This is a genomic window from Pseudoflavonifractor gallinarum (genome assembly GCF_014982855.1).
Classification (GTDB): Bacteria; Bacillota; Clostridia; order Oscillospirales; family Oscillospiraceae; genus Pseudoflavonifractor_A; species Pseudoflavonifractor_A gallinarum.
This window is the reverse complement of sequence record NZ_JADCKF010000010.1, coordinates 1-52309: the sequence shown is the minus strand read 5'-3', so window position 1 is coordinate 52309 and position 52309 is coordinate 1. Positions and strand designations below refer to the sequence as shown.

The 52309-nt window shown below is 55.6% G+C and carries 70 protein-coding genes and 1 riboswitch (1 of these 71 cut by a window edge); of the genes, 19 read left to right on the top strand and 51 right to left on the bottom strand.

What is annotated here, in order from left to right:
- From rsmA to INF37_RS11360, 19 genes are all read right to left on the bottom strand, one after another.
- A protein-coding gene (gene rsmA / locus INF37_RS11450; RefSeq protein ID WP_193538409.1) for a 16S rRNA (adenine(1518)-N(6)/adenine(1519)-N(6))-dimethyltransferase RsmA crosses the window boundary here: on the bottom strand, window positions 1-655 show its 5' portion. Its footprint begins 209 nt before the window's first position; only the first 655 of its 864 coding nucleotides appear in the window; its start codon is at window positions 653-655; the stop codon falls past the left edge of the window.
- A gap of 158 nt (window positions 656-813) precedes the next feature.
- Complete coding sequence (locus tag INF37_RS11445) at window positions 814-1347, bottom strand: nitroreductase family protein (RefSeq protein WP_186963618.1); 534 nt, start codon at window positions 1345-1347, stop codon at window positions 814-816.
- Window positions 1348-1482: 135 nt separating this feature from the next.
- The gene (locus tag INF37_RS11440) at window positions 1483-2319 is read right to left on the bottom strand and encodes a DegV family protein (protein WP_193538407.1); all 837 of its coding nucleotides are present in this window, start codon (window positions 2317-2319) and stop codon (window positions 1483-1485) included.
- Between the two features lie 106 nt (window positions 2320-2425).
- Entirely contained in the window at window positions 2426-3220 is a 795-nt protein-coding gene (gene trmD, locus INF37_RS11435) for a tRNA (guanosine(37)-N1)-methyltransferase TrmD (RefSeq protein ID WP_101692961.1), read from the bottom strand.
- Window positions 3221-3718, bottom strand: coding sequence for a ribosome maturation factor RimM (gene rimM, locus INF37_RS11430; RefSeq protein WP_186963616.1), 498 nt, complete (start codon window positions 3716-3718; stop codon window positions 3221-3223).
- Window positions 3719-3779: 61 nt separating this feature from the next.
- Complete coding sequence (locus INF37_RS11425; protein WP_101692963.1) at window positions 3780-4010, bottom strand: KH domain-containing protein; 231 nt, start codon at window positions 4008-4010, stop codon at window positions 3780-3782.
- Window positions 4011-4027: 17 nt separating this feature from the next.
- Window positions 4028-4267, bottom strand: a complete 240-nt coding sequence (gene rpsP, locus INF37_RS11420) for a 30S ribosomal protein S16 (RefSeq protein ID WP_101692964.1) — start codon at window positions 4265-4267, stop codon at window positions 4028-4030.
- A gap of 68 nt (window positions 4268-4335) precedes the next feature.
- Complete coding sequence (gene ffh / locus INF37_RS11415; protein ID WP_193538405.1) at window positions 4336-5688, bottom strand: signal recognition particle protein; 1353 nt, start codon at window positions 5686-5688, stop codon at window positions 4336-4338.
- Between the two features lie 3 nt (window positions 5689-5691).
- The gene (gene ylxM / locus INF37_RS11410; RefSeq protein ID WP_101692966.1) at window positions 5692-6063 is read right to left on the bottom strand and encodes a YlxM family DNA-binding protein; all 372 of its coding nucleotides are present in this window, start codon (window positions 6061-6063) and stop codon (window positions 5692-5694) included.
- Window positions 6064-6251: 188 nt separating this feature from the next.
- Window positions 6252-6662 carry a cytidine deaminase family protein gene (locus INF37_RS11405; protein ID WP_193538403.1) on the bottom strand — a complete coding sequence of 137 codons (411 nt, stop codon included), beginning with the start codon at window positions 6660-6662 and terminating at the stop codon, window positions 6252-6254.
- A 192-nt stretch (window positions 6663-6854) separates the two neighbouring features.
- Window positions 6855-7406, bottom strand: coding sequence for a hypothetical protein (locus tag INF37_RS11400; RefSeq protein WP_193538401.1), 552 nt, complete (start codon window positions 7404-7406; stop codon window positions 6855-6857).
- Window positions 7399-7842, bottom strand: coding sequence for a bilirubin utilization transcriptional regulator BilQ (gene bilQ / locus INF37_RS11395; RefSeq protein ID WP_235964315.1), 444 nt, complete (start codon window positions 7840-7842; stop codon window positions 7399-7401). The genes INF37_RS11400 and bilQ overlap by 8 nt, the downstream gene beginning before the upstream one ends.
- Before the next feature lie 165 nt (window positions 7843-8007).
- Complete coding sequence (locus tag INF37_RS11390) at window positions 8008-8517, bottom strand: P-loop NTPase family protein (RefSeq protein WP_193538511.1); 510 nt, start codon at window positions 8515-8517, stop codon at window positions 8008-8010.
- The gene (locus INF37_RS11385; protein WP_101692970.1) at window positions 8517-9734 is read right to left on the bottom strand and encodes an RtcB family protein; all 1218 of its coding nucleotides are present in this window, start codon (window positions 9732-9734) and stop codon (window positions 8517-8519) included. The genes INF37_RS11390 and INF37_RS11385 overlap by 1 nt, the downstream gene beginning before the upstream one ends.
- A gap of 87 nt (window positions 9735-9821) precedes the next feature.
- Entirely contained in the window at window positions 9822-10052 is a 231-nt protein-coding gene (locus INF37_RS11380) for an Imm17 family immunity protein (RefSeq protein ID WP_101692971.1), read from the bottom strand.
- Between the two features lie 282 nt (window positions 10053-10334).
- Window positions 10335-10754, bottom strand: a complete 420-nt coding sequence (locus INF37_RS11375) for a DUF2871 domain-containing protein (protein ID WP_193538399.1) — start codon at window positions 10752-10754, stop codon at window positions 10335-10337.
- A 13-nt stretch (window positions 10755-10767) separates the two neighbouring features.
- Window positions 10768-11433, bottom strand: coding sequence for a hypothetical protein (locus INF37_RS11370; RefSeq protein WP_186963610.1), 666 nt, complete (start codon window positions 11431-11433; stop codon window positions 10768-10770).
- A 3-nt stretch (window positions 11434-11436) separates the two neighbouring features.
- Window positions 11437-11889 carry a hypothetical protein gene (locus INF37_RS11365; protein WP_193538397.1) on the bottom strand — a complete coding sequence of 151 codons (453 nt, stop codon included), beginning with the start codon at window positions 11887-11889 and terminating at the stop codon, window positions 11437-11439.
- Window positions 11890-11958: 69 nt separating this feature from the next.
- Window positions 11959-12516, bottom strand: coding sequence for a TetR/AcrR family transcriptional regulator (locus INF37_RS11360; RefSeq protein ID WP_193538395.1), 558 nt, complete (start codon window positions 12514-12516; stop codon window positions 11959-11961).
- Between the two features lie 140 nt (window positions 12517-12656).
- On the opposite strand from INF37_RS11360, the gene INF37_RS11355 reads away from it, so the two are divergent.
- The 3 genes from INF37_RS11355 to INF37_RS11345 all read left to right on the top strand — a co-directional run bounded on the left by INF37_RS11355 (window position 12657) and on the right by INF37_RS11345 (window position 14328).
- Complete coding sequence (locus tag INF37_RS11355) at window positions 12657-13049, top strand: pyridoxamine 5'-phosphate oxidase family protein (protein ID WP_101693970.1); 393 nt, start codon at window positions 12657-12659, stop codon at window positions 13047-13049.
- A gap of 135 nt (window positions 13050-13184) precedes the next feature.
- Window positions 13185-13535, top strand: coding sequence for a DUF2200 domain-containing protein (locus INF37_RS11350; RefSeq protein ID WP_101692976.1), 351 nt, complete (start codon window positions 13185-13187; stop codon window positions 13533-13535).
- A 133-nt stretch (window positions 13536-13668) separates the two neighbouring features.
- Window positions 13669-14328: a CatB-related O-acetyltransferase gene (locus INF37_RS11345; protein WP_101692977.1), complete on the top strand. Its 660-nt coding sequence runs from the start codon at window positions 13669-13671 to the stop codon at window positions 14326-14328.
- A 93-nt stretch (window positions 14329-14421) separates the two neighbouring features.
- Here the strand turns inward: INF37_RS11345 and INF37_RS11340 are convergent, their stop codons facing one another.
- Window positions 14422-14871 (bottom strand): helix-turn-helix transcriptional regulator, encoded by a 450-nt coding sequence (locus tag INF37_RS11340; RefSeq protein WP_193538393.1) that lies wholly within the window; start codon window positions 14869-14871, stop codon window positions 14422-14424.
- A gap of 153 nt (window positions 14872-15024) precedes the next feature.
- Here INF37_RS11340 and INF37_RS11335 point away from each other — a divergent pair, with 153 nt between their 5' ends.
- On the top strand, window positions 15025-15552 hold the full coding sequence (locus tag INF37_RS11335; protein WP_193538391.1) for a pyridoxamine 5'-phosphate oxidase family protein: 528 nt from the start codon (window positions 15025-15027) through the stop codon (window positions 15550-15552).
- A 60-nt stretch (window positions 15553-15612) separates the two neighbouring features.
- Here INF37_RS11335 and INF37_RS11330 read toward each other — a convergent pair whose 3' ends face one another.
- The 14 genes from INF37_RS11330 to INF37_RS11260 form a co-directional block, all read right to left on the bottom strand.
- On the bottom strand, window positions 15613-16071 hold the full coding sequence (locus tag INF37_RS11330) for a metallophosphoesterase family protein (RefSeq protein ID WP_193538389.1): 459 nt from the start codon (window positions 16069-16071) through the stop codon (window positions 15613-15615).
- Window positions 16072-16085: 14 nt separating this feature from the next.
- The gene (locus tag INF37_RS11325) at window positions 16086-16724 is read right to left on the bottom strand and encodes a Vat family streptogramin A O-acetyltransferase (protein ID WP_193538387.1); all 639 of its coding nucleotides are present in this window, start codon (window positions 16722-16724) and stop codon (window positions 16086-16088) included.
- A 12-nt stretch (window positions 16725-16736) separates the two neighbouring features.
- Window positions 16737-17051 carry a TIGR04076 family protein gene (locus INF37_RS11320; protein ID WP_193538385.1) on the bottom strand — a complete coding sequence of 105 codons (315 nt, stop codon included), beginning with the start codon at window positions 17049-17051 and terminating at the stop codon, window positions 16737-16739.
- Window positions 17048-17458 carry a peptide deformylase gene (locus INF37_RS11315; RefSeq protein WP_101692983.1) on the bottom strand — a complete coding sequence of 137 codons (411 nt, stop codon included), beginning with the start codon at window positions 17456-17458 and terminating at the stop codon, window positions 17048-17050. The genes INF37_RS11320 and INF37_RS11315 overlap by 4 nt, the downstream gene beginning before the upstream one ends.
- A gap of 105 nt (window positions 17459-17563) precedes the next feature.
- Window positions 17564-19135, bottom strand: a complete 1572-nt coding sequence (locus tag INF37_RS11310; RefSeq protein WP_193538383.1) for a hypothetical protein — start codon at window positions 19133-19135, stop codon at window positions 17564-17566.
- Complete coding sequence (locus INF37_RS11305; RefSeq protein WP_101692985.1) at window positions 19128-19835, bottom strand: ABC transporter ATP-binding protein; 708 nt, start codon at window positions 19833-19835, stop codon at window positions 19128-19130. The genes INF37_RS11310 and INF37_RS11305 overlap by 8 nt, the downstream gene beginning before the upstream one ends.
- 42 nt (window positions 19836-19877) lie before the next feature.
- Window positions 19878-20081 carry a hypothetical protein gene (locus tag INF37_RS11300; RefSeq protein WP_193538381.1) on the bottom strand — a complete coding sequence of 68 codons (204 nt, stop codon included), beginning with the start codon at window positions 20079-20081 and terminating at the stop codon, window positions 19878-19880.
- 11 nt (window positions 20082-20092) lie between these two features.
- Window positions 20093-21034 carry a hypothetical protein gene (locus INF37_RS11295; protein ID WP_193538379.1) on the bottom strand — a complete coding sequence of 314 codons (942 nt, stop codon included), beginning with the start codon at window positions 21032-21034 and terminating at the stop codon, window positions 20093-20095.
- Between the two features lie 77 nt (window positions 21035-21111).
- Window positions 21112-21270 carry a hypothetical protein gene (locus INF37_RS11290; RefSeq protein ID WP_193538377.1) on the bottom strand — a complete coding sequence of 53 codons (159 nt, stop codon included), beginning with the start codon at window positions 21268-21270 and terminating at the stop codon, window positions 21112-21114.
- A gap of 141 nt (window positions 21271-21411) precedes the next feature.
- Window positions 21412-21939 (bottom strand): XRE family transcriptional regulator, encoded by a 528-nt coding sequence (locus INF37_RS11285; protein ID WP_193538509.1) that lies wholly within the window; start codon window positions 21937-21939, stop codon window positions 21412-21414.
- A gap of 399 nt (window positions 21940-22338) precedes the next feature.
- Entirely contained in the window at window positions 22339-23874 is a 1536-nt protein-coding gene (locus INF37_RS11275) for a glycosyl hydrolase family 79 N-terminal domain-containing protein (RefSeq protein ID WP_207730488.1), read from the bottom strand.
- A complete protein-coding gene (locus INF37_RS11270; protein ID WP_193538375.1) occupies window positions 23871-24995 on the bottom strand; it encodes an AI-2E family transporter in 1125 nt (374 codons plus the stop codon). Before INF37_RS11270 ends, INF37_RS11275 begins: the two co-directional genes overlap by 4 nt.
- A 304-nt stretch (window positions 24996-25299) precedes the next feature.
- A complete protein-coding gene (cls, locus tag INF37_RS11265; RefSeq protein ID WP_193538374.1) occupies window positions 25300-26835 on the bottom strand; it encodes a cardiolipin synthase in 1536 nt (511 codons plus the stop codon).
- Window positions 26832-27512, bottom strand: a complete 681-nt coding sequence (locus INF37_RS11260) for a TVP38/TMEM64 family protein (protein WP_193538373.1) — start codon at window positions 27510-27512, stop codon at window positions 26832-26834. The genes cls and INF37_RS11260 overlap by 4 nt, the downstream gene beginning before the upstream one ends.
- Before the next feature lie 330 nt (window positions 27513-27842).
- Window positions 27843-27926, top strand: a riboswitch (NiCo riboswitch).
- 106 nt (window positions 27927-28032) lie between these two features.
- Between INF37_RS11260 and INF37_RS11255 the strand changes: the two genes are divergently transcribed.
- From INF37_RS11255 to INF37_RS11245, 3 genes are all read left to right on the top strand, one after another.
- On the top strand, window positions 28033-28962 hold the full coding sequence (locus INF37_RS11255; protein ID WP_193538372.1) for a cation diffusion facilitator family transporter: 930 nt from the start codon (window positions 28033-28035) through the stop codon (window positions 28960-28962).
- Window positions 28963-29372: 410 nt separating this feature from the next.
- The gene (locus INF37_RS11250; protein ID WP_193538371.1) at window positions 29373-29948 is read left to right on the top strand and encodes a TetR/AcrR family transcriptional regulator C-terminal domain-containing protein; all 576 of its coding nucleotides are present in this window, start codon (window positions 29373-29375) and stop codon (window positions 29946-29948) included.
- 136 nt (window positions 29949-30084) lie between these two features.
- Complete coding sequence (locus tag INF37_RS11245; RefSeq protein ID WP_193538370.1) at window positions 30085-30951, top strand: EamA family transporter; 867 nt, start codon at window positions 30085-30087, stop codon at window positions 30949-30951.
- A gap of 93 nt (window positions 30952-31044) precedes the next feature.
- Here INF37_RS11245 and INF37_RS11240 read toward each other — a convergent pair whose 3' ends face one another.
- Window positions 31045-32073 carry a hypothetical protein gene (locus INF37_RS11240; RefSeq protein WP_193538369.1) on the bottom strand — a complete coding sequence of 343 codons (1029 nt, stop codon included), beginning with the start codon at window positions 32071-32073 and terminating at the stop codon, window positions 31045-31047.
- Window positions 32074-32303: 230 nt separating this feature from the next.
- On the opposite strand from INF37_RS11240, the gene INF37_RS11235 reads away from it, so the two are divergent.
- The 4 genes from INF37_RS11235 (at window position 32304) to INF37_RS11220 (ending at window position 36265) form a co-directional block, all read left to right on the top strand.
- Entirely contained in the window at window positions 32304-33662 is a 1359-nt protein-coding gene (locus INF37_RS11235; RefSeq protein WP_193538368.1) for a radical SAM protein, read from the top strand.
- 6 nt (window positions 33663-33668) lie between these two features.
- Entirely contained in the window at window positions 33669-34541 is an 873-nt protein-coding gene (locus tag INF37_RS11230) for a DegV family protein (protein ID WP_193538367.1), read from the top strand.
- Window positions 34542-34828: 287 nt separating this feature from the next.
- Window positions 34829-35446, top strand: coding sequence for a CatA-like O-acetyltransferase, family 2 (locus INF37_RS11225; RefSeq protein ID WP_193538366.1), 618 nt, complete (start codon window positions 34829-34831; stop codon window positions 35444-35446).
- A 60-nt stretch (window positions 35447-35506) separates the two neighbouring features.
- The gene (locus tag INF37_RS11220; protein WP_193538365.1) at window positions 35507-36265 is read left to right on the top strand and encodes a MerR family transcriptional regulator; all 759 of its coding nucleotides are present in this window, start codon (window positions 35507-35509) and stop codon (window positions 36263-36265) included.
- A gap of 122 nt (window positions 36266-36387) precedes the next feature.
- On the opposite strand, the gene INF37_RS11215 is transcribed toward INF37_RS11220, so the two are convergent.
- From INF37_RS11215 to INF37_RS11170, 10 genes are all read right to left on the bottom strand, one after another.
- Window positions 36388-36987: a TetR/AcrR family transcriptional regulator gene (locus tag INF37_RS11215; RefSeq protein WP_193538363.1), complete on the bottom strand. Its 600-nt coding sequence runs from the start codon at window positions 36985-36987 to the stop codon at window positions 36388-36390.
- Window positions 36988-37006: 19 nt separating this feature from the next.
- The gene (locus tag INF37_RS11210; protein ID WP_193538361.1) at window positions 37007-37366 is read right to left on the bottom strand and encodes a dihydropteridine reductase; all 360 of its coding nucleotides are present in this window, start codon (window positions 37364-37366) and stop codon (window positions 37007-37009) included.
- A gap of 4 nt (window positions 37367-37370) precedes the next feature.
- On the bottom strand, window positions 37371-37706 hold the full coding sequence (locus INF37_RS11205; protein WP_186964352.1) for a hypothetical protein: 336 nt from the start codon (window positions 37704-37706) through the stop codon (window positions 37371-37373).
- Window positions 37707-37709: 3 nt separating this feature from the next.
- Window positions 37710-38567, bottom strand: coding sequence for an AraC family transcriptional regulator (locus tag INF37_RS11200; protein ID WP_193538360.1), 858 nt, complete (start codon window positions 38565-38567; stop codon window positions 37710-37712).
- 130 nt (window positions 38568-38697) lie between these two features.
- Complete coding sequence (locus INF37_RS11195; RefSeq protein WP_193538358.1) at window positions 38698-39093, bottom strand: SRPBCC family protein; 396 nt, start codon at window positions 39091-39093, stop codon at window positions 38698-38700.
- A gap of 4 nt (window positions 39094-39097) precedes the next feature.
- Complete coding sequence (locus INF37_RS11190; RefSeq protein WP_193538357.1) at window positions 39098-39655, bottom strand: DUF3795 domain-containing protein; 558 nt, start codon at window positions 39653-39655, stop codon at window positions 39098-39100.
- 13 nt (window positions 39656-39668) lie between these two features.
- The gene (locus INF37_RS16040; protein WP_186964348.1) at window positions 39669-40598 is read right to left on the bottom strand and encodes a GNAT family N-acetyltransferase; all 930 of its coding nucleotides are present in this window, start codon (window positions 40596-40598) and stop codon (window positions 39669-39671) included.
- 8 nt (window positions 40599-40606) lie between these two features.
- Window positions 40607-41242, bottom strand: coding sequence for a GyrI-like domain-containing protein (locus INF37_RS11180; protein WP_193538356.1), 636 nt, complete (start codon window positions 41240-41242; stop codon window positions 40607-40609).
- A 2-nt stretch (window positions 41243-41244) separates the two neighbouring features.
- Window positions 41245-41565, bottom strand: coding sequence for a TfoX/Sxy family protein (locus tag INF37_RS11175; protein WP_193538354.1), 321 nt, complete (start codon window positions 41563-41565; stop codon window positions 41245-41247).
- A gap of 1 nt (window position 41566) precedes the next feature.
- Window positions 41567-42475 carry a helix-turn-helix transcriptional regulator gene (locus INF37_RS11170; protein ID WP_193538353.1) on the bottom strand — a complete coding sequence of 303 codons (909 nt, stop codon included), beginning with the start codon at window positions 42473-42475 and terminating at the stop codon, window positions 41567-41569.
- Window positions 42476-42603: 128 nt separating this feature from the next.
- Here INF37_RS11170 and INF37_RS11165 point away from each other — a divergent pair, with 128 nt between their 5' ends.
- The 3 genes from INF37_RS11165 to INF37_RS11155 are packed head-to-tail and all read left to right on the top strand — an operon-like array spanning window position 42604 to window position 44343.
- Entirely contained in the window at window positions 42604-43134 is a 531-nt protein-coding gene (locus INF37_RS11165) for a dihydrofolate reductase family protein (RefSeq protein WP_193538352.1), read from the top strand.
- A 6-nt stretch (window positions 43135-43140) separates the two neighbouring features.
- Complete coding sequence (locus INF37_RS11160; RefSeq protein WP_193538351.1) at window positions 43141-43890, top strand: GNAT family N-acetyltransferase; 750 nt, start codon at window positions 43141-43143, stop codon at window positions 43888-43890.
- 9 nt (window positions 43891-43899) lie between these two features.
- Complete coding sequence (locus INF37_RS11155; RefSeq protein ID WP_193538350.1) at window positions 43900-44343, top strand: GNAT family N-acetyltransferase; 444 nt, start codon at window positions 43900-43902, stop codon at window positions 44341-44343.
- 53 nt (window positions 44344-44396) lie between these two features.
- On the opposite strand, the gene INF37_RS11150 is transcribed toward INF37_RS11155, so the two are convergent.
- Window positions 44397-44873, bottom strand: a complete 477-nt coding sequence (locus INF37_RS11150; RefSeq protein ID WP_193538349.1) for a flavodoxin — start codon at window positions 44871-44873, stop codon at window positions 44397-44399.
- A 149-nt stretch (window positions 44874-45022) separates the two neighbouring features.
- Here INF37_RS11150 and INF37_RS11145 point away from each other — a divergent pair, with 149 nt between their 5' ends.
- Entirely contained in the window at window positions 45023-45943 is a 921-nt protein-coding gene (locus INF37_RS11145) for a LysR family transcriptional regulator (RefSeq protein WP_207730487.1), read from the top strand.
- Window positions 45944-46129: 186 nt separating this feature from the next.
- Here the strand turns inward: INF37_RS11145 and INF37_RS11140 are convergent, their stop codons facing one another.
- From INF37_RS11140 to INF37_RS11130, 3 genes are read right to left on the bottom strand one after another with little or no spacing between them, the layout of a single operon-like run.
- Entirely contained in the window at window positions 46130-46348 is a 219-nt protein-coding gene (locus INF37_RS11140) for an aspartate dehydrogenase (RefSeq protein WP_193538347.1), read from the bottom strand.
- Entirely contained in the window at window positions 46311-47090 is a 780-nt protein-coding gene (locus tag INF37_RS11135; RefSeq protein ID WP_193538346.1) for an alpha/beta fold hydrolase, read from the bottom strand. Before INF37_RS11135 ends, INF37_RS11140 begins: the two co-directional genes overlap by 38 nt.
- The gene (locus INF37_RS11130) at window positions 47087-47533 is read right to left on the bottom strand and encodes a hypothetical protein (RefSeq protein ID WP_193538345.1); all 447 of its coding nucleotides are present in this window, start codon (window positions 47531-47533) and stop codon (window positions 47087-47089) included. Before INF37_RS11130 ends, INF37_RS11135 begins: the two co-directional genes overlap by 4 nt.
- A gap of 206 nt (window positions 47534-47739) precedes the next feature.
- Between INF37_RS11130 and INF37_RS11125 the strand changes: the two genes are divergently transcribed.
- Window positions 47740-48144 carry a hypothetical protein gene (locus INF37_RS11125; RefSeq protein WP_193538343.1) on the top strand — a complete coding sequence of 135 codons (405 nt, stop codon included), beginning with the start codon at window positions 47740-47742 and terminating at the stop codon, window positions 48142-48144.
- Window positions 48145-48152: 8 nt separating this feature from the next.
- Here the strand turns inward: INF37_RS11125 and INF37_RS11120 are convergent, their stop codons facing one another.
- Both INF37_RS11120 and INF37_RS11115 read right to left on the bottom strand, forming a co-directional pair.
- Window positions 48153-49292, bottom strand: coding sequence for a transglutaminase domain-containing protein (locus tag INF37_RS11120; RefSeq protein WP_193538342.1), 1140 nt, complete (start codon window positions 49290-49292; stop codon window positions 48153-48155).
- Window positions 49293-49595: 303 nt separating this feature from the next.
- Window positions 49596-50147: a flavodoxin family protein gene (locus INF37_RS11115; RefSeq protein WP_193538341.1), complete on the bottom strand. Its 552-nt coding sequence runs from the start codon at window positions 50145-50147 to the stop codon at window positions 49596-49598.
- A 126-nt stretch (window positions 50148-50273) separates the two neighbouring features.
- Between INF37_RS11115 and INF37_RS11110 the strand changes: the two genes are divergently transcribed.
- From INF37_RS11110 to INF37_RS11100, 3 genes are all read left to right on the top strand, one after another.
- Window positions 50274-50606 carry a winged helix-turn-helix transcriptional regulator gene (locus INF37_RS11110; RefSeq protein WP_186964333.1) on the top strand — a complete coding sequence of 111 codons (333 nt, stop codon included), beginning with the start codon at window positions 50274-50276 and terminating at the stop codon, window positions 50604-50606.
- 170 nt (window positions 50607-50776) lie between these two features.
- On the top strand, window positions 50777-51142 hold the full coding sequence (locus INF37_RS11105) for an ArsR/SmtB family transcription factor (protein ID WP_193538339.1): 366 nt from the start codon (window positions 50777-50779) through the stop codon (window positions 51140-51142).
- Complete coding sequence (locus tag INF37_RS11100) at window positions 51139-51984, top strand: 4Fe-4S binding protein (RefSeq protein ID WP_193538338.1); 846 nt, start codon at window positions 51139-51141, stop codon at window positions 51982-51984. Before INF37_RS11105 ends, INF37_RS11100 begins: the two co-directional genes overlap by 4 nt.
- The last annotated feature ends 325 nt before the right edge of the window (window positions 51985-52309 follow it).

The following is a 52309-nucleotide window of genomic DNA, read 5'->3' as shown; positions in this document are numbered from 1 at the left end:
TCTTATCGTCCACCAGCGTCTGGGGAGGGGCCTTCCGGGGTACCAGACGCACCACGGCGGAGGTCACCTTGGGCGCGGGGAGGAAGCACTCCGGGGGCACGTCAAAGAGGAGCTCGGTCTCAGCGTAGTACTGACAGAACACGGAGAACGCGCCGTAGTCGGAGGAGCCGGGGGCGGCGCAGATCCGCCGGGCCACCTCCCGCTGGATCATGACGGTGATGGCGGAGAAGCACCCTGCCTCCAGGAAGGAGGTGATCACCGGTGTGGTGATGTTGTAGGGGAGGTTGGCGCACACCATGGGGGTGAGTCCCGCCAGATGGGATTCCGCCAGGGCGCGCAGGTCCAGCTTCATCACATCCCCGGGGATGACCTCCGCATTTGGGAAGTCGGCCAGAGTCTCCGACAGGATGGGGAGGAGGCTCTTGTCCAGCTCAACGGCGGCCACCTTGTCGGCGCGCTGGGCCAGCTGGACGGTGAGGGGGCCGATGCCGGGGCCCACCTCGATCACGCCCACCCCCGGGCCCGCACCGGAGGCCTCGGCGATCTGCTGGGGCACCCAGCTCTCGATGAGGAAGTTCTGTCCCATGGATTTGGAGAAGTGAAAGCCGTGCCGTGCCAGCAGGGCCTTGATGTCTTTCAGATTACAGAGATCCATTTGCTACCACCTTAAATTTCATTACAAACTTGCGAAAATGAGTAAGAACAGTATACCTGAGGGGAAAAGCGCCGTCAAGGCGGGGGGAAGACAGAACAGGGCCCGCCGCCTGCTCCAGCGAGCAGACAGCGGGCCCTTCGGGCATGTTTTTGTTTCGATCAGCGGTAGGAGAGGAGGGTCTCCACATCCTTGCGCTTGGGGGCGACGGCCTCGCCGTCGGGATGACCGATGGCGATCAGGGCCATCAGCTCCTGATCCTCCGGGATCTGGAGGAATTCCTCCAGCCCCTTGCGGTCAAAGATACCCATGATCACGGTGCCGAGGCCCAGGTCATGGGCGGCCAGACACAGGGTCTGGGCGGCGATGCCGCAGTCATAGTACTGCCAGCCCCCCTCCCGGTCGGTGGAGAAGGAGCCGTCCCGCTCAAAGCCGGAGCGGTTTTTCACAAAGGTCTGGGCGATCAGGGTCTTGCATCCGCCGATGATGCGGCCGTTGAAAGCGGCATATTTCTCACAGATCGTCTGGAGGGCCGCCGGGTCCTCAATGGCGATGTAGCGGCTGATCTGCGTGTTTTTCCAAGACGGCGCCCAGGCAGCCAGAGAAATGACCTGCTCCAACAGGGCATGGCTGACCGGCTCATCGGTAAATTTCCGCACGCTGCGGCGGGTTCGGATACAGTCCTGAAGTTCCATCTGTAAAAACCTCCCGGAAAAAGTTGGTGATACTATCGTACCGTCTGCGTTTGGAAAAGTCAAGTCCCCGCCCGGGAGAAAAAGAGAGCGGGCCGCTCTGTCCCGTTCCGACAGAGCAGCCCGCTGACCGGCCGATCAATAGGCGGCCACAATGCCGCCGTCATTGGCGTAGACCGTGGAGATTCCACCGGTCTCGCAGATGAGGATTTCACCGAATTTGCAGCTCTTCAGCGCCATCTCCTTGAGTTGGAAGGCACGCTCCAGACAGTTGCAGTGGGTGATGCAGAGGGTCCGCCCGCTGTGGGCCGGGTCCTTGGCCATGAGTTCCACCATCTTGGAGAGGGCCTGCTTCATGGACAGGGCCTGCCCGCGCTTGCAGATCTCGCCCTCCGGCGTGGCGCCCATGAGCAGCTTGATCTTCAGGGTCCCGGTGACCAGGCTCTGAAGACGGGTCAGGCGCCCGTTTTTCCGCAAGTTATCCAGGGTCTCCAGCACGAACAGAGTCCCCATCTCGTTGATGAAGCGGGAGGTCTGCTGGACCACGGCGTTGAAGTCCAGACCGGACTGGGCCAGCTCCAGCACCTTGAGGGCCACCAGCACCTCGCCGGAAGAAGCGGAGCAGGAGTTGAAGATGTGGATGCGCACCCCGGGATGATCCTCCAGGAACATGAGCCGGGCCTGCGCCGCGCTGTTGTGAGAGCCGGAGAGAAGGGCGGAGAGGGTGACCACATAGATGTCGTCCGCCCCGCAGTCAAAGGCCTCCAGATAGGCAGCGGGGGAGGGGCAGGAGGTCTTGGGGGCCTCCTCGCTCTCCTTCATCCGCCAGAGCAGGTTGGCCTGATCGAAGGTGTCGTCATCCACAAAGGTATGGGGCCCGACCTGAATCGTAAGGGGAACCTTACAGAAGGCGGAATTGTGCAGCAGCGCGGGAGTGAGGTCGCAGCAGCTGTCAACAATAATTTTAAAACTCATGTGAACCATTCCTTGATATCATTTTGAAAATTATATTTCGGAGTATGGAGCCATTGTATCACGCCGGGCGGAAAAAGTAAAGGGAAAGGAGCTGAGACTTGGCGCGCTACGCCTGGGAATCGGGCTCCGCCGGGTCTGAAGCGGTCTCCAGACGCTGGCGCTCCTCCTCGGCGATCTCCCGGAGCAGCTTCTGGTCGGCCTTGGAGCTCAGATCCAGCTTGGCGTAGAGATCAGGGCGCCGGTCTCGGGTGCGGAGGATGGACTGCTTGCGCCGCCACTTTGCGATGTTGGCATGGTGCCCGGAGAGGAGGATGGACGGAACCTTGCGGCCGTGCCACTCCTCGGGACGGGAGTACTGGGGGTACTCCAGCATGCCGTTCCAGTGGCTCTCATCCTCAAAGCACTCGGGGTCGGCCAGCACGCCGGGGACCAAGCGGGCCACCGCGTCGGCCACGCACATGGCGGGCAGCTCGCCGCCGGTGAGAACGAAATCGCCCAGGCTGATCTCCTCGTCCACGCACTCCTCGATGAAGCGCTCGTCGATGCCCTCGTAGTGGCCGCAGACCAGGATCAGGTGGTTGTACTCCTCCTTGAGCCGGCGGGCGTCAGCCTCGGTAAAGGTCTTGCCGCAGGGGGAGAGGTAGATGGTACGCACCGGCCCCTCACCCAGGGCCTTGGCGTGCTCCCAGCAGCGGAAGAGAGGATCGGCCTGCATGACCGCTCCCCGGCCGCCCCCGTAGGGGTAGTTGTCCACTTGCTTTTGCTTGTTGAGGGTGTAGTCCCGGATCTGGTGGGCCTCGATGCGGATGAGGTCCCGCTCCTGGGCCCGGCCCAGGATGGACTCGTTCATCATGTCGCCCACGGTCTGATCAAACAGGGTCAGGATATCGATGCGGTACATTTAGCCCTCCATCCCTTCGATCAGGTGGACCCGGACCCAGCCCTCGTCCACGTTGGTGCCCCGGAGGAAGGCGTCCACCGCCGGGATCATATAGGTCTTGCCTTCGCCCTTGACCACATAGACCTCGTGGGCGGGCGGGGTGAGGACCTCGTCAATGACGCCGATGGAGGCCCCGGTGTCGTCGTCGATCACGGTGAGTCCGATGAGGTCGGCGATGAAGTGGCGGCCCTCGGGCAGCACGATCCCGGAGCGGTCGATCTCCACGATCTTACTTTTCAGGCGCATGGCGGCGTTCACATCCTCCACGCCCTCCAGCCGGGCCAGGACATTGCCCTTGTGGGCCCGGGCGGCGCGGACCTTCACCGGCGCGCCGTCAATATAAAAGGTATCAAAGCCGCAGAGAAACTCGGGGGAGTCGCACCAGGGGACGATCTTCACCTCGCCCTGGATGCCGTGGGTGTTCACGATCTGTCCGGCTTCGAGAAACTGGCTTTTCATGGTGGTTTTCCTCCTTGCGTTTGGATACAAAAAAACAGCGGGGGAGTCCCCGCCGTTTTTGTTAGTCGACGATCTCAACCGAGACCTTGCCGCCCTGACGCTGGGCCACCGAACGCATCAGCGTGCGGATTTCTTTGGCGATGCGGCCCTGACGGCCGATTACCTTACCCATGTCTTCCGGAGCGACCCGGAGTTCCAGGATGGTCTCGCCATCGCCCTCGTGCTCGGAGACCGCCACCGCGTCGGGGTGATCCACCAGATTACGGGCGATATAAGTGAGCAGTTCCTTCATGCGGCCAAGGACCTCCATTAAAGGGCGCCGGCTTTTTTCAGCAGGGCCTTAACGGTCTCAGTGGGCTGAGCGCCGGTCTTGATCCAAGCCTGAGCGCGCTCGGCGTCCACCTTCAGCTCGGCGGGAGCGGTCAGGGGGTTGTAGGTACCGATCTCCTCGATGAAACGGCCATCACGGGGATAGCGGGAGTCGGCGACCACGATGCGGTAGAAGGGAGCCTTCTTGGCGCCCATACGACGCAGACGGATTTTAACCATGGTAGATTCACCTCCAACATATTCTACATCTCTATATGGTCAGCGCATGTGCGCGTACCAAACGGGGATCAGAAGGGGAATTTCATCCCTTTCATCTTGCCGAACAGTCCGGCCTTGCGCTTCATGCGTCCGCCGGAGAACTGCTTGGTCACCTGCTGCATCATCTCAAACTGCTTGAGCAGACGGTTGATGTCCACCACCTGGGTACCGGAGCCGGCGGCGATGCGCTTTTTCCGGCTGTTGTTCAGCAGGGAGGGGTTTTCCCGCTCGGCGGGGGTCATGGAGAGGATGATGGCCTCGGTCCGGGCCAGGGCACGCTCGTCCACATTGGCGCCCTCCAGCGCCTTGGCGTTGACGCCGGGCAGCATGCCGGCAATGTCGGCCAGAGAGCCCATATTTTTGATCTGAGCCAATTGCTCATAGAAATCAGCAAGGGTAAATTTGTTCTTGCGCAGCTTCTGCTCCAGCTCGGCGGCCTTCTGCATGTCGAAATTCTGCTGCGCCTTCTCGATCAGGGAGAGGACATCGCCCATACCCAGGATGCGGGAGGCCATACGGTCGGGGTGGAAGACCTCGATCTGGTCCAGCTTCTCGCCCACGCCCACAAACTTGATGGGCTTTCCGGTGACCGCCTTGATGGAGAGGGCTGCACCGCCCCGGGCGTCGCCGTCCAGCTTGGTGAGCATGACGCCGGTGATGTCCAGCGCCTCGTCAAAGGTCTTGGCGGCGTTGACGGCGTCCTGACCGATCATGGCGTCCACGATGAGCAGGATCTCGTCGGGGGAGATGGCGGCCTTCATGTCCTTGAGCTGCTCCATGAGCTCTTCGTCCACGTGGAGCCGGCCGGCGGTATCGATGAATACGATGTCGTTACCGTGCTTGCGGGCGTGTTCGATGCCCGCCTTGGCGATGTCGATGGGATCGATCTGCCCCATCTGGAAGACGGGGATGTCCAGCTGACCGCCCACCACTTCCAACTGGGTGATGGCCGCCGGGCGGAAGGTGTCGCAGGCCACCAGAAGGGGACGCTTGCCGTGCTGCTTTTTCATGTAGCCGGCCAGCTTGGCGCCGTTGGTGGTCTTACCCGCGCCGTTGAGACCCACCAGCATGACCACGGTGGGGGGCTTGGGGGAGATATTGAGCTTGGCAGCCTCGCTGCCCATCAGGTTGGTGAGTTCCTCGTTGACGATCTTGACGATCATCTGGGCGGGGGTGAGGCTCTCCAGTACGTCGGAGCCCACCGCGCGCTCGGTGACCGTGGCGACGAACTGCTTGACGATCTTGAAGTTGACGTCGGCCTCCAGCAGGGCAACCCGGATCTCGCGCATGGCCTCCTTGACGTCGGCCTCGGTGAGGCGGCCCTTGCCGCGCAGCTTCTTGAACGCCGCGGATAGTTTTTCGGTGAGTCCTTCAAAAGCCATAGATTACTCCTGCCTGAGCTGGTCCAGGATGGACTGGATGTCGTTGCAGCTGCCCTCAATCCCGTTATCGTAATAGCGGCGCTCCTCGTTGATCTGCCGGATGCGGTCCACGGCGGTCTGAATGTCGGTGAACTGCTCCTGCATCTTGTGGAAGCGCCGGATGATCCCGGTCTTGTCCTCCAGTTCGGTCAGAATGGCCTCGGCCCGGACGATCACGTCCCGGACGCCCTGGCGGGTGATGCCGTAGTTCTCGGCGATCTCGGCCAAGGAGAGGTCTTCATTGTAATAGAGGTCATAGAATTCCTTCTGGCGGTCCGTGAGCATGTCGCCGTAAAAATCGAACAGCATCGCCATGCGGTACGCCTGGTTTTTCATTCCGTGACCTCCTTCTGAGAACCGGTTTGTAAAGGTTGGGCACTTTGTAAAGTTCGTGAGCTTTACAACACAAAAGATGATACCTGATTTTGCCCCTCTTGTCAAGGGAAATTCCAACATCCGCAATATAATTTCCGGGTGCTCCGGGATGGGTTTTCGTGCGGAATGCCGAAAGGGGGGAGGGAAGGTCAGCGCTTCCAGCCCCACCAGTCGGGGATCAGCTCTTCCAGACGCACGGTGCGGCGGCTGGCATAGTCCACGAGGATCTCGGTGTCTCGATTTTGCGGATTGAGCTGCATCAGAAATTCCCGGCAGGCCCCGCAGGGCATCCCACTGCCCTCTGTGGGGGGTGCCTCCCGGAAGGCGAGGACCCGCCGGATCCGCGTCTGCCCGCTGCTCAGGTACATGTGGAGTGCGGCGGTCCGTTCCGCGCACAGGTCCATGACGCCGCAGGCGCTCTCGATGCAGAAACCGGTATAGATGCGTCCGTCTCCGCTCTCCACGGCGGCGGCCACATGGTGGGCGTAGAGGAAGGGGGAGAGCTGGGTGGGGTGATACTGCTCCCGTGCGGCCAGGTACATGCGTTCCCAGATATCCATAGGGAATGGCTCCTTTCCAAGTGGTATGGACTTCTATTTTAGGATATATGGGCGGACCTGTAAACAGGGGCGTAAATTTATTCTATCCGCCGGCGGGACGAGAAAAAGGCCTGCCAGAGCGCCCGGGTTCTGTCGGGCCCTCTGGCAGGCTTGCAAAAAAGAGAGGGGAAGACATCAAAGAGGGGGAGGGGATCAGTCGGCGCGCTTGTAGAGAATGGGTTCATCATACCCGAAGGTCTTTTTGCCGTTGACCTCCATGCTCTCGCTGACCTCCAGGCACTGAGACGAGAAGCGCTCGAACAGGGTGAATTTCAGCACGGGGGAGAACATGCTGACGCTGCCGCCCTCCCACACGCCGTCCTTCTCCACATACAGGGCGGGGGTGAATTTCTCCGACAGCTTCAGATCCCGGAAGTCGATCTCCTGGAGATTCTGATAGGTAAAGGTATTTTTGTCATAGCCGGCGGGAATCTCGTAAGAGGTCAGCCGGATGCCGCCCTCTTCCTCGGTGAAGAGGAACAGGTGCGGGGTGGCGTGGGTGTTCCCCTTGGCGGTGTAGTAGCTCTCCTCCAGCAGGAAGGCCCCCTGGAAATCCGCAGGCAGGTGGGAGATCTTGTCGTTGCAGACGGTGTTCACATGCCGGGCGTAGGGAAAGTCGGGCTGGTCCGCTTTTTTGGCTTCAAACTGCTCCGCATTGTCAAAGTTTCCGGACAGGAGCGCGAGAAAGGCATTGAGTTTATTCATGATTTGATTCCTCCATGTGGTGATTCATAGAAAATGTGATCTGCTTCAAAAGGTCGATCAGCAGGTGTCGGCTGTTTTCGTCCAGGGGAGAGAGGACCTGTTCATCCCACTCGGCAAAGAGGGAGCGGCTGGCCGTAAAGACCGTGCTGCCGCGCTCGGTCAGGCATACGATATTGGCTCTCCGGTCCATGGGGTTCTTGCGCTGGTCCACAAAGCCGTGCTCGATCAGCTTGGAGAGGGTCCGGTTCAGTTGCCCGGCGTCCAGCTTGAGGGATTCGGAGATCTCTTTTGGCGAGCACTGCCGCCGCTTGCCGATATAGATGAGGATGAAGAGCTGACTGTAGGTGACGCCCAGCTCCGCCATTCTCTCGGAGCAGTAGGCGACAAAGTGCTTTCGTAGTACGGATATAGAAAAGGCAAAGGAGTCGCTGTACAAGGGATCACCTCCATTTATTTGACAAGATCAAATATAGACCATATACTTGATAAAGTCAAGTATAAAATTTGCACAAGAAAGGGGATTCTTCGCCCCTCCGGTCAAACGACAAAGCCCCCCAACCTGTGTCACCGGCTGACCGGCACAGGATGGGGGGCTTCTCTTTTACTTGGGGTAGTGGGGCCCAGTTTGCCGGCGAAGCCATTGGCTGGCCTCCGCTCGGCGGCGGAACACAAAGACCGTCTTTCCCGCCTGGTACCGTTCCAGAAGGGCGTAGATCTGCGGCAGCTGCGTCTGTGGGAAGTCCTCGATGCACTGCCGGAACTCCGGGTCAAAGGCCTCCTCCACCCAGGGGAGATCTTCACGGGGCATGCCGATGCGGGATGCGGCTCCCCTCAGGCAGACCGAAGGGGGATAATCCAGCAGGAATACCGTGTCGCAGTGCCGCAGCCGGAGCTCCAGCGTGCGCAGATAGTTGCCGTCCACGATCCAGCGTTTCTGGCGGAGGATCTCGGACAGACGCGCGTCAAATGCGGAAGGGGAGATCTGCGTCCCATCCGGCCGGTGCCAGATCTGGTCCAGGTAGTAGAGAGGCAGGCCGGTCAGATCCCGCAGGGCCCGGGCAAAAGTGCTCTTTCCCGCACCGGGGCAGCCAATCACCAGAATCCGCTCCATCACCTCACCGCTTCCTCGTCCCCGGCCTTGAAGTTGTAGATGGGGCGGATGATTTTTACCACATCCGCGGTGGGGCCGATGTTGTCCAGAATATCCTGCATCCCCTTGTAGGCCATGGGGCACTCGTCCAGGGTGGCCTTGCTCACCGAGGTGGTGTAGACCTCTGCCATCTGCTTTTTGAACTCGGACACGGTAAAGGACTGTTTGGCGTCCGCCCGGCTCATCAGGCGGCCTGCCCCGTGGGGGGCGGAGCAGTTCCAGTCCTCGTTGCCCTTGCCGACACAGAGGAGGCTCCCGTCCCGCATGTTGATGGGGATGAGCAGCGGTTCCCCTGCCTTGGCGGACACGGCCCCCTTCCGCAGGATCATGGCGTCGGTGTCGATATAGTTGTGGATGGTGGTGAACTGCTCCTCCACATGGAGCTTCATGCCCTTGATGATCTCATCCATGATGGCCTGCCGGTTGAGCATGGCAAAGTGCTGGACGAGCTTCATATCGTGGATGTACTGCTCAAACAGCGCCCCGGACACATAGGCCAGGGCCTTGGGAATACTGGTCTGCTTGAGATTCTTACGCTTTTTCAGCTCTTTCTGAATCTCCTTCTCCCGGCCCTCCGCCTTCATCTGGGCGACCAGGGCCTGGAGAGAGGCGTCGTCCGTGTGGTTGAGGACCTTGTAGCCCTCTTCCTGGTAGTAGCTGGCCACCTCCACGCCCAGATGACGGCTGCCCGAATGGACCACGAGATAGAGGTTTCCCTCGTCATCCCGGTCCACCTCGATAAAGTGGTTCCCGCCGCCCAAGGTGCCGATGCTCTTTTCCGCCCGCAGAAGGTCCACGTGGCGGGCACAGCACAGCTCACCCAGGTCGATCTCACTGCAATAGCGGTGGGCCTTGTCCCGGATGGAGAAGCCGGAGGGGATCTTCTCATAGATCAGCTTGTCCAGCTTTTGGAGCTCCAGCCGGCGTTCCCGGATGCGCACGGTCTCCATGCCGCAGCCGATGTCCACCCCCACCAGATTGGGCACCACCTTGTCGGTGATGGTCATGGTGGTGCCGATGGTGCACCCCGCGCCGGCGTGGATGTCGGGCATGAGCCGGATGCGGCTGCCCGCCGCAAATTCCTGATTGCACAGCTCCTGGACCTGTGCGATGGAGGCGCTGTCCACCACGTCGGTGAAGATCTTGGCCTCGTTGTATTTTCCTTTGATTTCGATCATGATAACCTCGCTGAATGGTGTTCGTTGTGATTCGATCGGTACCGCAGAGCTTGTCTGCGGCATGCGTCAACCCCGGCGGATCTGCCCTCACAGCGTCAGCAGACAGCGCCAGAGGCTGGACACGATCAGCACGATCCCCAACAGGAAAAAGATCGCCCGCCGGGAGCCGCGGCTATAGCGATGGGATTCGGGCTTGCCGGTGGGATCGCAGAGCCAATTCCAATTCAGAATGGCGCCGAGCAGCAGCAGTATGCCAATCGCCAGGGAAATCAAGTACCAATGCTCCCGCAGTATGGCTGGAAACTTCGCTCCTTCCATTTGGCGTTCCTCCTTACGCAAACAACACTCCAGGTGCAGCAGCCAGGGCAAAGGGCATTTCTCTTGGCGAGTGGAGAAAGCCCCCCTGCCACACGGCCGGGCAGATTTCGTTTTTTCATGACATGGGGAGGGGAATCGGAGATCCTGCTTCAAATCCATCATACATAATTTTATGGAAACCATCAACTGAAAGTTTTGTTCCTGCACCCCTGTGCTGGCAGAAAAGAGAACAGAGAGGGGGCTGATGCACCGCACCAGCCCCCATTCCAATCTTTTATGTTCTTATCCCTGCGCCGCCGGTACGCTGCGTTTGACTTGCAGAAGCAGCAGCACCAGACTGACGCCCAGCAGGATATGGCCGATCCCGGCCATGCCGGAGATGGCCGCGTTCACGCCGGAGGAAAGGGTGTTTCCCAGCACCTGGATCACACCCCGGACGGCCAGCATCACAGCGGTCAGATTCAGACCCACGTGATAGACGGCCAGTACCTGCCCGGTGGCGGCTCCCGTGAAGGAAAAGTTTTTCTCCAGCACAAGCAGCAGCAGGAAAAACACCATACCCAGAAGGAAGTAGTGGGTATGTACCATGGAGAGGGTCGTTCTGGCGGTAAAGCCGTTGAACTTGGTAAACTCCCGATAAAATACGCCGCCCACCATGGCGAGGATGGCGTACACCAAAGCCGTGTTGCTATATCGTTTCATACCGGATTCTCCTTTATTTGCACTCCTGCTTCATGGCAAAGTACCCGATGAGCACCGTCCAGACATAGGCGCAGGTCTTGGGGATCATCAGCATCCCGATCATGGGGATGGCGTCCGCCCACAGCACCACCGGGATGTAAAAGCCGAAGCTCAGCACGATGGTCAGCCACATCCAGCGGAAGGCCCGGTCCCCCTGAGCCTTGGCGCTGCGGTAGAAGAGCACGATCACCAGAAGGCCCAGCAGGGCAAAGGGAATGTTGCGGTAGATGCCCCAGGAGAGGGGCGCGTCGGCGCTGAGCCACTGGTTCTGGGGCATCATGCACAGGAAAATTCTAAGCCCCGCCAGGACGTACACCGCGGCGGTGAGGCCACTCTGTCCCTGTACGCGGTACCGCTGCCGCCACACATAGTAGAGCAGGACATAGAAGATGGTCATGGTGACCGAGGTGATCCATTTGCCCAGCCCCAGCGGAACGGTATAGTGCTCCAGGCCCGTGGTGCACAGAGCCACCGCACGGGGGATCAGATGAAAGGCGTCGCCCGCGCCCAGCACCACCGCCATGAGACCGAACAGCCGGAATTGACGATTTCCCTTGCTGCCCTGGATCATCCGGACCCCGATGGTAATGACGGAGATCAGATAGACGGCATCAAACAGTGTTTCCATAATTGCCTGCATGGTTTATTCTCCTTTTTGCTCCATATTGTTTTTTGCAGGGGATGCGGCAAAGACCGCCTTGCCGAAGTTTCGGCCGAACAGCAGCCCGGCCAGCAGAAGGGCCGCGCCCAGTCCGGTATAGAAGACGGCGATAAACCGCTCCGGGGCCAATCCGCTCACGCGCAGGCCGATGCCGCCGGTCATCATCACCGCCATGATGGCGAAGGCCTTTCCGTCAAAGAATTTCAGGAAGAAGTGCCGCTCCTCCAGGTAGGAAATGATCCTGGCCGTGTGCTTTTTCACCAGCTTTCCGAAGATAAACCGCTGGAACACGACAAAAACCAGCACAGACAGCAGATAATTCACCACCGTAAGATAGGGCGGATAGGCCATCAGACCGATGCGGAGAATATTGAAGCCCGCCGCGCTCCACACCAGACAGGCGAGCAGCAGCAGCGTATTCCGTTTTACTTTCATTTGGGTCCTCCTTTTGGTGAACGATGTTCAATTTCGTGGATATAAAATTCCCACGGCAGAGTGGGAATTTTAATAGAGGGTCCTGCGGACGATCTCCAGTACCGGCGCAGGGTCGTAATCCTGCCGCAGCAGGGCGGACAGCATCAGAGAGAACAGGAGGTCCGCAAATTTCTCCGCGGTAAAGGCCTCGGTAAAGGCGTCAGGACGGACTCTGCGGTCCCGCCGCAGGACGGAACACAGCCCCGCTAAAATATGCTGCCAGGTCTGCTGCATCCGTCGTTTTCCATCCGATTTGTCCTCGCCCAGGAAGCCCAGGGAGTGGAGGGTGAAAAAACCAGGATACTCGTTGCAGCCGTACTCCATCCGCCCGTACAGCCAGGTAATGCAGGCCTGGGTGTCCTGAAACACGGCCCCGTCCTCCGGACGGTGGAAGATCTCACACCAGACGCTCTCCACCGTGGCGCCCATCAGGGCGGCCTTGGAATCGAAATAGTTGTAAATGGATCCAACCGATACTCCGCAGGCCGCCGCCACCGAGCGGATGCTGATCGCCGACCAGCCCTCCCGGCGGATCAGCTCCCGGCTGGTCTTCAGGATCTCCTCTTTGGATGTGACAATGGTATTCATCCGATCACCTCAATATGAACACTGTTCATTATAGCGGTTTGGGCGCTCTTGTCAAGGATTTTCCGTTCCGGCGCTGTCTGGGGATGTTGACGGTGGAGAAGCAGGGGTATACAATGGAGAAAAACAAGGAGGGATATTCCATGGAAGAAGTCTACAAATTCCTGAAAACCTGCGGCACTTATTATCTGGCTACCATGGACGGAGATCAGCCTCGGGTACGCCCCTTCGGCACCGTGGATCTGTACCAGGGCCAGCTCACCATCCAGACTGGACGGAAAAAGGATATTGCGCGGCAGATGCTGGAAAATCCGAAGGTGGAGATCTGCGCCTTTGATGGACAGCGTTGGTTGCGTTTGGCGGCTAAGGCTGTGGAAGTGCCCGAAGTGGCGGCTCAGGAACATATGCTGGATGCCTATCCCGATCTCCGCGCCATGTATGCCCCGGGTGACGGGAACACCATGATTTTTGCCCTGACGGAAGCCACTGCGACCTTCTCTTCCTTTACCGAGCCCAGCCGCACGGTTACCTTCTGATCATTCTCACCATCCAGCCGGCACTGCGAGTTGCAGTGCCGGTTTTTTATACTGTCCGAGGGCCAGAACCAATCTGGTTGTCAGGGGTAAGTGCGTATGGTATGATGAAAGCACAAAATGGAGGGAGGTATTTTTATGCCCCGCACCGATGTAACACAGATGCCCTTTTCCAAGCTCTATCCGCTCCTGGTCAATAAGGCCGGGAAGAAGGGCCGCAGCAGGGAAGAGGTAGACCAGGTGACCGCTTGGCTCACCGGATACACGGCCGAGGAGATTGCCCGGCTGGAGGAGTCCGACACCAGCTATGGGGACTTTTTCCGCAACGCCCCCGCTCTGAACCCCAACCGTACCCTCATCACCGGTAAGGTGTGCGGCGTCCGGGTGGAGGAGATCGAGGACCCCCTGATGCGGGAGATCCGGTACCTGGACAAGCTGGTGGACGAGCTGGCCAAGGGAAAATCCATGGAGCAGATTTTGAGAGCATGATGGTTTGACGGGCGATGCCGAACCATCCGCACAGGAGTGTACAAGAATGAAAGAAATCAGAAAAAAACGGGCGGTTGCCACCCCAGGATGCCGGAGGAAGGATGTGATCGAAACATAAGAAAGGATGACAGGCATGCATCAGATACCAGACCCCAATCAGGTCTTTCCAAATGAATATAAGACCTCCTGCTTTATCAAAAATGTGGTCAAGGCCCCCAATATCTCCATCGGGGACTATACCTATTACGACGATTCGGAAGACCCAACCGGATTCGAACGGAACAATGTGCTCTTTAACTACCCGGAGTTTGGGGACCATCTCATCATCGGGAAGTTCTGCGCCATCGCCTCGGGCACAAAGTTCATCATGGGGCCGGCCAACCACCGCATCAGCAGCGTTACGACCTATCCATTCCATGTGTTCGGCGGAGCTTGGCAGGAGAACACCCCGCCCCACCTGGACCAGCTCCCCCGAAAAGGGGATACCGTGCTCGGAAATGACGTCTGGATCGGGCGGGAGTGCGTCATCATGCCGGGTGTCCGGATCGGCGACGGCGCGATCGTGGCCGCCTGTTCCGTGGTGGTCCGGGACATCCCGCCCTACACGGTGTTTGGAGGAAATCCGGCGAAGTTCATCAAGAACCGGTTTGACGAGGAGTTGACCGGCCTGCTGCTGCAATTCCGGTGGTGGGATCTGGAGCCGGAGGAGCTGGTGGAGGTCCTGCCCCTGCTGTGCGATCCGGACCTGGAGAAGGTCAAGCGAGAGATCCGCGCAAGAGTTCGCACGAAGTAACATGAAATAAGCCTGCGGGCGAGCCATCAAACAAGAGACTCCCTCCATCCTGTGACAGCCTATGGGCCGCACAGAATGGGGGAAGTGTATTTTTCACATCTGGCCCTTCCACACCCGGGCGAGAATGTCCTTGAGCACCAGTAAGGCGTCGGTGTGATTGTAGCCGTAGTCTACCCGCAGCTGGGTGAGCATCTCCTGCAGGGCGGGGGCATAGTCGTTGATGCGCACCCTCTGATGGTAGGTGGAGAGCACCGGGTACTTCTTGCTCCACACCTTGTTCCAGTCGATCCGGGCCTGGGCCTCGTCGCTGACGCTGTCGATCATCTGCTGGGCCTGCTGCTCGTCAAAGTCGTACTCGATCAGCTCGTCCAGGGTCATGTGGTAGAGCATGGCCAGCCCCTTGGACTGGCGGATGTCGGGCAGGGTCTCATTGGTCTCCCACTTGGAGATGGTCTGGCGGCTCACCCCCAGTTTTTCGGCCACATTTTCCTGCGACAGCCCGCTCTTTTTCCGGGCGTGGTATAAGCTGCTTCCCAAACTCATGGCATGTTCCTCCTGCGTTCCGGTTTCTGCATTTCAGTATACCGTCCGGGCGGCCAAAAATCTACCAGGGAAAGCGGTCACTTTCGCCCGGATTCCTGACATTTTCTCCAGCTGTGTGCTATACTGAAGAAAAGCAGACTGGGAGGGATGTGTATGACAGACGAGGCATATCAGGCCGCTGCCCGCTATTGGGAGGAAAAGGACGCGGTCAGCGTCCGGATGGAGCAGGGCAAACTGCGGGCCATGGTGGAGGAGTATATCCAGTCCAACAACACCTGTGCCCTGGCCACCGGGACCGGGGACTATGTGCGCTGTACCCCCATTGAATACAGCTGGCACGACGGCGCTTTCTGGATGTTCAGCGAGGGAGGGAAAAAGTTCATCGGCCTTCAGAGCAACCCCCATGTGTGCCTGGCCATTTATGACCGGTATGAGGGCTTTGGAAAGCTCCATGGGATGCAGGTGATGGGCCTGGCCGAGCTGGTGGAGCCGTTCAGCGAAGCCTACAACGCCCACGCCACATGGAAAAAGCTCTCCCTGGAATTTCTGCGCAAGCTGGAGAGCCCCATGCACCTGATCCGTGTCCGGCCCACCCGCATCGAGTGTCTGTTCTCCGACTTCAAGGAGCTCGGGTACGCCCCGCGGCAGACGTTGCTGCTGGACGGGACGATCCTGGAATGAAAATAGAGCGCCCGGAGTTTTCAAGCTCCGGGCGCTTTTTGTGTGGTCAAATGGGATTTCTCATTTCACTTCATGGGGAATGATGACCTTTTCCACCTGAATCTTCCCGTCCGTCAGCTCCGCCATCATCATGGTGATCTCCTGATGGAACCGCCGGGGACCGCAGGAGCCGGGATTGAGCCAGAGAATACCGTCCCGCTCCTCCTGCACATACTTGTGGGAGTGGCCAAAGACCACCACATCCACGCCGGAAAGGTCCGCCGGGACCTCTTTCTTGTTGTGGACCATGGCAAAGGTCACGCCGTCCAGGGTCACGGTGAGGTCGTGGGGGATGTGCTCGGCCCACTCCTTGTCGTTGTTGCCCCGGACGATGTAGAGAGGGGCGTATTGCCGCAGCTCGTCCACGATACTGGGCTTGTTGATGTCGCCGCCGTGGAGAATGACGTCGGCGGTTTTCAGATGTTCTACGACCTCAGGCCGCAGCAGGCCATGGGTGTCGGATAGAATGGCAAGTTTCATGCGGTTTCCTCCCATCACGGCTCGATGCGGCGGATCTGCGCGAGATCACCGCTGCACAGGGCCTCCAGGTTCCGGAAGATTTTTTCCGCATCCCAGTCCCACCAGCGGAGCTTCCGCAGGTAGTCGGTCAGCTCCGGGTCAAAACGGGGGCGGATCACCCGGCAGGGGTTTCCGGCCGCGATGGTGTAGGGCGGGATGTCGCCGGCCACCACGGAATTGGCCCCGATGATGGCCCCGTCGCCGATGTGGACGCCGGGCAATACAGTGACATTCTGCCCCATCCACACGTCGTTGCCCACCACGGTATCCCCTTTGAAGGGCAGCTCGTCCAGGGTGGGCGTGCACTTCTCCCACCCGTGGGCGAAGATGTTGAAGGGGTAGGTGGTGACCGAGGCCATGCGGTGGTTGGCCCCGTTCATCACAAACTCCACCCCCTTGCCGATGGCACAGAACTTTCCGATGATCAGCTTGTCCCCGATGAAGTCATAGTGGTGGGTCACATGGGCCTCGAAGTCCTTGCCTCCGGTGGCTGCGTCGTCATAATAGGTGTAGTCGCCCACCTCGATATTGGAGCGGGTGATGACATTCTTGATGTAGCAGACGCTGGGAATGTGTTCGTTGGGGTGGACAGCATCCGGGTTCGGTCCAAACATCGTATAACCTCCTCAGTCTGCATCCTCGTCCAGGGCCTCCACCAGGAAGCTCACCGGACGGAAGCCGTCGTTGCAGGAGAGCATGGCGGATTTGGGGTTCTTCATCCAGCCATCGTAAAAGTTTTCCGCGCCGTGGCTCAGGGCCAGCACAAACGGGGAGAGGGTGTCCCAGGCGCTGGGACAAAAGCCCTTCGGCCTCTCCCAGCCGTTGGCAACGAAGGTCTGCCCCACCGCCATGTCACAGGCGTGGGAAATGGGGTTTTCATATTGGGCCATCAGGTCCTCATAGCGGGTGATGCGCATGACGGTGATTTTACACTTTTTCATATGAGGATGCCCTCGCAGTGGTCGATCTCGTGCTGGATGATCTGGGCCGTCCAGCCGGTAAAGGTTTTCAGCCGCTCCTGGAACTTCTCATTCTGCCAGCGCACCTTGATGGACTTCCAGCGCTTGGCCGGGCGGGTGCCGGTGAGAGAGAGGCAGGCCTCCTCCGCGTCGTAGGGACCGGATTGTTTGACGATCTCCGGGTTGAACATGACCATATAGGTACCCTCGTTGTCGAAGGCGATGATGCGCTTGTTCACGCCGATCATATTGGCCGCCATGCCTACGCAGCCCGCTTTGTGGTGCTCCAGGGTCTCCAGCAGGTCGGCGGCGACGGGCAGGTCCGCCGGCGTGGCAGGTTCCGCCTTTTGGGCCAGAAAGGTTTCATCCTTGCAGATATCTCGAATCATACTTGCTGCTCCTTCTTTGCCTTATTGCAGAAATTATAGCACAGCAGGCGGGGAAATGCCATGAGGAAGGATGTGTTTGCCCCGCAAGAAGAATTCGATGGCGGCTTATGTACGCAGCCGGAAGGTCTGCGGAGCGAATTTGTAGACCAGGATACAGGCAACCATGGAGTACAGTACGCAAAAGACGATGCAGGCCACGCCGAACACCAGTAAGGGAAGCCGGAGATCCATCATGAGATAGCACACCACATAGGTCAATACCATTGCGATGCGGTAGGTCCCGCTTTTCATCTCGGTTCCCGCTGTGTAGGGCTGCAGCAGGTAGTAGAGGGTCAAATAGTGGATGGAGAAGAAGAGGCTCATGGACAGAATGGAGGCCAGAAGCACCACATAGTTGAGGGGATTGTCCGTCCCGCCGGAGGCGTAGAGGATCAGGACGAGCCCCACGCCGAGCACCAGGGCGGGAACTGCGTTGATCTTCATGATCTCCCGCAGGCGGATCTGAAAGAGCTTGAGGATCGATCCGGGCTGCTTGTAGAAGGAGTAGGTCAGCAGACTATGGTCGCAGTTCATAAAGAGGGCCTGCGTAAAGCCGGTACCCCGGTTGATGAAATAGAGAATGAAGGCGAAGTAGGGCAGCCAGGTCATCCCGGACTGATGGATGTTGGCCTTGGCCTCTGGGAGCAGCTCCATGAGCAGCAGTACCCCGCAGCAGAGCACCGCGCAGATACCGGCGATGCGCAGAGAAGAGCGCCATAAAATCTTCCGGTGCCGCTGGATGAACAGCTCGTTGAGGTACTCAAAACCCACTTTCTGGCTGGTGATGGAGGTATCCGCGGAGATGGCCTTCTCGCTGGCGGCTTTGGTGGCCTTCTTGGCCGAGTCCATCTGGGTGGGCACCTGGGAGAGAAGCTCCTGGTTGATCTCCCGGTAATACCGGAAGTTCACCACCTGGCGCAGGCTCACCAGGCCTGCCGGGATCCAGATCAGAAACAGTCCGGCGGAAACGGCCAGGGGCAGGACGAACCCGAGAGCGGGCGGCAGATAGGCCAGTACCAACAGCACTCCCGTCAGCAGCCAGACAAGTTTCTGAAGCTTATTTTCCTTGTGGACGGAGCCGTTTTTCTCATAATCCCGCAGGGAGTAAGCGGCCACGGACAGCTTGGCCCCTGCGACACAGAAGGGAAGCAGCAGGCACAGCCACAGGGGGACACCCCGCTCCAGCCCGAGTAGAAGGGTGAAGGGAAGGAAACCCACCACCGTCTTCAGGAGCGCATAGCCGTAATGGACCAGTGTGTAGGAGCGGGCATTCATCCGCAGGAGGATCATGGCGTAATACTTGTCCCGGGTGGGCACAAAGAGACTGGTGTTCATATAGGAACCGATCAGCGTCAGAAAGAGCAGAATGTGCAGAAAGGAGAGCGGGGACGGCACATTCTGATAGAGAAGTCCCAGACCCCATACCATCGCCAGAAAGTAGAGGGCCTTAAAGAGAAAAATGGAGACCAGCTCCCAGAGCAGGGACAGGACATTGGCAAAGATCTTGAGTCCCCGGACCTGATACAGGGCGGCGGGGAGGAGGGATTTGAGCAGCGGGATCTGCCGCAGGGAATAGAGAATGCTGTTGACCCGATAGGTGTTTTTCAGAGAAAAGGACAGCCGCAGTGTGTTAAGCATAGGTTTCCTCTTTCAGCGCTGCAATGATTCGTTCTTTGAATTCCCGATCGTCCAGATTGGACTTCTCCACCACTTCCAGGGTTCCGTGACTGAGCAGCACGATCTCGTCACAGAGGTCCAGGGCCAGATCCAGAATGTGGGTGGAGAAAAGGGTGATCCGGCCGTCCTTCAGGGAGCGAAGCAGCTGCTTCATCTCCTCAGCCACCACCACATCCAGAGAGGTCAGCGGCTCGTCCAGCAGCAGGATCTTGGGCTGGGCGATGATGTTGACGAGCATCTGCATCTTGTTCTTCATGCCGTGGGAATAGTCCTTGAGGAGCTTATCCCGGTCCTCCGGCGCAATGCTCATCCAGTCAAAGTACTCATCCAGGGACTTGGGACTTTGGATGGAGGCCCTGTTGATGTCCAGAAAGAACTTTAAAAACTCCCGCCCGGTCAGAAATTCGGGGACCGTGGGGGTGGAGAGCACATATCCGATGTCCTCCGCCGCCACATCCCGGCGCACCCCGTCCTCCTCCAGGTAAAAGGTGCCGCCGTCTGCTTTCATATCCCGGTTGAGACAATTGAAAAGGGTTGTCTTGCCGGCGCCGTTCCGCCCCAGCAGGCCGTAGATCTTCCCCTCCTGAAAGGTAAAATCAATATCCCTCAAAACCGTTTTTAGCTCAAAGCGCTTTGAGAGGTGTTCAATGACAAAGTTCATGGATCTCTCCTCGTTCTATTGTATTCCGATCAACGGACCGATTCACTGGATGCGAAAACCGCTGGCCCCTTTCTGAAAGACATATTCCATCTTGTCTTTACGGGTGGCAAATTCCAAACGCTCATATCCCATTTCCTCGTGAAAGGATACGATGTGGTTTGTCCAGTCGATCCAGAGTACGTGAAGCTTCTGTGCTCCTGCGTCGTCGTCCATCGGGTTGTCGATCCTTCTTTCAAACTGTTTCATATGCGGTCCGCTCACATGGGTACACTGTCTACCAGGCGTGTGATTTCCTGCTGGAGACTGTCCCGCTCCGCGGTGGCCTGGTCCATCAGAGTCTGTAAATGGCCCAGTACGCCGCAGATCTGATTTCTGGTATCCTGAATCTGGGCCTGGGATTGATGGATCTGATCCAGCACGGCCCAGTCGGTAAAGAGACCGTCAAAAAAGTAGTCGGCCATCCGCAGAAAGCCGTCGATACTGACCTGAAAATCGGCGGTGATGGTCACATCGGCCAGCTCCGTCTTGAAATGGCGCAGTTGAGACTGAAGAGATTCCACAGATGCCTGGGCCTTATCCAGATGGTCGTGCTTTGCCAGGTCGGCGAACAGGCCGCCGCCCACCAGATCCCAGGTGCCCCAGCTTTCCGCGCTCTGCAGGCTGTCGGCGATCTGGTCCGCAGTGACCAGCGCGGCCTGCCCGGCGGCACAGGCCTCTTCCAGTTCCCGCACCTGGCTCTCCAGATAGGCCGACCGCTCCTCCAGGGTCAGGATCTCTTCCGCCGTGTTGCCGCCGGCCGCTTTGACCGCCTGTGTTTTTTCCTGCCGCAGGGAGGCATAGCGCTGCTCGCAGTCCCGGAGGGAATCCAGCTCCTCCTCGGACCTGCGCAGATCGCACTTAACCCCGTCCAACTCCCGGACGGCGGCGTCGTATTTGACCCGGGCGGCGTAGGCCTCCCGCTTTTCCTGGGTCAATTTCTCATCCATTTTTCCGATGACTTGGTAGAAGAAGGCGGAAAGGCTCCGCCCTTCCAGGCGGTCCACATCCGCCTGTTCCTCCCGGCATTGCTGCTCCAGCTCCTGAGTCCGGGCGGTATACGTATCCCGCTGAGCACGCAGCTCTGCCACCGTGGCTTCCAGCTTCTTTTTTCGGGCGCACTGGGCCTGCAAAGCGCGCAGCTGTTCGTCATAAGGACGCATACTCTTTGCCTCCTTTCCCCGATACACACAGATCTCATCTCTCATTATCAAACCCTCCCAGTTTGCAAAAAAGGGCTTCACAGCACGGTGAGGACCTCTGTTTGGAGATGGGAGTGGATAGAAGGTGGAAGCCGCTTTTTCAGGGCGGCTTCCACGCCCAAGGACTGCGCATAAGCCGGATCGTTCCGGAGTCGCTCCATCAGACGGAGTGCCAGAATCCGCGCTTTTGTGTCCATTGGGATCACCTCGCTGTACATGGTCTCAGAGTGCTGCCCCTCTGCTTATGGGGATATTTTACCATTCCGTCGGAGGAGCGACCAGGACAGATACAGCAAAATAGGAGCGCCTATTTCCACTGCGGCAGCAAATTGTTTCGCTTAATTTTCCTCGGTTTCCAGTCGTTCCTTGCAGGCATGGTACTGCTTGGCATCAATGGCACCGGTGGCCAGCATCCGCTCCGCCCAGAGCTGCAGCGTCTCCACTGTGATGGAGATGCGCTCCAGCTCTTTCTGGATGAAGATGAAGTCTGTCAGCTCATCCTCGCTGATCATGCCGTCCGCCGTGATCTCAATGAGCCGCTCTTTGCGCTTGTTCATAGAGTTGAGAGAGGCCAGCATTTCCAGAACGATCTGGGACAGGTCCTTGATTTTTACTTCCGGCACATACTGCTGCCCGATGGGGCACTGGTTGGCACAGTAGTAGTTGCAGAGGCTGGGCTGTTTGTACTTATCCGCCATGACCAGCACTTCATCCGGGTGAGGCAGGCAGCGCTCGTTCTCGATCTTCTCGATGCGCTCGGGCGCAAGGGATTCCAAAAGTTCGCTGGCTGCTTCCCGGGTCAGGTGCAGCTCCTCCCGTGTTTTGTGGTAAATATTCTTATTCTCTTTCGTGGATACTCTCGCCATAACCGTCATCCCACCCTTATATATTCTCGTGGTCATTATACGGTTTTCCGACGAGAAAGGCAATTCCGGAAAAGTATCTTCTTGAAGAAAGCAGTCGGTTGCCTCGTACAGTTCGGTCCGCAATGCCTCCCTATCTCTGTCCATCGTTTTGATCCCCTTGTCCTTGGAGGTCATACAGGGGATCTTGGGCGAAATCTGCCGTGGCGGTGACGCAAATGGGGCGGGAGTGGGTGTTATACTCGTCCAAATCATGAAGGTTTACGCTGTCGCGGACACTGCACTCCAGCCGGATAGCGGCCAGGTCTGTGATCACATCAGTGGCGAATTTCCTCTTTTTTAGTGTGCAACAAACAAAAGGTCCGGCCTATGTCGATTCATAGGCCGGACCTTACAAGTGTTTTATAGTACAAGAAAAGTACAGCTGCCCGGTGCAAGCCAAACAGTTCCCTGGGGTTGCAGATCCGGTGTAAGTTTAGGAATACCGCAGGTGCCTGAAATGGTTAATTCTTTCCCATTCAGTAGCATCGTAGAAGAACGCATCGTTTGGGCGTGCAGCGTGTAGCGCAGGGCTTCTTTGGGAATCGTCACACAAATGGTATCCGTGAGGGAATTGTTGATGATCAAATATACCACCCCGCAGGCTCCGTCTTTTCGAGAATGACAGTAAATATGGATATTTTCCCGGTTGAGCTCCCTACAATCATATACGGCAGTTCCCATCAGCCGGTTCCAGAGCAGGACGGCGAAGTAATTGGGGCGGGGTAAAAAGGTGCCGTGTTCCAGAAAACCATAGTCGGAAGAGGCCAACGTGTTGTGGAAGATAACACCATTGGTAATGGTGCCATAGCTGCCCAGTTCGTTCAGCGTACGCAGAACGTCCAGATAAGTGGAGGCCCAGGTATCTCCGCCTCCACCGGCATCGCCGGATTCTGTAACCCACATTTGCCCGCCGGGGACAAATCTGTCCCTGAGTGCTGTATGGGCTCTGGCACAGTCCGGAGCCACGGCCAGATATGCATCGCTGTGAGCCAAATGGGCGGGCCAGTGGGCGGCTGGCATGGTCCCGGCGATCCGCTCAGAGACACCATTGTAATAGTGATAACTGAACACATCCAGAGGAATTTGAGTACCTGCCAGCAGCTCTTCTGTGGTACAGGTCTTGGTCATACTGGCGATTCCGGCCCCGAACCCTTTGTTCTCCGCACCTGCGGCAGCAGGGTCTCCGGTGGTACATGGGCCGACCAGAAGACAGTTGGGGTAATGGGAGCGAACCCATCTATATAGAATATCCTGGTCCCGGGCATAGTCCGCGGCGGTATAGCCTTGGGGCGCGCCGGACAGCTCCAGTATATTTGGCTCATTCATAAATTCCACGGCATCAATATCTACACCGTATTGATGGCTGAAGTCAAAGATCTTCTTTGCCTGGGTCAGATCCAGCGGTCCCCCGTTGGGGTGATCGCCAGTGCAGTTGCTGACCGAGATCAGCAGCTTGGCGCCGACATACGACGCAAAATCCAAAACCCCCATCCACTGTTCGCGGGTCAGGACGCTGCTATAACCATCCGGTGCCTTCCCCTTGGTCACATCCTCAAAGTCGTAATAGGTTTTGGTGGCCCATGTGCCGGACACACGGATCCAGGCAGGACCCAGTGCCTTGGTAAGCTCCCGCAGCCGCTTGTTATGCAGATCGATGGGGGGATAATACTCCATCAGCTCCGGCATGGCGGTCACATCGGTGAACGATGTGACCGAGGGAAACTCCGCTGTACCGGCAATCTGTTCCTCCGTATAGGACTTCCAGAAGGTTCCGCCGCTCACCTCTGTCATCTCAATGTTATAGGACATCAGCCGCTTGTCTAGATGGCGCATCAGATGGGACGGATAAACGGTCAAAGAGATGCTTTCTTGTGGACTTTGCTTCTCATTTTTCATACCTTTATACACTCCTTTGTTTGAGAACGATTGACATCTTCTTTGACGAGACGATACAAAGCTGCGGCCAGAGGAACGCACAGCAGCATTCCTGGAATCCCCATCAAGCCGCCGCCCAGTGTGACGGCCGTCAGCACCCAGATAGCTGGGAGTCCCAAGGAGGAGCCGACGACGCGGGGATAAATAAGATTTCCTTCCAACTGCTGCAATACAACAATAAAAATGAGAAAAATAATTGCTTTGACCGGTGAGACTGTAAGGATCATAAACGCACCTATGCCCGCGCCGATATAAGCGCCTGCCACAGGGATCAGAGCAGTAAAGGCAATGACAGCCCCCGTCATGGTGGCATAGGGAAGATTTAGAACCAACATACCAGCGGTGCAGAGCGCGCCCAGGATAACAGCTTCGGTACACTGACCCAAAATATATTTATGAAATGAGTCGTTAAGAACGGAGAGGACGTATCGCATCTTGACATAGATGCCTGGCTTTACATACCGCAGCATCAGTCGATGAAACTGGCTTCCCAGTTTTTCTTTCCCCAGCAGTAGATAAATGGAGAAAATCAGGGCAAGCAGCAGAGTTACGGCACCGGAGAATACAGAGACGGCTGCGCTGACGGCCGCACCCATGACGCTGCTGATGCCAGAGGTCAAAAAGGTGATTATCTGCTGGGCCTTTGCTCGCCAATCCACTGTTTGCAAGGAAGCCAGGATGTTCTCTGGTACTATGTTTTTGGTCTCCAGCCATGCAAGCAGGTTGTTGATGGCTGTGGGGACTTGTCCCGCCAACAGTTTGATGCAGGAAACCAGTTCCGGGATCACCAGTTTGACAATGAAAATCAGAAGAATAGCCAGGGTAAGAAAAGCTGCCAACATACATACCGGACGGCGGCTTTTGATCAGAGCGGAATTGGGGGACCGAGGAAAGTAATGTGCTTCATAGAAGCTCATCAAAATGTTAATGGCATATGCAAGAACACAACCTAGCAGCAGCGGTATGGCGGCCTGAAGCAGGTTTTGAAACAAATCAGCAAAAACAGACCAATAGGTAATACATAGGTACAAAAGAAACGCTGCGATACCGATTCTGGCACAGGACTTCCAGTCAATATACATAAGCAGCACCCCCCTGTACATTGGAAGTGAACTGAATCGGATCAAGCAGGAGAATGCCCATAATCGATTCTACGATATATAAGACAGCGTGGGCTGCACTTTCCCTGAACACATTCATAAAAAGGATTCCTCCAAATCAGAACGTTGGATGGTGAAGCAAATGTAACAGAAATTCCTGCGCCTGACCGTCAGCACAGAAACCCGAGGAAATGGATAGCTGCGTTTTGCTCCCGCTGGATTGGTAGCTTCCCGAGGTTGTGCGCCGTTTTTCTGGGGTATCAAACATGGAGAATTCTTTTCCCTGTTACATCAGCGGTGCAAACAGACGGAGAATATCCTGAAACAGATGCACAAAGAAATTGCTGCGGCAGTTTTTCTCCAGAATGGGACGGCAAGTCTGCAAAGTGGTGAGAAAATCCTGCTTGATGTCTCGGACCGCGGAACTGCCGAATAGAAGCGCTCCACACTCAAAGTGGAGATACAAACTGCGGAAATCCAAATTGGTGGTGCCAACGGTGGCAACCCGGTCATCGCATACAAAGGTCTTTGCGTGCATAAAGCCCTTTTCATATTCATAGATCCGGACCCCCGCGCAGACCAAATCCCGATAGTAGGAGCGAGTGGTCATGTGAATGGCCCACTTGTCCCAGCGGTGGGGCGTAATAATCCGCACATCCACACCGCGCTTTGCCGCCAGCGTTAAAGCGGATACCATGCTGTCATCTACAATGAGATAGGGGGTGTTGATATAAACATAGTTCTGGGCCTGATTTAGGATCTGAAGATAGACGTGCTCTCCCACATTTTCCGTGTCCAGAGGGCTGTCGGCGTAGGGCTGCACAAATCCTTCTCCCGAAACGGTACAGAGTTGTTCTGACCGGGGATAATAGATTTGAAAGTCCTCCTGCTGCCCGGTACAGATCTGCCACATCTCCAGAAACATAATGGTAAAACTCCATGCAGCCTTGCCTTCCACCAAAATTCCAGCGTCCTTCCAGTGTCCGTGCTTTTCGATAGCGTTGATATACTCATCGGCCAGATTGATTCCGCCGGTGTAGGCCACTTTTCCATCGATCGAAATAATTTTTCGATGGTCCCGGTTGTTCTGCTTGGCAGTCAGAAAGGGGCGGAAGGGGTTAAAGAGCACACATTCAATTCCAAATTCCCGCAGCTGTTGGGGATAGTTTTGCGGCAACAGGAGAAAGCAGCCAATATCGTCATAAATCAGGCGTACCTTGACGCCTTGGGCGGCCTTTTCTTTCAGAATGGACAGGATGGAGTCCCACATGTGCCCCTCCTGCACAATAAAGAATTCCAGAAAAATATAATGCTCTGCCTGTTCCAGCGCAGGCAACAGGGCCTCAAGAAGCCTTTCACCGGGTGAAAAGTAGCGTACCGAGGTGTGATCGTAAATGGGAAAGCCGGCAGTGTTCTGAAGGTATCGCACCTGAGGGAGCAGCTCTCCCAAGCATTCTTTGGCCGCATCATATCCGGTCCCGGGCAGGGCAAACTGCGCCGCATTCTCTGTTTCTGCGGTGCGGACCTTTTTAGCTAGACTGCGGGTGGGACCCTGAAAATGGAACATGAGATAGAGCAGTCCGCCAAAGAGCGGAAAGAGCAGGATCAGAAAGACCCAGGCGGTTTTATAGGCGGCCTTATCTCGCCTGGATACAATATGCAGCGCCGTTAAAAAGCTCAGGATCGTCAGTACTGCATTTAAAGTTTGTGAGATCCGCCCGCCCCGGACCAGCAGATGGATCAGAAATGCGGCCTGAGCGACCAGCAGGAGGATCACCAGAATCCGTCGGCGAAATAGTTGCCGAAACCATTTCTGATTCATACATGGCCCTCCTTTCCCTTTTGTCGCTTCAGATAGATATAGTAGAGCATGGTCGACAAAACAGCCAAACCAACAGATAATGCCGCAGAGATCCAAAAGGCAGGCGAGGATGGATCCTGAATGCTGAGGCCCATAAAGGTGGCCAATATCATTCCTGGAAGGATTCCCAGGGTACCTCCCAGAAGATTATGAAAAAAAGGGGTGTGGGTAGCGCCCAGATACATGGTAACAAGATCTCCGGGCAGACAACTGATAGCGCGCAGGAAAAAGCAGAGAAAGAGGGAATGGTTCTGCTGTTTTTCCATAATAGTTTGAAATTTGGGATATTTCTGGGTCAGTTTGCTCACCTGACGGAGACCTAAAGCGCGGCCGATCCAGTAGGGAATGGTCAGTACGATCCATATTCCAAGGGAATTGATGACCAAGGCAGTGATGGTGGGGAAGAGATATCCAGCAGCCATTTCTAATAGGAGCAGAGGAAAGAAAATAGTTGCGCTCTTCAGTCCATAGCACAACAGAAGGAGGCCAGCGGCCAGAAGAGGATTTTTTGATGGGAAGGTTACGAGTGTGTCCAAGGAAATGCCGGAACGCAGGACCAAAACAACAGCAAGTCCCAAAAGGACCCCACCCAGGATATATGCTGCTGCATAAAACCACCTTGGACGATGTTTTCTCATGGCGGACCCCTTTTAAAAGAGGAAGGACTGCCCGTGGGCAGTCTCTCTCCAACAGGACAACCAGCCCGAAAGCGGATGAAATGTCAAGTGAAATCCTCCTATCTGTCTTATGTGAGGAATATTGTAATCATAAAATCAGATTGTTTCATTGGGCAAAGCCCTGCTTGCGTTACACTTTTCCTCAGTTCCATTGTTAGTGTTACATTTTGCGACAAAACCAGCCGTTTGTCCCATGATTTTTGGGAGAGAATTCTTGACAAAGAGCCGCTTTCTCGGTAAAGTGAAGTCACTCTTTGCACTGCATTACATTCCATTTGGAATGCAAGCTCAACAGTACAAACTGAACAGGCGATGACCAGCGGGTCATTTGCCGGGCCAGAATGGCAGCAGACATGAAGCATCTGCGGGACAGTTGTATGCCCCGCAGGTGCTTTTTATATTCACTTGGGGAAACGAGAACTTTGAATGTGTGCGGATAAGAGCAATCCCTGATCATCCACTATGAGTAAGAGGAGTTTCCATGAACACAGTAAAAAAGAAGACCGACACCGTGTCCCGCAGGAATGCCGTGGATGAAGCGGCTGCAATCCGTAAGATGTCATTTGTCAGTGTTGCCGGCAACGCAGTGCTGTCTGGATTCAAATTGTTTGCCGGGATCACAGGCAACTCCGGCGCCATGATCTCCGATTCGATCCACTCCTTTTCCGATGTGATCACCACGGTGATCGCCTGGATCGGCGTAAAGGTCTCCAAGAAAGAAGCGGATTCCGACCATCCTTATGGGCATGAGCGCATGGAGTGCATCGCATCCCTGCTGCTGGGGATCGTTTTGCTGGCGACTGGACTGGGCGTCGGCAAGGTGGGTGTGGAACACATCATTTCCGGCAGCTATGAGACCCTTGCCATCCCCAGCGCGATCGCTCTGGTGGCCGCCATCGTCTCTATTGTGAGCAAGGAAGCCATGTATTGGTACACTCGTTATTATGCCAGGCTGATCCACTCCTCAGCATTTTTGGCGGATGCCCGGCACCATCGTTCCGACGCCTTTTCTTCCATCGGCTCCCTCATCGGCATCGGCGGTGCCATGCTGGGCTTTCCTGTGATGGACTCTGTGGCCAGTGTGGTGATCTGCCTGTTCATTGTGAAGGCTTCTTACGATATTTTGAAAGACGGCGTGGTCAAACTGCTGGACACCTCCTGTGGGAAAAGCTATGAGGCGCAAATGGAACAATACATTGCTACGCAGGAAGGTGTGGTCCATGTGGATTCGCTCCGTTCCAGAATGTTTGGAAACAAGGTCTATATTGATCTGGAGATCCAGGTGGATGGGGAAAAGTCCTTACGGGATGCCCATGAGGTGGCGGAGCATGTCCATGATGTAGTAGAACAGACCTTCCCGGATGTGAAGCATATTATGATCCATTTAAATCCAGCCAATGGAGTTGGCTGATTCCCATAAGACGACTGCACAGAACAGATTGGGACACAAAGACGGATTTGTCCAAAGATGAAATGTCGAATTGAGTTGAGAATATTCCGGCGATATGATATACTTACCACTATGTAAGGGAGTAGTCAGCACTTTGGTGTGGTGATACCAACATACTGGAACTTTCCTGGTATTATCTTAAATGACGAGACTTATCTGTTTGGGCAGGTAAGTCTCTTTTTTTATCTGCCGGAAGAATTTCTTTTGGTCGGTAACCCTGTGAGAATCGGGAACCCATGACAATTTTATCGGTCATTACTTTGGTGCCAAATACAAATCAAATTTCGAACCGGCAGACGGAATCATATTGTTTCTCATAGGAGCTTTGATTTTGGTGGAGCATTTTCGGATGTGATGAAAGGAGACTGTGTATGGCAGATTCCAATATTACAAAGCGGGCATTGGCGGCTTCTTTGAAAGAACTGATGATGGAGCAGCCCTTTGATAAAATCAATGTGGCGCAGATCTGTGAGCGCTGCAACATGAATCGAAAGAGCTTCTACTATCATTTCAAAGACAAGTATGATCTTGTAAATTGGATTTTTGATACAGAATTTATTGAACTTCTCAAACATGAAAATTTGAGTATCAGTTATAGGGAACACTGGGTTTTTATCGAGAAGATTTGTGGGTATTTTTACCAGAACCATTCATTTTATCGTAAAGCGCTACAGATCAAGGGACAAAATTCCTTCAGCGATCATTTCCAGGAGTATATGCGGCCGTTTATAGCGGAGCGCATTTCCAGTTTGTTTGGAGGGGAGCAAGTAGACGAATTTACTTTGGATTTTTTTGGCGATGCGGTGATATGTACCATGGAGCGATGGCTGCGGACCAAAGAATGTATGCCGCCGGAGCAGTTCGTGGAAAAAGTAAAGCGGCTCACAGAAAAATGTGCGCATTTTATCTGTCAGGAGATGTCTCAAATGGAACAAGCCCCTTTTTGATGGAGGAGCATAAGAATGCAAATAAATATCTCTTGACCAAAAGGGAAGTGACAGAAGATACCTTATCACCCAAGCAGATTACGATCGCCACCACAGACCGCTCGTCGGATATAAAATATAATTGGAGGAAAAGGGAATGTGGTTAGTGGCAGCAATTTTATCATCCGTTTTTGCAGGATTAACTGCCATTCTTGCAAAATGTGGGATCAAAAAAACAGACTCTGATATTGCAACCGCTATACGGACCGTGGTTGTACTGGTGTTTTCTTGGCTGATGGTTTTTGTGGTCGGTTCTGCTGGTACCATCACACAGATCAATTCAAGTTCATTGTTGTTTTTGATATTGTCCGGGGCTGCAACGGGTGCTTCTTGGATATGCTATTTCAAAGCACTGTCTATCGGCGATGTAAACAAGGTCGTTCCCATTGACAAATCCAGCACGATCCTCTCTGTCCTGCTGGCAATCATTTGTTTTGGGGAGACAGAACATCTCCTCATGAAATTGATCAGCACGTTCCTACTGGGTGTGGGGATCATTTTGATGGTGGAGAAAAAGAAAACCAACCGTGAGGTCACAGATCATACATACATTTTCTATGCAATTGGCTCAGCGGTGTTTGCTGCACTGACATCCATTCTGGGAAAGATCGGCATAACTGGAGTGGAATCGAATCTGGGGACAGCAATCCGAACGGTCGTTGTTTTGATCATGGCATGGGGAATTGTCTTTATGAAGGGCAAGCAATCCCAACTCCGGCATCTTGATCATAAAGAATTGGTCTTTTTGTTCTTTTCCGGTATTGCAACGGGCGCTTCGTGGCTGTGTTATTACTATGCCATTCAAAACGGAGTGGTAAGTATTGTTGTTCCTATTGATAAAATGAGCATCCTTCTCACAATTGCATTTTCCTATTTCGTGTTTGGAGAGAAGCTGAGTAAAAGAGCTGGAGTTGGTCTTTTTCTTATGACAGTTGGAACGCTGACGATGACCTGCTTCGGATAGCGTTTAAAAGAGGTACGAATAGGAAAACAAGCGGTTTTCTTCGGACAAAGAGAGAGCGCATCGCATGGACATTGCGATGCGCTCTCTTTTCTCTTATCGAGAGGATGCCGGTACAGATTTGGGATAGGCTTGCCGAAGAAGGGCGATCAGCCCCTCCTGGAACAGATCGCCGAAGGGGGCGCGGTCGGGATGATCCAGAGCAAACAACTGCCCTTTCTCATCAAAGAATGCACAACAGGAGTCATCCGAGATAATCTCGTCCAGATTTTGGGTGTCGCAAGAGAGTTCCCAAGGGACGGTATGATAGGATTGTCCCTTTCTCACTTGTATGGCCGCCTGATGGGCCAGATGCTGAATGTTTACCGGGCAGCCCGGCTTAGCCGCCAGTGCGGTGAATAGGGGATGCAGCTGCTGGGCCTCATTGAACAGATCTCCATTCAGGATGAATTGCAGATCTTTCTGTGAGTAGGGGTAATAGACCGAATAGGGCAGCTGAGCATTTCGCAGCATCGTACAGACCTCATCGGCTCCATCCTCCCACCGAACCACAGGCATGAGGTGCTTGAGGGGGAGGATTTCATCCAAAATCGCATGGTTTATATCTTCCGACCGACAGAAAAGGAAAAACGCACTGTCAGGATGGCGCTCGATCAGGGGGAACAGCTCCAGTGGATCGCTGTGAGACAAGAAAATCCAACTGTAAATTCCAAGCTGCTCTCCCTCTTGGATGGCGAGGTCATATTGAGGGAGGTGAGTGGAATAGGGATCATCCATTAGAAAGAGCACCGTCCAGGGGATGTTGAAGCCCAGGCGCTTTTCATTCATGCGGATGCGCTGGGCACCCCAGGTGCAGCTGTTATAGCCCAGGTTCATGCCGAACTTTACCAGGTGTTCTGTCTCGATGTGGTTGACGGCATCCTCAATCAGTGTATAGTATGCGCTTTCCTCATGCTCCAGCATCGTGCGGGCTGTCTGAAAAAAGTGGCTCTGAAATCGGCCGTCTGAAAAGTGCAGTGCCATATCCACTAAGTTCCGAATGCTCCGTTTGGGGTTTTCTTTCAGTCCCTTCAAGGTTTGCCGGACGGTGGTCTCAATTAAGATGCGGGACATGCTGTTTTCCATAGATGGGTCTCCTTCCCGGATAGCTGTATATGACTAAGAGATAAAAAAAGCTTAGTGCCACATGAGCGCAGGAACAAGGGACAATTGATACACTTTGTCCCAAAAAGTAACGGCGGCTATGGGATGTCGTAATTTTTGACTGGCAATGTATTATGTCCCGTGACTTTTCGTGGTGATTCCCTATAATGTGCCTTAACCAGCCGGAATTAGGCAATGAAAGGATGATTCATATGAACGTGAAAGACAATATGCAGAACTTTGCCATTCATCAGGCATTGAAGTACATTGAAGGGAACCCGGAGGAGAACATCCCAAAGCTCATGTCCTTGGTGGACCGGTTTACACCGGAGGGGTGGTATCAGAGCCAGCGGGATGCCATCCGTCAGGTCATTGAGGAAAAGAACAACTGGTATCAGTTGATTCTGCGGATCTACGAGCTGGACCCCGGTGTGCGCCGCGCTTTTTTTCAGAACTTCCTGTTCAACGCCAGCCTGAAGGGCAGCGCTACCCAAGATGAGGTCAAAGCCCGTGAGAATTGCAATGTTCCCTGGGCCATTCTGCTAGACCCCACCTCTGCTTGCAATATGCACTGCACCGGCTGCTGGGCGGCTGAGTACGGAAACCAGCTCAATCTCAGCCTGGAAACCATCGACTCCATCATCCGTCAGGGCAAGGAACTTGGCACCTATATGTATATCTATACCGGCGGCGAGCCCATGGTGCGGAAGTCGGATCTTATCAAGCTGTGTGAGATGCACCCGGACTGCGAGTTCCTCGCCTTCACCAACGGAACCTTGATCGACGAGGACTTCTGTAAGGAGATGCTGCGGGTGAAGAATTTTGTCCCCGCCATTTCTCTGGAGGGCTTTGAGGAGGCCAACGACTCCCGCCGGGGCAAGGGTGTGTATCAGAAAGTCAAACAGGCCATGACTCTTTTGAAGGAACATCATCTTCCCTTCGGCATCTCCACCTGCTATACCAGCCGGAACTATGCGGATATTACCAGCGAGGCGTTCTTTGACTACATCATCGACAGTGGCGCCCTGTTTGTCTGGTTCTTCCACTATATGCCCGTGGGCAATGACGCAGCCACCGAGCTGCTGCCTACCCCGGAGCAGCGGAAAGAGGTATACCACCGAATTCGGGAGTTCCGCCAGAGTAAGGCCATCTTCTCTATGGATTTTCAGAACGATGCGGAATATGTGGGTGGCTGCATCGCCGGCGGCCGGAACTACCTGCACATCAATGCCAAAGGCGATGTGGAGCCCTGCGTATTCATCCACTACTCCAACTGCAATATCCACGACACCAGTCTGCTGAACGCCCTCAAGAGTCCGATCTTCATGGCGTACCACGACAACCAGCCGTTCAATGAAAACATGCTGCGGCCTTGCCCCATGCTGGAAAATCCCGAGGCGCTGCGGGCTATGGTGAAAAAGACCGGCGCTGTGAGCACCGACTACCAGAGTCCGGAGAGCGTGGACCACCTCTGCGATAAGACGACGCCCTATGCGGAAAGCTGGAAGGGCACGGCGGAGGAGCTTTGGAAAGGATGCGGCAGCTGCACTGCCTGCGGAAAAAAGGAGTAACGTAAGATGGCTCCCTATCAGATCTTTACCGATGCAACGGCGGATTGCAGCCCCCAATGGCTTGCATCACTGCCCCCTGTCGGTATCGTCCCGATGCGAGTTGAGATCGGTGGTCAGGAATATACATATGGCCCGGACGGCACAATTTCAGCCCAAAGGTTTTATGACCTCCAAAAGGAAGGAAATTATGCCTCCACCTCGCAGATCACCCCCATCCAATATTTCCAGTCTTTTGAACCGGTACTGAGGGCGGGAAACGACATTTTGTATTTGTGTTTCTCCTCCGGCATGTCCGGGACCTTTCAGTCTGCTCAAGTGTGTGCGGAGGAATTGCGAGAGGAATACCCGGAGCGGAACATCATATGTCTGGATACACGATGTGCCTCGGTGGGAGAAGGATTTCTGGTCTGCGAGGCGGCCCGGAGGCAGGCTGAGGGATATACCCTGGATGAACTGGCCGGATGGGTGAGCCGGCATCGTCTGGAGGTCTGTCATTGGTTTACAGTGGATGTGTTTGACCATTTGCGGCGGGGCGGACGGGTGTCTGCCGGGACTGCGGTCCTTGGAACGGCTCTGCAGATCAAGCCGCTCCTCCATGTGAACCAGGACGGAGAACTGGCTGTGGTGGAGAAACCAAGGGGGCGAAAGCAGGCCATCAAGGCCCAGTTGGCCAAAATGGAACAGGGCTGGTCGCCTGAGATGGGAAAAACGGTTGTCGTGGGCCACGGTGCTTGTCCAGATGGCGCACAGGCCTTACAGACTGCTATTCAGGAGCGATTTCCGGAAGCGAAGGTCTTCACAGCAGATATTGGGCCTATCATTGGGGCACACACCGGCCCTGGTATGCTGGCACTGATTTATTGGGGAAACACACGCTGATTGATATCGTATGTGAGCAAGTGAGCAGGCGTCTCTTTTGGGAAAGAGACGCCTGCTTCATCATCGACTGTGTATAAGCCGTCACCAGTCCTGTGCACCGCCAATCTGCGTCCCGGAAATTCACTCGGTCAAAGGTAAAGGAGCTTACGGATAGGGTAGACATTATATCTTCAAGTTATGGCTTTGGAGCATGGGAATCAGTTGCTGGTTATGAGGCGCTATGGTATGATATGGATTACTTACCGCGGCCATCCGAACCTGATTTGACGAACAGAATGGAGAACCATATGAGAGAAGTAGACCCAAAGAGCACCTCCCGGGCACAGGCCTTTGCACTCTGGATGAAGGCGCCCATGCCCATGGTGACTCTGATGAAAACCTTAGATGTAACTCCGCTGGTGCGCCTGAGCCGGAAACGGGGCTATAGGTTCAATATGCTCCTGTGCTGGTGCATTGGAAAGGCGGCGGCCGGGATGGAGGACTTTTACCTCCTTCCGGTGGGCGACAAGCTGATGCAGTACGACCGCCTGGCCGTCAACACGGTGGTGACCACCCGGGACGGCGGCATCGCCACCTGTGATATTCCCGTTTCCTCGGATCTGGAGCAATTCAGCCGGGATTACCGGAAGCTTACCGGACAGGTCCACGAGAGCGGGGAGAGTTTTGAGCTGGGCGAGGAGTATATGGTCATCGGCACCTCCGCCCTGGCGAGGTATGAGATCGACGGTGCGGTGAACATTTATGCCGGATGCTATAACAACCCCTTCCTCATCTGGGGCAAATACCGGAAAAGGTGGCTGCGGGCCACCCTGCCGGTGTCCTTCCAGTTCCATCACACCCAAATGGACGGCATCCCCGCGGCGGAATTTTTAGAGCGGCTGCAGCGGCAGATCAAAGAAATTTAGCATTTCCCCTTGACTCTGACGCTCCGTCAACTGATACCCTATCCTCAGGGAGGGATGTTTATGGAGTATTCCATTCAGGAGCTGTCGCGCCTGTCCGGGGTGACCACCCGCACCCTGCGCTGGTACGACCAGATCGGCCTGCTGAAGCCCAGCCGGGTGGCGGAGAGCGGCTACCGCTACTACAGCGGGGCGGAGGTGGACCGGCTGCAGGACATTCTCTATTACCGGGCCCTCGGGGTGGAGCTGGCCCAAATCAAGGAATGTCTGGATAATCCCTCCTTTGACCGTCTGGCCGCCCTGCGCAGCCATCTTGCTGCATTGGAGATGGAGCGGGAACGGCTGGAGCAGCTCATCCGGTCGGTGAAAGACACCATCGGAGCGGAAGAAAGGAAGGAAATCATGAGCGACGAGCAGAAATTTGAGGTGTTCAAGCAGCGCACGGTAGCCCATAACGAGGAGGTTTACGGAGCGGAGATCCGTGCCAAGTATGGCGATAAAGAGGTGGACGAGGCCAACGCGGTGGTAATGAACCTGACCCGGGAACAGTATCAGGAGTGGACGGACCTGGGCCGGGAAATCCAAGAGCGTCTGGAGGCTGCCGTCCGGGCAGGGCTGTCCCCGGAGAGTGAGGAGGGAAGGAAGGTCACCACCCTCCACCGCCGGTGGCTCACCATCACCGGGAACCGGTATGACCAGGCGAAACACCGGGGGATCACGGAGCTCTATGTGATGGATGAGCGGTTTACCGCCTACTATGACAAACAGGTACCCGGCTGCGCCCGCTTCCTGCGGGATGCTGTGGTCTATTGGGCAAAATAAAACAGGCTCAGGGCTGCGCCTAGTGCGCAGCCAATCAAATGCAAGCCTCCCATCCTCTGTTGTTTTCTTGACAGCAGAGGATGGGAGGCTTTCTATCATGCAGGAGGTCTGCGGCCCTACCGTTATTCCGCATGACTGATGTCTTTGTGCCGTACGCAGGACTCAATAATGTCGGCGATCATCTCCACCTCATCGGCGCAGTCCTGCCGCAGCCACTCCTTGACGATGGCGATGATGCCCTCCACATAGTAGGCCATGTAATAGGGGCGGTGGGCGGACGGGACCTCAAACCGCTCCAGAATGGGGCTGAGGATATGCTGTTTCAGTTCCCCGTATCGCGTATGAGCCTGCATGCTGCGTGGGTTCCGGAATGCCGCCCGGTAGACCTTTTTGTTGTCCCGGATAAAGCGGAGATAGGGGAGAAGATATTCCCGGGTGACCAACACAAGGTCTTCCCGCGCTAGGCTGCCCATATTCCCCAGAATTTCTTCTTCCTGCTGGGGGAAATAGGAGAGAAAGCGCTGGTTGATCATCTCCAAGGTCTCACTCACCAGGTCGGCGATGGTCTCATAGTGCAGGTAGAAGGTGGAGCGGTTCACACCGGCCTGGTGACAGATCTCTTTCACCGTGATGTATTCCAGGTCCTTCTCCTCCAGCAGGGCCAGGAGGGCCTCATCCATCCGCAGGGCGGTATTGAAGTATTTGCTTTCGGACTTGTTCATCTGCCGCCCTCCTCTCATTTTACTCGGCGGATTCGCTGATCTCCCGGGCCAGCTGCATGATCTCAAAAGCATACTTTTCCTTGCCGACCCGGAGAAGTTTTTTATAGATGGGGTAGTTGAGCCCCACGCCGACAAGCCCCAGAACGCCCAGGAGGACCCCGGCTCCCGTCATGAGAACGCCGCCTCCTCCGATCACATGCATGGAAAGGCACATCCCCAGGCCGAGGACCAGCGCCATCCCGATACCGAAGCCATAGGCGAAGAGAGTCGCCGCGCGCTTTGCTTTCCAATCCAGCTTTCTCAGGGCGACGACCTTGGAGGTATCCTTGGGGGCATATTCATTGGCAATGGCTTCCGCAAAAATTTTATCCGTGTTCATGGTATTATTCTCCTCGTATGATCCATTCTCTGCAGCTGCTGATATGATCATAGGGGATATAAGGCGAAAAGAGAACAACACGGTTTGGGTTTTGTGCTGATTTCAAAAACGGCATCGCAAAAAAGAGCCGCACGCCCACATTTTCCTGCAGATTGCGGTAGAAGAACTGGTAGTCATACCGGTGGAATACACCGTGGGAGAAGATGGGCAGCTCATAGACATTCAGACCCACCTGGCGGTGATAGGGGACAAAGAACCGGGCGTCCTGGTCGTAGATCCCTTTTTCCATGTTGGTGGCGCCTAGGAAATCGCTTTTGGTGGTGTCATCGTCCATGGACATGTTTTACTTCTTTTCCACCGGGATCCAGATCTCACAGTAGTAGTCCTGATCCTGGGTGCCATTTTCAAATTTGCTGGCATCGCTGTACAGCTCCACATTGATGCCCGCAGCGATCTTATAGTCGGGGTTCGTGGGCAGCCACTGGGAGAAGATCTGCTGGTTCAGCCCCTGGAGCGCCTGGGGCATCCGGCCGGTGCAGGGGAACACCGCCCAGGTGTGGGCCGGGATGGTGCGGGTGGTGAAGCCATCCGGGATCTCTTTGGCGGGATCGTAGTTGTCAGCGATGAGATATTCAAACTCATTGCCGCCCATGCTCTCGTCCAGGTTGATGCCGTACATGCCGCACACCACCTTGCCGCCGCCGGTGCCGAAATGCTCCGCCCAGAACTGGGGGACCTGAGCCACGGCCTCCTCATACTTGAACGTCTTTGCCCGGCAGAGCACGGTAAAGGCCTCTTTTTTCATAATCTTGCAATCCATGTTTTGACCACCTTCCAATGTCACGTTGATTCGAAGCGGAGCAAAGGAACGGACCGCGCCTCCGCTTTTTCGCAGTGCGGCAGGTGTAAGGCCATGGAAACGGGCAAAGGCCCTGGTAAAGCTGTCCGGCGCGTCATAGCCGAACTCCAGCGCGATGTCGATGATCTTCCGGTCCGTCGTGAGGACCTCCAGCCCGGCGGCGGAGAGCCGGCGCTGGCGGATATAGTCGCCCACCGTCATGCCGCACAGCATGGCAAAGCCCTTCTGAAAGTAAAAGGGGGACAGGGCCGCCTGCTGGGCGACATCCCGGATGGTCAGCTCCTCCCGGAGATGCGCCTCGATATACCCGATGGCCTGATGAATGCTTGTTACCCAATCCATTGGTCACACCGTCCTTCTGTCCTCCAGCATACCGGAAACGGGCGGTTCCTGCCCGATTTTCCGTGCTCATGTTTGTCTGGTGGCGTCTATATTACACGGTTCTTGAAACTGCTTTTTCGTGTTATACAGCTTACTTCCACAATTCTTTTCGCAAATCGTCCAGATATCGCTTCTGCTGCCGCTTCAGATAGCCGGGGACGAAGGGATGCATCCACCAATGTTTTGCGTGAACTATCTCGGTACAGGTCAGCCGGGTACCGCCCTCAGCCGCCTCAAAGATCCCCTCCCAGGAGCCGAACATGTTGTCATTCTCCATGGTGAAGGCCCAGCGCCGGAAGGGCTCGCAGGCTGTGACGGTGAAGTTCGTGGCGTATCCGCTTTTGGTGTACTCCACAAAGTGGGTTTCGTCCAAAACTTCCACCCGAGCCAAGTCGCTGCGCCAAACGGTATGGGCGAGGTCGGTCACGGTCTGCCACACCTGCACCACCGGGTAGGGGAAATAGACGGTCACCTTGGACGTCACCATGGGATCACCCCTTCTTCGGTTCCTTGTTCAGTTTCAGGCTGATACCCCGGCGGTCCGCCGCCTCCTGAAGCAGTCCCACCGCGGTAAGGGCACGCTCCTTGATTGGTTGGCCTTCCAATTCCGGCCTGCCGTCCAGAACAGCTATTACGGACTGTAAGTCTTCCAGGGGCAGGAGATACACCGCCGTGTTGAAAAGCGCCTTGCGGCGGCCGTCATTGTAATGGGCCAGAAGTTTCTCCAAAATGGCTTGCTTTTTCTCCAACTGGGCCAGGTAGGCTTCCAGCCCAATCTCCCGGGCTAGGGCGATGTCCTGCTGCCGGTTCCGGTGCGGGACAAAGGAATCCCCATCGTCAAAGCTCTCGTAGCGGGGACAGGGGTATTCCGAACACTCCCAACAGAATGGGATATTTTTGTGTTCCAGGGAACATTTGGCTATTGTGCAGCTCTGGTTGCCTGCGCCTCCGCCGCAGCCGGGGCAGTAGCCACCCAGGCGCATGGAACACAGGGCGCAGTTGAGTCCACAGAGGGAGAATCGGGTCTCTTCTCTGGTAAAGCCTTTCATAACGTTTCCTCCCTCAGAACCACAGCACCTGCTCTTCCCGGAATACCGGGGTTTTCCCCTGAGCGTAGGGATCATAGCGGTTCTCGTTGCAGCCGAATTCCTGTAAAAAGCAGATCTGTCCCACCTCATTCCAGCGGATGAGGGAGAGACCGTCAAAACTCTGGATGGTGCCGTCCGCCATGACACACCGGAAAGCCCACTCCACCACGGTCTGGTCCCCCTTGTGGAAATACTGCCGGATGTTCCAGCGCTCTACGGTGCCCCGGCTGTTCCATTCATCAAACCACAGCTTGATCTTTCCGCTGCCGTAGTACTCCGGCCCCCAGCTCTCAATATAGACGGCATCCGGGGCGAATAGCTCCTCAATGCCCGTGTCCTGCCTATCCAGCCACATGGAAAACCACTGCCGGATTTTACTTTCCCTCTGTTTCTCTGCTTCCATATTCATATTCTCCTGTTGTCCCCTTTGGGTGCTGTCCCAAAGCATCAAATACTCCGTTTCCTTTTCCGCCACGATGCGGAATCCTGTCCGCTGGTAGAGATGCAGAGCCGGATTTTCTTTCTGCACGGAGAGGGATGCCCGCCGGTACCCATTCTCTTGGAGCAGGAGCAAAAGAGCCTTCAGAAGCCGCGCCCCGATGCCCAGCCCGCGATACTCCGGCAGTAACGAGATGGCCAGAGAGGGGGTGCCGTTGTCGATGTGTCCGTAGTCCACCATGATGCGGCACCACACCGCACCTACCACTTTTCCCGCCGCCTCGGCTACTATGCAGTGGTCGCCGGGCCGTGTGCCGAAGTCCGCAATATAGACCTGCAGCTCCGGCAGATCTATCACAGATCGGGACGGCGGCTCCACGCCCTGCGGGAGATAGATGGCATGATAGAGAAATTCCCGCAGAAGGTCATGTTCCTCCAAGCGTATTTTGCGAATGATCGTGTTCATCTCATTCCTCACTCTGCCCGTTTGATCGGCTGCCGGATCACGGTTTTCAGCCGTTCCGGCTTGCACCGCCGTACATCGCTCAAATAGATCTCATGGTGGAAGCGGCCCTCCCCAAAGTCTTCCTCGTAACCCTGGGCCGTGGCGTATTCCTCCATGGCGGCCACAGTGGCGGGCTCGTCGTCATAGGGACCGATGTGCATGCACTGGACGCACAGCCCCTCCTCCCAGGAGAAGAACTCCACGGGGGAGAAGTCCTGCTGTTTCTTTTCCGTGGTCTCCCGGATGGCCCAGGCAAAGACCTCTTTTGTCACGAACTCCGGCAGACGGAGGAGGGAGATCCACTGAAAGTCCTTTTTACGGGCGTAATCTACCCCGTGGATGCCCTCCTGCCACCAAAGCCCCTCCAGAGGCGGCACCACATAGTCGAAGTAGCCCTCCGGCCTGTGCTTGCCCAGCTTGCTCATTTTAATGGTGTAAGCCACGGCATAGAGCAGCCCCAAGGCCTGCTTATAGGCACCGCTCTCCTCGTTGGGATCGCCTCGGCCCCGCACGGCCAGAAAATGCATGGCGGGCACGGTGACGATGCCCGGCGTTTTGGGTGGTAGGTAGAATTCCTTGTATTCCTTTTTATAGTCGAAGGCCATGATTACTTCCTCCATTTTTTCGGCTGAGCCTGAAGGGCCAGACAGGTAAGGCGGGTGAGGGTGGTCATGGTGTCCCGGTCGTCCACATCCTCCACCCAGATGTAGTCCCTGGCACCCTCGTATGGCGGCGCCTTGGGCAGGTCGGGGAAGGCCGCTTCGCCCTGGGGGGTGACCTTTACGAAAAACTGGTCATCGCAGATGACGGCAAAAAACACATCGTCGCAGTAAAGACCGTATTCGCCGAACATTTTCCGACTGCGGATGGCTCCGGCCTCCCGCAGCTGCTCGGCCACATAGGTTACAAAATCCGGATGAGACGCCATGTCAATTCCTCCTGTAGCGCTGGGCCAGTGTTTTGATCAAATCCCCAAGTTGCTCCCGCAGTTCTTCCGGCTCCAGCAGCTCCGCCTTGTCTCCAAAAGTCAGGACCCAGCTGAGTACGCTGTCGGCATCAGGAAAGCCGCCGGTGAAGCGCAGTCTTCCGTCCGGCTCCACGGTAAAACGGTCTGCGCCGTACTCCTCCACCAGCCGCCAGCGGCAGGTGGGATCAAAGCGCACGGTGACCTGATATTTTACCGGGAAGACCCGCTCCGGCTCCAGATTGGGCAGGAGAGCGGGGCGGGGAGTAAAGGGCTCGCCGGTAGAGAGCTCCGTCATGCGGTTGAGCTTAAAGAGGCGAAAATCCTCCCGGGTCTGACACCAGCCCCACACATACCAGGTGGACCAGTGGAACAGCAGATAGTAGGGCTCCACGGTGCGGACCGACTCCTCCTTGGGGGAGAAGTAGGGGAAACGGATGGTGCGGTGTTGCTCGATGGCCCCTTGGATGAGCTCAATTTTCGGCGGCAGGCTGGTCTTGTACCAGGAGGATAGATCAATGAGCATGTGTGCGCCCCCGTTCACCAGTCCGCCGGTCCCGGCGGACAGCTTCTCCATCAGCTGGGCATAGCGCCGGGTGCCGCTGACGCTGTCCAGGCTCCTGAGCCCCGCCAGGATGGCCTGCATTTCCGGAGCGGTGAGCACGGTACGGTCCACCCGGTAGCCCTCCATGATGGAGATACCGCCGCCAGCCCCCTGGACGGTGGCGATGGGAATACCCGCCCGGCAGAGGGACTCAATGTCTCGCTGAATGGTCCGGCGGGATACCTCGAATTGTTCTGCCAGCTCGGGGGCGGTGACCTTCTCCCGCTGGAGCAGAATGGACAATATGCCGATGAGCCGCTCCATTTTCATGCGCCACGCCGCCTTTCCCGGTTTTGTCTGTATTATAGCACAGGAACCGGACAACAGTCTGTCATGTTTCGCTTGCCTTGTGTTTTTGGGGGCCATTGGGTACAATAGGAACCACGGAGGGAATCGTTATGGGAAAGACTGTGTTATATCTCGCCATGAGTTTGGACGGATACATTGCGGACGCGCGGGGCGGCGTGGATTGGCTGGCGGGTGACGGCAGCGAGCCGGATGCCCCCGGCAGCTACCCGGCCTTTTTGGATACGGTGGATGTCATCGTCATGGGCTGGACGACTTATCACCAGCTGGTGACAGAGCTCTCCCCGGACCGCTGGCCCTATGAGGGCCGCCTTTGTTATGTGGTGACCCACCGGCAGGAAGCGGACCAGAAGGATATTTTCTTCTGGAATGAGGAACTGACTGCCCTGGTGGACAAGCTGAAAGGGGAGTATGGGGGCAATGTCTGGATCTGCGGCGGTGCGTCCGTGGCCGGGCAGCTTTGGAAAGAGGGATGCATCGATCAGCTGTGGCTGTCCATCATCCCCACCGTGCTGGGCAGGGGTGTGCGGCTGTTTCCGGAGCTTTCTCAGGAAGCGCCGCTGAAGCTGGTGAGAACGGAACCTTGGAACGGGATCGTGGATCTGGTGTACGAAAAGCGGTGATAGGCAATGCGGGAACCATTTATCAATCTGACAGAAGAAAATCTGGAACAGGAGCACCTGTGCTGCATCATCCGCAGCAAGAAGCCCCATCCCGGTGTGGAGGCCAAGCGGGCCTGGCTCAGAGAGCGGCTGAAAGAAGGCCATGTGTTCCGCAAGCTGGATGCCAAGGGCGTGGTGTTCATCGAGTACGCTCCGTTGGAGACGGCCTGGGTGCCGGTGGAGGGGGAGAACTATCTCTACCTCTACTGCCTGTGGGTCACCGGGGACTTCAAAGGCAAGGGCTACGGCAGGCAGCTGATGGAGTACTGCCTGGCTGATGCCAGGGCCAAGGGGAAATCCGGCGTGTGTATGCTGGGAGCCGAAAAACAGAAGGCCTGGCTTTCAGACCAGGCCTTCGCAGAAAAATATGGGTTTGAAACGGTGGACACCACGCCGGACGGCTACCGGCTGCTGGCCCGCTCCTTTGATGGGACAAAGCCCCGCTTTGCGGAGAACGCCAAGGGGGTGGAGGTGGAACATCAGGAGCTGACCATCTACTACAGTCCCCAGTGTCCCTACACCCATCAGAGCGTGGAGCTGGTGCGTAAGACTTGCCAGGAGCTGGAGGTTCCCTATACCCTCATTCCGGTGGACACGCTGGAAAAGGCCAAGGCTCTGCCCTGTGTGTTCAACAACTGGGCGGTATTTTATCGGGGAAAGTTCGTGACCGTAAATCTGCTGGACGCCGCCGCGCTGAAGCGACTTTTGAAAAAGTAGGGTGTGTTCATGGTAATTCGAAAAGTGGAAACCGATAAAAAGCAGTACCTTGATTTGCTGCTGCTGGCGGACGAGCAGGAGGACATGATCGACCGCTATCTGGAGCGTGGTACCATGTATGTGCTGGAGGACGATGGAGTCAAGGCCGAATGTGTAGTGACGGACGAGGGCGATGGGATTTTGGAGCTGAAAAACATTGCCGTGGAGCCGGACTTTCAGGGAAGGGGCTATGGGAAAGCCCTGGTGGATTTCCTCATCCGAACCTACAGGGGGCAGTATACCGTGCTGCAGGTGGGCACCGGGGACAGTCCCGCCACCATCCCGTTTTATCAATCCTGCGGCTTTCGCAGGCACCACTTGGTCAAGAACTTTTTCACCGACCACTATGACCATCCCATCTACGAGTGCGGGATTCCGTTGGTGGATATGGTGTATCTGCAAAGAGAGATATAAAAATGTGGAGTGCCAATTAAGGCGCTCCACATTTTTTCAGTATCCGGGATATGTTACAGCTTCAGCCCTTCCACCCAGGCCTTCAGCTCAGCTTCGCTCAGGCGGCCATTGAGCAGCTTGCCATCCACGATCTTGGCACCGGGGGCGCTGGGGCGCAGCCCGGCCGCCGACTTGCCCAGGCCGCTGCCGCCGGAGGTGGCGAAGAGAACGATGGTCTTTCCGGTGAAGTCATAGGCCTCCAGGAAGGTGTTGAGGATGGTGGGGGCCACATACCACCACACGGGGAACCCCAGGAAGATCACATCGTGTCCGGCTACCGGGGCATCGGTGTCGGCCAGAGCGGGGCGGGAGTGGGCATCCTTCATCTCCACGCTGGAGCGGGAGCCCTTGTCCATCCAGTTCAGATCGGCGTTGGTGTAGGGAACGGCAGGTTTGATCTCATAGAGATCCCCGCCCACGGCGTTTGCCAGAGCCTTCGCCGCCTTGGCGGTGGTGCCGGTAGCGGAAAAATAAGCAACCAATGCGTTCATACGAATAACCTCCTTATGGTATGCTTCGCCTCTATTGTAAATCTACCGCTCAAAAATGTAAAATACTCATTTTCTATTTGCAGTTATTCTAAAAAGGCATCTTTATCTTGCGGGAGCGGGAGGAGAGTAGTAGGATAGAAGAAGGAGGGATGACCGTGGAACTTCGCGTTTTGAGGTATTTTCTGGCAGTGGCCCGGGAGGAGAACATCACCAAGGCCGCGGCCCTGCTCCATCTGACCCAGCCCACCCTGTCCCGGCAGCTGATGCAGCTGGAGGAGGAGCTGGGCGTGCAGCTCTTTCACCGCAGCCGCTACCACATCGTCCTCACCGACGAGGGGATGCTGCTGCGCCGCCGGGCCCAGGAATTGGTGGACTTGGCGGACAAAACAGCCCGGGAATTTGCTGCCCGAGAGACGGAGCTGATGGGCGAGATCACCATTGGTGCAGGGGAGACCCGGAGCATGACCTTCCTCTCCCAGGCCATCCGCACCTTTCGAGAGCGCTATCCCAAGGTCACCTTCCGCATCTTCAGCGCCAATGCCGACGATGTGAAAGAGCGGCTGGATATGGGTCTTCTGGATATGGGACTGCTGACGGAGCCGGTGGATGTGGGCAAGTATGCCTTCTGCCGGATGCGGGAGAAGGACCGCTGGGGCGTGTTAGTGCGGACAGATTCTCCCTTGGCTGAACTGGAGGCGGTCACGCCGCAGGATCTGGAATCGGTTCCTCTGCTGGTCAGTGGGCGGGAGAGTGTACAGCGGGAGCTTGCCAGTTGGTTTGGCGATGGTTGGGATCGTCTGCAGATCGCCGCGACCTTCAATCTGATCCTCAATGCAGCCAATATGGTGCGCTGCGGTGTGGGAGCGGCGCTGGGGTTCGACCTGAACCTGGCGTTTGATGGCCTCCGGTTCCTGCCCCTTTCTCCGCCTATGGAGACGGGGACGGTGCTGGTCTGGAAGAAGGATCAGGCGCTGACTCCGGTGGTGGAGGCCTTCCGTCAGCACATTAAAGATGTTCCGTGGGCATCGGAAGGAAAAGAAACATTCGACATTGTGAAGGAGTCATTTTAGCACGTGGGCATCCGAGGAAGGATACCCACATTTTTCATTTGGAGGTTTCCATATGACTAGGCAGAAGGCGTGGAAACGCGATCACACCTCCAGGTACATTCTGCGGGAATACGAGAGCCGGGGCCGGTGCGGCATGATTTGGATGATAAAAAGCAGAGCAGATCTCATTCGAGATCTGCTCTGCTTTCAGTATTGAGTGGGGATCTCGCGCTCGCCGATATCGTAGAGTCGGCGGAATTCCTCCAGATCACTGGGCGTACGGATCAGCATGACCTCGCGGAATGTTCCGGTACGGATGTCCTGAAATCCTGCGACCTTTTCCCCGGTGCAGATGCTGGCGCGGATCACCGGCTTTTGGTTTTCTTTGTCATAGGGCTGTGTCTTGGGCTTTTTCTTGAAAAACATTCTGTGCCCCTCCTCGATCCGGCGCATCCGCCGACTCCAGAAATGCCGCAATGGCGGCTACTGTCTGAGCCTGCTGCTCCTGAGCAGAGATCGCAGCGGGCAGGTCCCCCTTCTGCGGACCGTAGTTGCCGAACTGGGCGTGGTTGCCGCCCTCGATCTCTACGATGTTCTCCGTGTAGTCGATGTGGTCCTCCACGCTCTGGTTGAGGGAGCCGTAAATGGTCAGGGCCTTTTCCGCCGGATAATCACCGTAGATGTAAGCGCCCATCAGAATCAGTCCGTCCACCTGGTCGGGATGGTCGGAGGCAAACTTGGAGGCCATGGCGCCGCCCATGGAGTGCCCGGCAATATACCAGTGCTGCATCTCGGGGAACTGGGCAATGACATCCTCCGCCGCATCAGCATTGAAAATCGCCATGTGGAAAGGCATATGGACCAAAATGCAGGTGACTCCGAGCTGTCGGATCTGATCCAGCAGAGGCAGGTAGGCCTCGGCCTCCACCTTGGCGCCCGGATAGAAAATGATGGCGGTATCGGTGGGATAGGTAGGGGAGAGGATGGTCAGATTGTCCTGCGCCGTGATGCCGCTGTCCTGTTCCATCACCGCAAGGGCCACATCCTCCGCCCGGTAGTAATCGGACACATACCAGAAAAACAGCCCAGTCAGAAGGACCAGGATCAGAAGAAGGATTCCTCCGGCGACGAGCCATTTTTTGCGCTGGGACCTCGGTTTTGTTTTCATGCTCCCATCACCTCGGTCAGTATATGCCCAATCAAAGCCAGGGTGAACATGATGAGAAATCCGGTGATCATCCAGCCCAGCGCCTTGGAATAGCCCTTGGGCGTGATGCAGCCCATGGCGTCCAGCTTTTGGATGGTGGGGTGCAGCCGCCAGAAGTAGGTGGCGATGGACAAGATCATGGCCACCACCGCCCACAGCTTCACCTGCTCCGTACCGATCACCAGAATCACCGCCAGCAGGAAGAGGAAAATCAGCTTCACACCGGCCACCCAGTTCACCAGATAAGAGGCAAACAGCCGCTGCTCCTCGCTCTCCGGATTGGAAAAGGCGTTGAAGACGCCCACACCGTTGCCCAACCGGCTGCCGGGCCAGAAGTAGAGGATGGCCACATTGGCCGACTCCATGATGATAAAAAGGATCATTGCGATGGATAGAAAATCCATGTCTGTACACTCCTCAGAATTGCTCCTCCTGGGCAGACAGGTTCAGCCTGAAACACTCCGTCCCGGAGGGGAATCGCACGATTTTAAAGAGAATTAAGGAAATATTTATCTCAAATGCGCTTTTATCTGCTATTGTACTCTTCAGATCCAGGCTGTTTTGTCATGAGCCCGGACGCAAGATTCAAAACGCGGGAGGATGAAAGAATATGAAGACAGGTCACAAAGCTGCGGCCCTTGGCTGCCTGGCAGTCGCCGTTGGATCCGCGGTCTACCGGCGCTGGATGATCCGGATGTCGCTCCGGGAGTTCACCCGATGTGCGCTCTATATGGCGGTCATGGACGATGAGATCTGCCGGAACGAATTGGAGGGGAACCAGATCGGGGACGCGGTCATTACCTTGCCACCGAAGGCAGAATCCCTGCAAGCGCGGTACCATCTCTTTCTGCAGAGCAACCGGGCCAAAAGCCGCCGGCAGATCCAGGAGGAAATCGTGGCGCTGGAGCGGCGGCTCCGGGAGTCCCGGCAGTACATCGGCCAGCCGAAAGAGCAGCTGGAAGTGGAGTTCTCCGGGGAACATGATTTCGGAGAGACCGATTCGGTCACGTTATAGCCCGCATCCTATGTTGCATCGGTCAATGCGTGGATCAGTTCCTCCTGTCCGGGCCCCCACTGATGATTTTGGGTGATTTCCTCCTCTGTGCATGCAAAATATCGCCACTGTGCCTCATTCGTAATTCCGGCGTCCCAGGTAGTATCAAAGTACCGGTATTCGCCATCCATCCGGGCACAGTTCCACATATGCTCCTCTCCGGCGGCCACGCCGGTGACATTCCAGCAGGGGATCCCGGCCTCTTGGCAGAGCATGTTGAAGGCCCAGGAAAAGCCGCCGCAGATGGCGGTTCCATACTTCAGCGGGCCGTATGCGGTGCGGGACTCATAGGGCAGGGCATTGGGGTCCTGATAATAGCGGGAATCATAGGAGGTATGTTCCACGATGTAGCGGTAAATGGCGCGCAGCTTCGCCTCGTCCCCCATATCATCCGTAAAAATCTGCTCCGCAATGGACTGGGTTAGATTTTTTAACTCTCTTGCCTGTGCCACACTCGGCTCCAGCGTGTCGGAATTGCCGGGGACGGCACAGATGGCGGTGGCGTCGCTGTTGAGCATATAAAGCACATAGCCATAGCCCGCCTGCTGCAAAGCCCGCTGCATATCATCCACCAAAAGATCCGGATCAAGGATGGCGATGGGAATTTCGGTTTCTCCCAGGTGGGCATCGGCAACCTCCACCAGGTCGGCCAGACAGCGGATCTCCATTCCGCCCTCTGGCATCCCGTCCGGATAGCCCAATTTATAGGGCATGTAGCGGATCTGACAGACGGTACCCTCCGGGCCGTCCGTACAATCCAGCTGATATGCATATTTCAGTTCGGGATACTGACTCAAAACCTGACTGGACGCATTTTGCAGGAAAATAGACCGGTCCTGCAGAGACAATTCCGCATCGGAAAAGGCAAAGGTCAGTTGGGGGACCATTCCCTCATAGGCCTGTTTTAGAATCTCCGCCGCATCCTCCAGGGATGTGGCCGGATAGACGCCGTCCATTGGGTCAGATGGCTTCGGTACCGGAACTTCTTCTGGTGCCAAAGTGGCAGTCGGCACGCTGGTGCTGTGGACTTCCGCTGTCTGCTCGGAACAGCTGCACAGACTCAGCAGCAGGAAAAGCGCGCAGACAGCGGCAATTCTTCTTTTGGACATGGAAATCCCTCCTGCAATACTCCGTGACCGTATCATAGCATAAACCCAGGGGATGGGGCAATGAACTTTCGCTTTCATAAGCGACACGGGTCTTCCTGTTTTCAGAGATCGCTTTTTCAGGATAAGGTCCAGCCGTATTTGTGGGAACCAAAAGTTTCTCCGTCTATCTGCATGAAAAGGTGCCTCAGCAGGATCCCAGTCGGGAATCCGCTGCGGCACCTTCTTTTGTCATTTGTGATGTGGGCCCTTCCGCTGACGCCATGGATGGGGCCTGGCGCGGAATTCCGTACCCTTTTGGAAGAATTATGAAATCGATTTTCCAAGCGCAAAGGCCTGCTGAAGTTCGTCCTTTCCTTGGATGTCGCCCGCATCCATGTTGCCGCCAGCCAAGACATGACCGAGATTGTTCCACCGCAGATGCTCCAGCAGGTGGTCATAGTAGAGGACGGCGTCGTCAAATTCATACCCTTCCGCAGCCATCAAAAGCACGGAAGATGTTCCGTTGCCGCGCAGGAGATTTCTGCCGCCTTCCTCCAGGGCAAACAGGCGGTCAAGGGCGGTGCGCAGCTGCCCGCTCATCGTCCAGTAATACAGTGGACTGGCAAGAACGATCACATCGCAGTCCCGGACAGCCGGATAAATCTGATTCATATCGTCCTGCTGGACACAGGGACAATCCCGATCGCTGTGGCCGCCGAAGCATCCCTTACACCCATGAATGCTCATTTTGTCCAAAAAGAACTCGGTGACAGTATGGCCTGCACTCTCCGCACCTTCCTGGAACGCTTTTACCAGTGCAGAGGTGTTGCCGCTTTTGCGGGGGCTGCCGTTTAAAATTACAATTTTTCTGCGCATCGTACATTCCTCCTGGTTTCGGTTGGATTGACTTTTCTCATGTTTGATACTAAAATTTTAGCAAGCATGAAACAAAAAGCAAGTACGCACATAAAAGTGCGGTACTTACTAAAAGGAGAGTGTAACATGGGCGTGCGCTGTATTGCCAATGAGTGCCTGGGGACCACCGGGTTCAGTTATACGCTTTCTCTCATCAACGGCAAGTACAAGATGACCATTCTCTATACCTTGATGGAGTTTGGCGTGGTGCGGTTCAATGAGATGAAACGATACATCGGAGGAATCTCTTATAAAACGCTCAGCACCACCTTGAAGGAACTGGAAGCGGATCAGCTGGTTCACCGGGAGGAATATCCCCAGATCCCCCCAAAGGTGGAGTACAGCCTGACGGAGCGTGGGAAGTCCCTGATCCCCATTCTGGACGGCATGTGCGAATGGGGAGACCGCAATCGGCTATAAAAAGCAGAAGGAAACCGGTGTGGTTTCCTTCTGCTTTTTATTTGGGACGATCATATTCTGGTCGGGAAACATAGGTGAATGGACTTGATTTTCTTTACCAATCGTTCGTAGGCCATAGTTTGTGCTATAATGGTTTATCCATATGGACCATTAAAAACGAAGGTGACAGAATGGACGAAGCAATGAAAATGAATCGGGATCAGTTGGCGCAAAGATTCAATGCTTGCCGTCCTGCGCTATGTGCGATTGGAGATGAAACACGTCAGCTCATCATCCGTGTTTTCATTGAAAATTGCGGAGCAGGGGGCTTGCGTGTAGGAGAAATTCAAAATAGTACGAATATTTCGCGTGCGGCGGTGTCCCATCACCTGAAAATTCTGAAAGATGCAGGTATCATAGACGTCAGACGCGAAGGTACAAAAAATTTTTATTATTTGGACGCTGCAAGCAGTAGTTTGCTGGCAGTATCAGAACTGTTCCATCATGCAGTCGAGCTGATGAAACATTGCCCTACATATAAGGAGAGAAGCAGATGAGCATCTATAAAATCATCTTTAGCCCCACTGGAGGCACAGATAAGGTTGCCAATTCATTTGTACAGGCCTTTGGACAGGAGGCAAAAACAATCGATCTGACCGATTTTGCAACGGACTTTCACCAAATTTCATTGACACAAGAGGATATCTGCATGGTTGCGGTTCCTTCTTTCGGCGGACGGGTTCCGGCGATTGCAGCGGAACGGTTGGAAAAGATACGCGCAAATGGTGCAAAAGCGATACTGATTGTGGTGTATGGGAATCGCGCCTACGATGATACGTTACTTGAATTAAAAACGATACTGAGGAATTCCGGGTTTTGCTGTGTGGCCGCTGTTGCTGCGGTCGCAGAGCATTCTATCATGCATCGGTATGCACAGGGGCGCCCCGATCACAAAGATTTGGAAGAACTTTCTCAATTCGCAAAACAGATCCGGCAGCGCATAGAGGAGGGGCGGATACCAGACGATCTGGTCCTTCCCGGCAGCAGTCCATACCGGGAGTATCACGGCGTACCCATCAAGCCTGTTACAAAGAAGAACTGTACGAACTGCGGATTGTGTGCGAAAAAATGTCCTGTTCAGGCAATTCCATTGACCAATCCCTCCAAAACCGATCATAAAAAATGTATCAGCTGCATGCGCTGTATCGGTATTTGCCTGACGCACTCAAGAAGTATAAATAAAATTTTGGCGGCGATTGCAGCAAATAAGATGAAAAAAGTTGCAGTGAATCCAAGAAAAACGAACTATTTCTCGGAGCATAACTGCAGGTTTGTGTTCTTGCATTCTTGGAAACCGTCCCATCCAATGCAGCCGCTTGGGTCAGCAAAGATATTTTGATCGGAGCGTGACTCCCGTATTATGTTTTTCAGGAGCCGATGTCTGGTTCCAAGTTCCGAAAATTTTTACATTGCGATACAGAGAACAGGGTCTCTGAAACATTTCCATTCAGAGGCCCTGTTCTTATTTTTGAATTTCGCTGTCTTTTAATACGGATATAATTTGTTCCATCGAGTGATATGAATCTGAAATAGGCCAAGGTCAGGTAGAATAAGTTTCGCAAAAACAAAAAAAGACATGGTTTGCAGATCTCTGGTAGAATGAAGTTGCGACACCACCATTCGAAAGGAGACAGCAAACCATGTCCGAGAAGATTGTACAGCTA

Excerpts from the sequence above, each read along its gene's own strand:
- INF37_RS11325 (WP_193538387.1), bottom strand. The coding sequence starts at position 16,724 with ATGTTTGGACCGAACCCGGATGCTGTCCACCCCAACGAACACATTCCC.
- INF37_RS11195 (WP_193538358.1), bottom strand. The coding sequence starts at position 39,093 with ATGGTGACGTCCAAGGTGACCGTCTATTTCCCCTACCCGGTGGTGCAG.
- INF37_RS11390 (WP_193538511.1), bottom strand. The coding sequence starts at position 8,517 with ATGGAGCGGATTCTGGTGATTGGCTGCCCCGGTGCGGGAAAGAGCACT.
- INF37_RS11215 (WP_193538363.1), bottom strand. The coding sequence starts at position 36,987 with ATGAACAAGTCCGAAAGCAAATACTTCAATACCGCCCTGCGGATGGAT.
- INF37_RS11150 (WP_193538349.1), bottom strand. The coding sequence starts at position 44,873 with ATGAACGCATTGGTTGCTTATTTTTCCGCTACCGGCACCACCGCCAAG.
- INF37_RS11400 (WP_193538401.1), bottom strand. The coding sequence starts at position 7,406 with ATGAATAAACTCAATGCCTTTCTCGCGCTCCTGTCCGGAAACTTTGAC.
- INF37_RS11130 (WP_193538345.1), bottom strand. The coding sequence starts at position 47,533 with ATGGATTTTCTATCCATCGCAATGATCCTTTTTATCATCATGGAGTCG.
- INF37_RS11370 (WP_186963610.1), bottom strand. The coding sequence starts at position 11,433 with ATGCAGGCAATTATGGAAACACTGTTTGATGCCGTCTATCTGATCTCC.
- INF37_RS11140 (WP_193538347.1), bottom strand. The coding sequence starts at position 46,348 with ATGTTTTTCAAGAAAAAGCCCAAGACACAGCCCTATGACAAAGAAAAC.
- INF37_RS11220 (WP_193538365.1), top strand. The coding sequence starts at position 35,507 with ATGGAGTATTCCATTCAGGAGCTGTCGCGCCTGTCCGGGGTGACCACC.
- INF37_RS11110 (WP_186964333.1), top strand. The coding sequence starts at position 50,274 with ATGGGCGTGCGCTGTATTGCCAATGAGTGCCTGGGGACCACCGGGTTC.
- INF37_RS11275 (WP_207730488.1), bottom strand. The coding sequence starts at position 23,874 with ATGAAAAATGAGAAGCAAAGTCCACAAGAAAGCATCTCTTTGACCGTT.
- rimM (WP_186963616.1), bottom strand. The coding sequence starts at position 3,718 with ATGAAAAGCCAGTTTCTCGAAGCCGGACAGATCGTGAACACCCACGGC.
- INF37_RS11165 (WP_193538352.1), top strand. The coding sequence starts at position 42,604 with ATGGGAAAGACTGTGTTATATCTCGCCATGAGTTTGGACGGATACATT.
- INF37_RS11105 (WP_193538339.1), top strand. The coding sequence starts at position 50,777 with ATGGACGAAGCAATGAAAATGAATCGGGATCAGTTGGCGCAAAGATTC.
- rpsP (WP_101692964.1), bottom strand. The coding sequence starts at position 4,267 with ATGGTTAAAATCCGTCTGCGTCGTATGGGCGCCAAGAAGGCTCCCTTC.
- INF37_RS11355 (WP_101693970.1), top strand. The coding sequence starts at position 12,657 with ATGGAAGAAGTCTACAAATTCCTGAAAACCTGCGGCACTTATTATCTG.
- INF37_RS11380 (WP_101692971.1), bottom strand. The coding sequence starts at position 10,052 with ATGGAAGGAGCGAAGTTTCCAGCCATACTGCGGGAGCATTGGTACTTG.
- INF37_RS11445 (WP_186963618.1), bottom strand. The coding sequence starts at position 1,347 with ATGGAACTTCAGGACTGTATCCGAACCCGCCGCAGCGTGCGGAAATTT.
- INF37_RS11290 (WP_193538377.1), bottom strand. The coding sequence starts at position 21,270 with ATGGACACAAAAGCGCGGATTCTGGCACTCCGTCTGATGGAGCGACTC.
- INF37_RS11240 (WP_193538369.1), bottom strand. The coding sequence starts at position 32,073 with ATGGAAAACAGCATGTCCCGCATCTTAATTGAGACCACCGTCCGGCAA.
- INF37_RS11230 (WP_193538367.1), top strand. The coding sequence starts at position 33,669 with ATGGCTCCCTATCAGATCTTTACCGATGCAACGGCGGATTGCAGCCCC.
- INF37_RS11335 (WP_193538391.1), top strand. The coding sequence starts at position 15,025 with ATGACAGACGAGGCATATCAGGCCGCTGCCCGCTATTGGGAGGAAAAG.
- INF37_RS11375 (WP_193538399.1), bottom strand. The coding sequence starts at position 10,754 with ATGAAACGATATAGCAACACGGCTTTGGTGTACGCCATCCTCGCCATG.
- INF37_RS11385 (WP_101692970.1), bottom strand. The coding sequence starts at position 9,734 with ATGATCGAAATCAAAGGAAAATACAACGAGGCCAAGATCTTCACCGAC.
- INF37_RS11340 (WP_193538393.1), bottom strand. The coding sequence starts at position 14,871 with ATGAGTTTGGGAAGCAGCTTATACCACGCCCGGAAAAAGAGCGGGCTG.
- INF37_RS11255 (WP_193538372.1), top strand. The coding sequence starts at position 28,033 with ATGAACACAGTAAAAAAGAAGACCGACACCGTGTCCCGCAGGAATGCC.
- INF37_RS11145 (WP_207730487.1), top strand. The coding sequence starts at position 45,023 with ATGACCGTGGAACTTCGCGTTTTGAGGTATTTTCTGGCAGTGGCCCGG.
- INF37_RS11210 (WP_193538361.1), bottom strand. The coding sequence starts at position 37,366 with ATGAACACGGATAAAATTTTTGCGGAAGCCATTGCCAATGAATATGCC.
- INF37_RS11175 (WP_193538354.1), bottom strand. The coding sequence starts at position 41,565 with ATGGCGTCTCATCCGGATTTTGTAACCTATGTGGCCGAGCAGCTGCGG.
- INF37_RS11250 (WP_193538371.1), top strand. The coding sequence starts at position 29,373 with ATGGCAGATTCCAATATTACAAAGCGGGCATTGGCGGCTTCTTTGAAA.
- INF37_RS11305 (WP_101692985.1), bottom strand. The coding sequence starts at position 19,835 with ATGAACTTTGTCATTGAACACCTCTCAAAGCGCTTTGAGCTAAAAACG.
- INF37_RS11295 (WP_193538379.1), bottom strand. The coding sequence starts at position 21,034 with ATGCGTCCTTATGACGAACAGCTGCGCGCTTTGCAGGCCCAGTGCGCC.
- INF37_RS11245 (WP_193538370.1), top strand. The coding sequence starts at position 30,085 with ATGTGGTTAGTGGCAGCAATTTTATCATCCGTTTTTGCAGGATTAACT.
- INF37_RS11170 (WP_193538353.1), bottom strand. The coding sequence starts at position 42,475 with ATGAAAATGGAGCGGCTCATCGGCATATTGTCCATTCTGCTCCAGCGG.
- INF37_RS11365 (WP_193538397.1), bottom strand. The coding sequence starts at position 11,889 with ATGAAAGTAAAACGGAATACGCTGCTGCTGCTCGCCTGTCTGGTGTGG.
- INF37_RS11135 (WP_193538346.1), bottom strand. The coding sequence starts at position 47,090 with ATGAAAACAAAACCGAGGTCCCAGCGCAAAAAATGGCTCGTCGCCGGA.
- INF37_RS11190 (WP_193538357.1), bottom strand. The coding sequence starts at position 39,655 with ATGAAAGGCTTTACCAGAGAAGAGACCCGATTCTCCCTCTGTGGACTC.
- trmD (WP_101692961.1), bottom strand. The coding sequence starts at position 3,220 with ATGTACCGCATCGATATCCTGACCCTGTTTGATCAGACCGTGGGCGAC.
- INF37_RS11225 (WP_193538366.1), top strand. The coding sequence starts at position 34,829 with ATGAGAGAAGTAGACCCAAAGAGCACCTCCCGGGCACAGGCCTTTGCA.
- cls (WP_193538374.1), bottom strand. The coding sequence starts at position 26,835 with ATGAATCAGAAATGGTTTCGGCAACTATTTCGCCGACGGATTCTGGTG.
- INF37_RS11310 (WP_193538383.1), bottom strand. The coding sequence starts at position 19,135 with ATGCTTAACACACTGCGGCTGTCCTTTTCTCTGAAAAACACCTATCGG.
- INF37_RS11360 (WP_193538395.1), bottom strand. The coding sequence starts at position 12,516 with ATGAATACCATTGTCACATCCAAAGAGGAGATCCTGAAGACCAGCCGG.
- INF37_RS11320 (WP_193538385.1), bottom strand. The coding sequence starts at position 17,051 with ATGAAAAAGTGTAAAATCACCGTCATGCGCATCACCCGCTATGAGGAC.
- INF37_RS11405 (WP_193538403.1), bottom strand. The coding sequence starts at position 6,662 with ATGGATATCTGGGAACGCATGTACCTGGCCGCACGGGAGCAGTATCAC.
- INF37_RS11200 (WP_193538360.1), bottom strand. The coding sequence starts at position 38,567 with ATGGATTGGGTAACAAGCATTCATCAGGCCATCGGGTATATCGAGGCG.
- INF37_RS11350 (WP_101692976.1), top strand. The coding sequence starts at position 13,185 with ATGCCCCGCACCGATGTAACACAGATGCCCTTTTCCAAGCTCTATCCG.
- INF37_RS11300 (WP_193538381.1), bottom strand. The coding sequence starts at position 20,081 with ATGAAACAGTTTGAAAGAAGGATCGACAACCCGATGGACGACGACGCA.
- INF37_RS11120 (WP_193538342.1), bottom strand. The coding sequence starts at position 49,292 with ATGTCCAAAAGAAGAATTGCCGCTGTCTGCGCGCTTTTCCTGCTGCTG.
- INF37_RS11260 (WP_193538373.1), bottom strand. The coding sequence starts at position 27,512 with ATGAGAAAACATCGTCCAAGGTGGTTTTATGCAGCAGCATATATCCTG.
- INF37_RS11160 (WP_193538351.1), top strand. The coding sequence starts at position 43,141 with ATGCGGGAACCATTTATCAATCTGACAGAAGAAAATCTGGAACAGGAG.
- INF37_RS11425 (WP_101692963.1), bottom strand. The coding sequence starts at position 4,010 with ATGAAGGAACTGCTCACTTATATCGCCCGTAATCTGGTGGATCACCCC.
- INF37_RS11285 (WP_193538509.1), bottom strand. The coding sequence starts at position 21,939 with ATGGCGAGAGTATCCACGAAAGAGAATAAGAATATTTACCACAAAACA.
- INF37_RS11330 (WP_193538389.1), bottom strand. The coding sequence starts at position 16,071 with ATGAAACTTGCCATTCTATCCGACACCCATGGCCTGCTGCGGCCTGAG.
- INF37_RS11180 (WP_193538356.1), bottom strand. The coding sequence starts at position 41,242 with ATGGCCTTCGACTATAAAAAGGAATACAAGGAATTCTACCTACCACCC.
- INF37_RS11115 (WP_193538341.1), bottom strand. The coding sequence starts at position 50,147 with ATGCGCAGAAAAATTGTAATTTTAAACGGCAGCCCCCGCAAAAGCGGC.
- INF37_RS16040 (WP_186964348.1), bottom strand. The coding sequence starts at position 40,598 with ATGAACACGATCATTCGCAAAATACGCTTGGAGGAACATGACCTTCTG.
- INF37_RS11440 (WP_193538407.1), bottom strand. The coding sequence starts at position 2,319 with ATGAGTTTTAAAATTATTGTTGACAGCTGCTGCGACCTCACTCCCGCG.
- INF37_RS11155 (WP_193538350.1), top strand. The coding sequence starts at position 43,900 with ATGGTAATTCGAAAAGTGGAAACCGATAAAAAGCAGTACCTTGATTTG.
- INF37_RS11270 (WP_193538375.1), bottom strand. The coding sequence starts at position 24,995 with ATGTATATTGACTGGAAGTCCTGTGCCAGAATCGGTATCGCAGCGTTT.
- INF37_RS11235 (WP_193538368.1), top strand. The coding sequence starts at position 32,304 with ATGAACGTGAAAGACAATATGCAGAACTTTGCCATTCATCAGGCATTG.
- INF37_RS11345 (WP_101692977.1), top strand. The coding sequence starts at position 13,669 with ATGCATCAGATACCAGACCCCAATCAGGTCTTTCCAAATGAATATAAG.
- INF37_RS11100 (WP_193538338.1), top strand. The coding sequence starts at position 51,139 with ATGAGCATCTATAAAATCATCTTTAGCCCCACTGGAGGCACAGATAAG.
- ylxM (WP_101692966.1), bottom strand. The coding sequence starts at position 6,063 with ATGAAAAACCAGGCGTACCGCATGGCGATGCTGTTCGATTTTTACGGC.
- INF37_RS11315 (WP_101692983.1), bottom strand. The coding sequence starts at position 17,458 with ATGATTCGAGATATCTGCAAGGATGAAACCTTTCTGGCCCAAAAGGCG.
- ffh (WP_193538405.1), bottom strand. The coding sequence starts at position 5,688 with ATGGCTTTTGAAGGACTCACCGAAAAACTATCCGCGGCGTTCAAGAAG.
- INF37_RS11205 (WP_186964352.1), bottom strand. The coding sequence starts at position 37,706 with ATGTCCATGGACGATGACACCACCAAAAGCGATTTCCTAGGCGCCACC.
- INF37_RS11125 (WP_193538343.1), top strand. The coding sequence starts at position 47,740 with ATGAAGACAGGTCACAAAGCTGCGGCCCTTGGCTGCCTGGCAGTCGCC.